A 55,821-nucleotide genomic window follows, 5' to 3' on the forward strand; every position below is an offset into this window, starting at 1 on the left:
CGTCGAGGCGCAGGAAGCTGCCGTCGCTCTCGTCGGCCTCGACCACCATCCAGTCGCTCGCGCCCAGCCGCGCGTTCGAGCCGTAGCTGTTGATGATGCCGCCGTTGATCACCGTCGGATCGACCCCGCCGGCGTCGAGCAGCGCCGCGATCATGCTGGTCGTCGTGGTCTTGCCGTGCGTGCCGGCGACCGCCACGGTGGATTTAAGCCGCATCAGTTCAGCCAGCATCTCGGCGCGGCGGACCAGCGGGATGCGCCGTTCCAGCGCTGCCTCGACTTCCGGATTGCCTCGCCTGATCGCGCTCGAGGTGACGACCACCGCCGCATCGCCCAGATTGTCGGCGGCGTGGCCGATCTTCACGTCGATGCCCTTGTCGCGCAGACCCTGAACGACATAGCCGTCGGCGACGTCCGAGCCCTGCACGGCATAGCCCAGATTGTGCATCACCTCGGCAATGCCCGACATGCCGATGCCGCCAATGCCGACAAAGTGGATCGCGCCGATATCGGTCCCGAACCCGCTCATGCGTAGGCGATCTCGCCGCTGGGGCCGGCCGGCTGCGCCTTACCGATGAGCATGTCCGCGGGCGGGTGATCCAGCCCCTCGACCAGGTCGGCAAGATCGCGCGCGGCGTCGGGATGGCCGCAGGCGCGCGCCCGAGCCGCGGCGTTTTCCAGCGCGTCGGGTTCCAGGCCGAGCTTCTGCATCTGCTTGGCCAGCTCGATCGGCGTGAACCTATCCTGCCCGATCACCCGCGCACCCCCGGCCTCGGCGATCTCGCGGCAATTGGCGGTCTGATGGTCATCGGTCGCCGACGGCAGGGGTACCAGGATCGCGGGACGCCCGGCGGCGGTCAGCTCGGCGATGGTCGAGGCGCCGGCGCGCGCGATGACCAGATGCGCCCAGGCCAGATCGCGCGGCAGATCGGGGAGATAGGTGGCGAGATCGGCGGCGATCGACAGCTCGGCATATTTCGCGCGGGCGCGGTCGATATCCTCGACGCGCGCCTGATGCGTCACCTGCAACCGCCGGCGAAAACTGACCGGCAGCATCGCCAGCCCTTCCGGCACGACCTGGCTGAGCACGGTCGCCCCCTGGCTGCCGCCGGTGACGAGCACGCGGAAGATACCGTCCGCCTCGAGTAGCGGGAACGGCCGATGGCGCAGTTCCAGGATCGAGTCGCGCACCGGATTGCCGACGAGGCGGACCTTGCCAGCGTAACTTGCCGACAACCTCTCGACCTTGGCATACGAGGTAGCGATCGCATCGACCCGGCGCGCGACCAGCCGATTGACCCGTCCCAGCACCGCATTCTGTTCATGGACCGCAGCCGGTATCCGGCGGTTGAACGCCGCCAGCAACACTGGGAGTGCGGGATAGCCGCCAAAGCCGATCACCGCCGCCGGCCGCAGGGTGCGGCACAGATCGACCGCCATCGCGCGGCTCTTCACGATTGCCCGGCCGGCCCGCAGCCAGCCGAGCGGCCCGCCCTCCAGCCGCCGCGCGGGCAGGACATGCGTCGCGATGCCCTCGAACAAGCCGGGAAAACGAACGCCGCGCGCGTCGCTGATCAGGTCGACGCGATGCCCGCGCCGTATCAGTTCGGCCGCCAGCGCCGCCGCCGGAACCATGTGCCCGCCGGTCCCGCCGGCGGCGAGGATGAACTGCCGCGCCTTGGTCATTCGCCGCTCCATCGGACGATATAGGGAGAGCGCGTCACAAACGGGTTCCGGCGCGTGAATGCAAGCAGCAGCCCCATGCCGATCGACAGCGCGATCATCGACGATCCGCCATAGCTGATGAACGGCATCGTCATCCCCTTGGACGGCGCCAGACCGGTATTGACCGCCATCGAGATCAGCGCCTGGCCGCCGAACTGGATCGCCAGCCCCGACGCCGCGAGCATCCGGAACTCGTCCTGCTCGTCGAGCAGCTTGACGAACACGCGGACGACGATCGCCAGGAACAGCGTGGCGATGATGGCGCAGGCGATCAGCCCGAATTCCTCGCCGATGACCGAGAAGATGTAATCGGTATGCGCCTCGGGCAGGCCGAACTTCTTCTGGCCCATCGACGGACCGGTGCCGAGCCAGCCGCCGGCGGTCAGCGTCGCCCGCGCCGCGTCGGTCTGGAAATGGTCGGTGCCGGCGCCGGCTCCCGGGAACAGGAAGGCATCGATCCGTGTGCGGGCGGTGTCGTAAAACAGATAAGCCGCGATCAGCCCGAGCGGCGCTACGCCGACCAGCCCGGCGATCATCCGCATCGACACGCCGGCGACGATCAGCAGCGACAGCCACACGGTGCAGAACAGCAGGGTCTGGCCGAAATCGGGCTGCAGCATCAGCAGCATCGCGATCAATCCAGTCATCGCCCCGGTCAGGATCGCGACCGGCAGGCCCGGTTCCTTGACCCTGAGCGACAGCAGCCAGGCGGTGGTGACGATGTACAGCGGCTTGAGGAATTCCGACGGCTGGAACTGCGCGATGCCGAACCCCAGCCAGCGCCGCGCCCCGTTGACCTCTACCCCCACTAACGGCACCAGCGCGAGCATCGCGACAAAGCCGACGCAGCCGATCAGCGCCAGCCGCCGTGCCACCCCGACCGGCAGCATCGACACGCCGACCAGCACCGGCAGCGACACGCCGACCCAGATCAGCTGGCGCCAGAAATAAAATAGCGGCGCCATCTTGTGGGTCGCGTCCGAGTAACGCTGCGCCGAAGCGGGCGAAGCGGCGGCCACCGCGACCAGCCCGATCGCCATCAGCAGCAGCGTGAGCACCAGCAGCACGCGATCGATGTCCCAGAACCAGGTGCCCAGCGGCGACCCGTCGCTGCGCCCGCCACGCCGTGCGATCCGGGACATCAGCCCGTCCGGCTTCACCTGGATATTCAAGGCAGTTCCCCCACCAGCCGGCGAAAGGTGTCGCCCCGATCCTCGAAGTCACGGAATTGGTCGAACGAGGCGCAGGCCGGAGCCAGCAGCACCACCTCGCCGGGCTCGGCATTGGCATGGGCGGCGGCGACGGCGTTGGCCAGCGTCCCGTAACAGCCGACGACCAGCCTGTCCTTGAGCAATTGGTAGAAGCCCGGCCCCGCCTCGCCGATCGTGTAGGCCAAGCGGACATGGTCGAACCAGGGCGCGCAGGCATCGAGATCGGCGCTCTTCGATTGTCCCCCCACGATCCAATGGATTCGGTCGAACGCCGCCAGCGCCGGCGCGGCGGCCTCCGCATTGGTCGCCTTGCTGTCGTTGACATAGGTGACGCCGCCGACGACCCCGACGCGCTCCATCCGGTGCGGCAGGCCGCGAAAGCTGGCCAGCGCGCGGTCAATCGCCTCGTTCGGGAGGCCCAGCGCCTCGGCGGCGTTGATCGCGGCGAGCGCGTTCTGCGCGTTATGCGGTCCCTTCAGCGACGGCCATTTCGACTGGTCCATGCATATGCCCGGCGCGATCCTGGTCACGTCGGCATTGCGGCCATGGACGGCGAGGTCGCGCGCGATCGCCGCGGACGGCGCATCGCCGATGCCGATGATCGCGGCGTGGCCAGGCGACTGCATCGCGAACAGCCGTGCCTTGGATGCGGCATAGGCGTCAAAACCGGCATAGCGATCGAGATGGTCGGGCGTGATGTTGAGCAGCACCGCGACGTCGCAGTCGAGGCTGGTGGTCAGGTCGATCTGGTAGCTCGACAGTTCGAGCACGTAGATGCCGCCTTCAGGCAACGGCTCCTGCTCCAGGATCGGGAGGCCGATATTGCCGCCCATCGTCGACGGGATGCCGGCGGCGCGGACGATGAAGTCGATCAGCGCGGTGGTCGTCGACTTGCCGTTGGTGCCGGTGATGCCGACCACTCGATGCGGCGGCAGGTCGGCGCGCGCCTGGGCGAACAATTCGATGTCGCCGATGATCGGCACCCCGGCCGCGCGCGCGCGGCCGGCGATCGGATGACGGTTGAGCGGCACGCCGGGCGATACGACCACGCCGGCAAAAGCGGTGAGATCGATTGCCATGGGATCGGCGATGGTCAACCTGCCCGTCCCGCGGAGAAACTGATCGCGCCGCCCTTCCTCCTCGTCCCACGCCGTCACCTCGGCGCCGCTCGCCGCCAGCGCGCGCACCGTCGCCGTGCCCGAGCGCGCCAGACCGAGCACTGCGTAACGTCCGCCGCGCCAGAGGGGCGAGGTGATCACCGGAGCTTCAACGTCGACAGCCCGGCCAGCGCCAGCACCAGCGCGATGATCCAGAACCGGATCACGACGGTCGGCTCGCTCCAGCCCATCTGTTCGAAATGATGGTGGATCGGCGCCATCTTGAACACGCGCTTGCCGGTGCGCTTGTACCAGAACACCTGGATGATGACCGACAGCGCCTCGACCACGAACAGCCCGCCGATGATGCCCAGCACGATCTCGTGATGCGCGGTCACCGCGATCGCCCCCAGCGCGCCACCCAGCGCCAGGCTGCCGGTGTCGCCCATGAACACCGCCGCCGGCGGCGCGTTGAACCACAGGAAGGCGAGCCCCGCGCCGACGATCGCGCCGCAGAAGATCGCCAGGTCGCCCGCCCGGGGCACGTGCGGGATGCCCAGATATTCGGCGAACTTAACGTTGCCGGCAAGGTAGACGATCACCATGAACGCCACCGCCGCGATGATCACCGGCATCGTCGCAAGACCATCGAGCCCGTCGGTCAGGTTCACCGCATTGCCGAACCCGACGATCGTGAACGCGGCGAACAGGATGTAGAAATAGCCGAGGTCGATCGACAGCTTGCTGAAGAACGGCACATAGAGGTGCGTGCCGTTGACATGGACGATGATCGCGCTGGCGATCCCGGCGATCGCGAACTCGCCGATCAGCCGCAGCCGACCCGACACGCCGGCGGTGCTCGCCTTTCTGACCTTGTCGTAATCGTCGAGGAACCCGATCGCGCCGAACCCCAGCGTGACGAACAGGCACGACCATACGAACGGGTTGCTCAGGTCCATCCACAGCACGATCGACGCGGCCATGCTGGTCAGGATCATCAGCCCGCCCATCGTCGGCGTCCCGCGCTTGGCCAGGTGGCTCTGCGGCCCGTCCAGCCGGATCGGCTGTCCCTTGCCCTGGCGTACGCGCAGCCAGCCGATGAACCACGGCCCGATGATCAGCCCGATCAGCAGCGCCGTCGCCACCGCCGCGCCGGTGCGGAATGTCTGATAGCGGATCAGGTTGAGGGCCCCGGGAAAGCCGAGATGCTGCGCGATCCAGTAGAACATTACGCCTTCCCGCCCGCGAGCGCCGCGACCAATGCCGACAGCCCGACGCCGTTGGACCCCTTGACGAGCACCGCGTCGCCCGGGGCCAGCACCGCGGTCAGTCGGTCGCGCGCGGCGGCGACATCGGCGACATGGACGAAATCCACCTTCCCCTCAAGCGCTTCGGCCAGCGGACGCATTGCCGCGCCGACCAGGATGACGGTTCCGGCTCCCGATTGCGCGACCGGATCGGCCAAGGCGGCGTGATAATCGCGCGACGATTCGCCCAGCTCGCGCATCTCCCCCAATACCGCCAGCTTGCGCGGCGCCGGTTCGGCCGCCAGCACCGCCAGCGTCGCGCGCATCGACGCGGGATTGGCGTTGTAGCTTTCGTCGATGACCAGCGCCTCGCCGTCCGCCACCGGCACCGTCAGCCGCGCGCCGCGCCCGGCCAGCTCGGCGAGTTCGGCCAGCGCGAGACCCGCCAGCGGCAGGTCGCCGCCCACCGCGTCGACCGCCGCCAGCACCGCCAGCGCGTTCGACACCCAATGCCGCCCGGGCGGGGCCACGGTAAAGCTCAGTTCGCGGGATCCGACGCGCGCGGTAACGAACGTACCGCCACTCGCCACCCGCATCGTCTCCAGCGCGCAGACGTCGGCGGCAGGATCAAAGCCGAAGCCGACCACGCGATCGGCATGGCGAACGGCGGCGCTCGCCAGCCGGTCGCGGTGCGGACTGTCGCACGGTATGATCGCCACCCCGCCCGGCTCCAGCCCCTGGAATATCTCGGCCTTGGCATCGGCGATAGCGGCTTCGTCGGGGAAGAACTCGGCATGGGCGGGGGCGATGGCGGTCACGATCGCGACATGCGGGCGCACCAGACGGGTCAGGTGGGCGAGTTCGCCGGGATGGTTCATGCCCATCTCGAACACGCCGAACCGCGTCTTCGCCGGCATCCGCGCGAGGCTGAGCGGCACGCCGACATGGTTGTTGTAGCTCTTGACCGAGCGGTGCGCCGCGTCCGGCGCCGCACGATCCAGCGCGGCGAACAGCGCCTCCTTGGTCCCCGTCTTGCCCGCCGACCCGGTCACGCCGATCACCCGCGCATCGACCCGCGCCCGCGCCGCCACCGCCAGCGCGTCGAGTGCTGCGGCGGTATCGGCGACCAGGACATGAGGGTGCGGGGCCGGAGTGCTGACGATCGCTCCGGCCGCACCCTGGGCGAACGCCTGATCGAGGAAGCGGTGACCGTCGGTGGTCTCCCCGGTCAGCCCGACGAACAGGTCGCCGAGGCCGACCTCGCGCGAATCGAACGTCACGCCGGACACGGCAAAGGCCGTGGAGGCGACGCCATCCGTTGCCGCAGCAATCGCGGCCGAGGTCCAAAGGGGCGTCATGACCCCGCCCTCATGCCGCCACCGCGCGCGCCACCGCGACGTCGTCGAACGGCAGCACCATGTCGCCGACGATCTGCCCCTGCTCATGCCCCTTGCCGGCGATCAGGACGATGTCGTCGGCGCCGGCCGTGCCGATGGCATAGGCGATCGCGTCGTGCCGATCGGCGATCTCGATGGCATCGGGTGCGCCGTGCAGGATCGCGGCGCGGATCGCCGCCGGCCGTTCGGTGCGCGGATTGTCGTCGGTCACGATCGCCACGTCGGCACAGCGTGCGGCGACCTCGCCCATCAGTTCGCGCTTGCCCTGGTCGCGGTCGCCACCCGCGCCGAACGCGACGATCAGTCGTCCGGCGGCATGCGGCTTGAGCGCGGCGATCGCCGCCTCCAGCGCATCGGGCGTGTGCGCGTAATCGACATAGACGGGAGCCCCGCTCCGCGCGATCACCGCGCGCTCCAGCCGCCCACGCACCGGCTGCAGCCGCGCCAGGGCGGCCAGCGTCGCCGCGACATCGCCGCCGGTCGCCACGACCAGACCGGCGGCGACCAGAGCGTTCGCCGCCTGGTACGCACCGATCAGCGGCAGCGCCACGCGGTGTTCGCGGCCATCGGCGACGATGGTCAGTTCCTGCCCCAGCAGCGTCGGCGCGCGTCCTGTCAGGCGCAGGGTCGTGCCGCGTTCCCCCACCGTGATCAACGGGTTGCGCCGCTCGCGGGCCAGATCGATCACGCGCGACGCCCGGGGATCGTCGGCCCACACCACCGCAATGCCATCGGGCGCCAGTACTTCGGAAAACAGGCGCAGCTTGGCGGTCAGATATTCGGCCATGTCGCCATGATAGTCGAGATGATCGCGGCTGAGATTGGTGAACGCCGCAGCGGCGACCGGGACGCCTTCCATGCGATATTGCGACAGGCCGTGGCTCGACGCCTCGAATGCCAGGTGGGTCACGCCCTCTCGCGCCAGCCCGGCGACATTGGACAGGAAGGTGACGACGTCGGGCGTGGTCAGCCCGGTCGCCACGCGATCCTCCCCGGTAATGACGCCCAGCGTGCCGATCGACGCCGCCGACATGCCCGCCATCCACCACAATTGGCGGGTCATCTCGACCGTGGATGTCTTGCCGTTGGTTCCAGTGACGGCGACGATCGTTTCAGGGAAGGGCGCGAAGAAGCGCGCGGCCAGTTCGGCAAAGCGCTGGCGCGGGCGGCGATCGGCGATGTGCAGCGCGCCTTCGACATGTGCCTCCGGCCGGGTGACAACGGCGATCGCGCGGGCGGCGACGGCAGCGGGAATAAAGTCCTCACCGTTCCTCGCCAGCCCCTGGAACGCACCGAACACGGTGCCCGGCGCCACCTTGCGATGATCGATGGCGAAACCGGTGACGATGGCGTCGCCACCGCCCGCCACCAGCTCGCCCAGCTTCACTCCGGCTCGCCCGTGGATCGACCTGATTCGCCCCACAGCAACGGCAGCAAATCGGCAACATCGATGTCGCGGCTGGTATCGGGGATCACGCCGAGCAGCGGCCCGGCACGCGCGATGAACCGCCCGACCACTGGCGCGGCGGTCCAGCCGGCGGTCGCCTGGCCGGCGGACTGGGCATTACCGATCGGCGAATCGAGCATCGCGACCACCACATAGCGCGGCGCGTCCATCGGGAAAGCCGCGGCGAAGGTCGAGACATTGGCTTTCTTGGAATAGCCGCCGGCGACCGCCACCTCGGCGGTTCCGGTCTTGCCGCCGACGCGATAGCCGGCGACATCGCTCTTGCGTCCGGTGCCCTTCAGGACGACCAGCCGCAGCAACTGGCGCATCCGGTCGCTGGTCGCCTGGCTGATCACCCGGCGACCGGCGGCGGCCTTGCCCGGCGCTACCTTCAACAGCGTGGCCGGGCGCAGGATGCCGCCATTGACCAGCGCGGCATAGGCGCTGGCGAGGTGCAGCGGGGTGACCGCGATGCCGTGGCCATAAGCGGTGGTCATCGTCGTGATATCGCCCCAATAACCCGGCCATAAAGGCCGGCCGCGTTCCTTCAGCTCGATTGCCGGACGGTCGCGAAAGCCCATCGCGACGAACATCGCGGCCAGCCGGTCCTTGCCGACCTCCTTTGCGATGCGCGCGGTGGCGATGTTGGACGAATGGACCAAGGTCTCGGGAATATCGAGGAACCGGCGCTGGGGATGGTCGTCCTTGATCGTGAAGCGGCCGACCTTCATCGGAGCGGTCGCGTCGAACCGCCGCGCCATCGACGTGACGACCCCAGTGTCGATCGCGGTCGCCATGGTGATCGGCTTGAACGCCGATCCCAGCTCGTAGACGCTCTGCGTAGTGTTGTTGCGCAGCTCGTCGAGCGTCGCGGCACCGACCTTGTTGGGGTTGAACACCGGGAAGGAGACCATCGCCACGACCTCGCCGGTAGCGACGTCGAGGACGATGCCGGCGGCGCTCCGCGCCTTGAAGCTGGTCATCGCCTGACCCAGCTCGCTCTCCATCGCGGCCTGGACGCGGGTGTCGATCGACAGTGCGATCGGGGCGTCGCCGGCGGCCGACAGCTGGCCGTCGAGGACGCGCTCCATGCCGCTGACCCCCGTGGCCCCCTTGGGATCGAGGAACCCCAGGACGTGCGCGGCCAGCTGCGATTGCGGATAGAGGCGATCGCGGTGACGTTCGAACACGATGGCGGGCTCGCCGATCGCGTTGACGTCGGTCACCAGCGAGGCCGAGATGTTACGCGCGATATAGGTGAACGGCCGGCCGGACGTGAGCGCCGCATAGAGCTGGCCGCGATCGAGCCCCAGGATCGCCGCCAGCCGGTCGGCGATCTCGCCGCGATTGCCCAGCAGCCTGGCGGGGTGGACGCCGATCGCCCAGGTATCGATGGTACGCGCCAGCGGCGCACCGTTGCGGTCGACGATATCCCGTCGCGGCCCGGCGCCGCCGATCGCGCCGACATTGTCACCCTGGGCATGCGCCGCCAGCAGCGCCAGCTTGCCGACAACCAGAAGCACCGCGCCGGCATAAACCAGCATCATCACCATCAGCCGCAGTTGCGATGTCGCGCGCTGGGCCTGCCGCAAGTCACTCTGGCGGCGCGGTGCCATCGGCCGCGCGACAAGCGCCGTGGCGGTCATCGCAGGCCGCCCTCCGATCGCCCGACCCTGACCAGATCGCCAAGTGTCCTGTCGCTCAGCAGCTTACGGTCCAGCATCGCCACCGCCCTGGTCGGCGCCCTGACCTCGCTGCCAGCCGAGGCCTGGGCCGACGCCGCTTGCGGCCTGGGCGTATCGCGCGCAGCCGTCGCAGCGACCTGCGGCAGGGCGACCGCGCCAGGAACCGCCGGAGCGCTGGGAACGATCGATGCAGCCTGCACCTGCACGCTGGACCCGGGCGGCCGGTTGAAGTCGATCGACGCGAGCGCCGCACCGTCGCGGACATATTGCGCCGCGGTCGGTGCGCTGAGCCGTAGGGTGTCGCCATTCCACTGCTCTAGCCGGGCCAGGCTGGCGCGGGTGTCGAATTCGGTCTCCAGCGCGCGAATTTCGCGTTCGGTGGTCGCGATTGAACGTTCGATCTCGACTACCTTGCGGCGCTCGGCGGCGACGCGAAGGCTCATCAGATAGCATCCCAGGATCACGCCGACGCACAGCACGAACCAGCCGAACCACCGGAAACGATACGCCACCGCCATCACGCTTCTCCCTGTACCCATGGTTCCGCCGCGGTTCGCCGCGCAACGCGCAACGTCGCCGACCGCGCGCGCGGATTGGCCGTCACCTCGGCATCGCCGGGGCGCACCGGCTTGCCGATCTGTTCAAAACTCGGCGTCGCGCTTGCCGCCGTTGGCGGCAGGTGGCGCGACCTTGCCGGCGTCGCACCGCTGCGCTCGCGCAGGAAGCGCTTGACCAGCCGATCCTCCAGGCTGTGGAAAGTGACCACCGCCAGCCGCCCGCCGGGCCGCAGCACCCGCTCGGCGGCGACCAGGCCGTCGGCCAGCTCGCCCAGTTCGCGATTGACGTGGATGCGCACCGCCTGGAACGTCCGCGTCGCGGGATCCTTCTTGTCGTGCGACCGATGCCCGAGCGCCCGGCGCACGACGCGCGCGAGATCGCCGGTGGTGGCCAGCGGCCGCACCTCGACGATAGCGCGGGCAACGCGGCGCGAACGCGGCTCGTCGCCATAATGATAGAGGATGTCGGCGATCTCGCCTTCTTCGGCGGTGTTGAGGAAATCGGCGGCGCTCGGCCCCGTCCTGCTCATCCGCATGTCGAGCGGACCGTCGCCCTGGAAGCTGAAGCCGCGATCGGCGCGGTCGAGCTGCATCGACGAGACGCCGATGTCCATCACCACCCCGTCGACCGGCACCGCGCCGCGTGCGGCCAGCTCGACCGCCATCGTCGAGAAGAGCGCCGGCACTAATGTCAGGCGATCGTCGGCCGCGGCCATCGTGCGGCCCTCCGCAATAGCGTCGGGATCCTGGTCGAACGCGAACACGCGCGCACCGGCGGCCAGCATCGCGTTGCTATAGCCGCCGGCGCCGAAGGTCGCGTCGACATGGCGCTCGCCCGGCACGATGGCCAGCGCCCGCACCGCCTCGGCGCCTAACACCGGGACATGGCGCGGCGCGGTCATCACAACAGCCCCCCATCTTGCGCAAGACCCCTGTCTTCCATGAGACCGCGACAGGCATCCTTCATTACGTCGGGTACGGCGGGATCGGCGAACAACACCTGCGGGTCCCAGATTTCAAAACAGTCGATCGAGCCCCAGAAGAAGGCATGCTTGCCGATCTTCGCCTTGCGCCGCTGCCATCCGGCCAGGACGCAGCGACCGGTCGAATCGAATGCCACCTGGTCGCCGCCCCCGGCCAGGGTGCGCCGGATCGCATAATCGGGATGTCCGTCGGCATCGATCCGCGAATCCTCGATCCGCGCGGCGCGGTCGAGTTCGTCGTCGAGATATCCCTGGTCGTACCCGATCAGGCATTGGCTTTGGCGATGGATGGCGATCGTTACATTATGCCCGGCGCGCAGATCCTCGGCGGCGGTATTGGCCTCCACGGTTTCGCGCAGCTTGGCGGGAATGGAGACGCGGTTTTTATCGTCTACGATCTGCAGCCATGCCCCCTGATACCTGCTGCGTCGCGCCACGACTGGTTTGCCCCACCGCGCATGCCTGCCCAAGCTTCCGGAAGCAGCATCCTGCTTGCCGAAACCGCCCTGATTCGCCGGGAAGAAATGCCCCTCTAATGACCCAGGTTGCTACCAAGGGACTTAATGGCGATCAATGGGAATCTTTGCCACTGGATGGGCTAGATTAAGGAAAGTGGGTCTAAGTAGCTGTTCTGCGATCAAATCTATGTCCGGCAATTATGCCCTGCCGCGGGATATTGCGCCGATCGAGGGCCACGGCGCTTCGCCGGCATGTGATTAACCGGATTGCGGCAAGCTTTCCCCCTGCACGCTGTTCGAGCGCCGGATTTACGGCCGCCCGGCGGCGGAGGCAGCGGGCGTAGCCTGAGTGCTTGGAGCCACGCCCAATTCCGCCAGCGGCTCGCTGGTGGCGACATTTTCCGACGTGGCGGAATTGGTCATCGTCAGATTGGCGACGACATCTTCCTTGGGCGCCCCGATCGCCACCACTGGCCGTTCGCGATCGACCGCGCTGAAGATGACCGCCGCGACGCCGATCAGCAGCAGGACGCTGGCCAGGCCGATTACCCCGACCTTTACCCGCTGCACCGTCTGCTTGCCGTCCCGAATCCAGATTTTCATAGTATGTGGCATAAATGTAACGCAATATGTAGCGCTTGTCCACTCACCCTTGATTTGGATCATTCTGCCGCAAGGAGCGCCAGTCCCTTTGCCTCCAGCCATGCCGGATTGTAGATCGTCGACAGATAGCGAAAACCGGTATCGCACAGGATCGTCGCAACCCGGCTGCCCGCGCCGAGCCGTCGGGCGAGCAGGATCGCGCCGGCAACGTTGATCCCGGACGACAGGCCCAGGCACAACCCCTCTTCGGCGAGCAGCCGCCGAACCCAAACCATGCCCTCCTCGTCCGAAATGCGGAACTGCGCATCGATCGGCGCGCCTTCCAGATTGGCGGTGACGCGCCCCTGGCCGATCCCCTCCGCGACCGAAGAGCCTTCGCTCCTCAACTCGCCACAGGCATAATAATCGTAGAGCGCGGCGCCGTGCGGGTCGCTGAGCGCGATGCACACCTTTTCGTCCTTCGCCTTCAGGCCCAGCCCGACCCCGGCCAGCGTGCCGCCGGTGCCCACCGCGCACGTAAAGCCGTCGATCCGCCCGTCCATCTGCCGCCAGAGCTCCTCGGCGGTGCCGAGAACATGCGCCCGGCGATTGGCGATATTGTCGAACTGGTTGGCCCAGATCGCATTGGGCGTTTCCTCGGCGATCCGCCGGCTGGTATGCACGAAATGGCCCGGGTTGGAATAAGCCGCCGCGGGCACCAGCACCAGTTCCGCCCCCAGCGCGCGCAACGTATCCATCTTTTCGCGGCTCTGGGTCTCGGGCATGACGATGATCGTCCGATAGCCCTTGGCATTGGCGATCAGGGCAAGGCCGATGCCGGTATTGCCCGCGGTCCCTTCGACGATCGTGCCGCCGGGCGCGATCAGCCCGCGTTCTTCGGCGTCCTCGACGATGAACAGCGCGGCGCGATCCTTCACGCTGGCGCCGGGATTGGTGAATTCGCACTTGGCGAAGATATCGGCGCCGGCCGCCTCACTCGGGCCGTCCAGCCGGACGAGCGGGGTATTGCCGATCAGGGCCAGCATGTCGGAAGCGATGGTCATCACCGATAGATACGCGCGTCTCCCGCCGGCACAAGCAATCCCCTGTTGTCCGCCGGCAAGCTGCCGTTCGGGCGTTGATCGCCCCCCTTCTCCGGTCGTGCTAGCGGCGGGGCATGACCCGCAAGAGTTCGTTCGCCCCGATCGTCGATCATGCCACGCGACTGCTGATCTGCGGCAGCCTGCCCGGCGACCGCTCGCTTGCCGCCGCGCGCTATTATGCGCATCCGCAGAATCAATTCTGGCGGTTGCTATCGCCGGTGGTGGAGGCCGATCTTGCCGCGCTCGATTACGACGCACGGCTAGCAGCCCTCCTTGCCGCGCACATCGGCCTGTGGGACGTGGTCGCCAGCGCCACGCGAACCGGCAGCAGCGACGCGGCGATCCGTGCCCCCGCGCCGAACGACCTGCCGGCACTTGCCGCCACGCTGCCCGACCTCAGGGGCATCGCGTTCAACGGTGCCCTGGCGGCCAGGATCGGCATGCGCCAGATGACGGACGCGCACACGGACTATGCTTTGATCGCGCTGCCCTCGAGCAGCCCGCTCCACACGATCGGCCTGGCGACCAAGCAGCTGGCATGGACGGCGCTGGGATCGTTCGTGCCATAGCCGGGATCGGACAGTTATTGGGGTGCCCGGATTTTCCGTCAGGCACCGGGTGCGCGGTCTGCGCACCCGGTGGAGACGATGTTACCTTGGCGCCAGCCCGTGCTGCTCAAGCCAGGTGAATGTCGCGTCGTAGAATGTCGGCGCCGACAAGTTCGAATTGATCGAGTGGCCGGCATTCGGGATCACGATCCGCGTGAACGAGGTGTTCCAGTAGGACGATTCCTTGAGCGCCTGCGGATCCGTCGTGCAATCGAAGGTTCGCGTGCACCAGATCTTGTCATATCGTCCCTGGGCGAACAGCACGGGTGCGGTGATCTTCTGCGTCAGCTGGGTCTGGTCGCTCGTGTCCATCGGCAGCGCGGTGAACTCGGTCGGGGACAAGGTATCCTTCAGGATGCCTTCCTCGTACGGGACGATGGCCGGATCATAGGAGCCCCCTTCGACGAAGACGCTGATCCTGACGTTCGGCCGCGACGTCAGATAGCTGGCTGCCGACAGCTGGCCGACGAACTTCGGATCGGTCGCGGCGGGCACGAAGGTGGTGAGCTGTTCGGGCGGCGGGCTCAGATTGTGGCCAATGCCGGTGACGATCACGCCGTCGACGTCGCGGTAATTGGCGGCCTCGTTCTCCGCGGTCAGCGCGCCCATCGAATGTCCGTTCAGGATTACCCGGGTGAAGCGAATACCCACGGAGCCGTCGCGCAGCATCTGGACGAGCTGGTGCGTGACGTACCCCGCCACATTGAAGTCGAGCGTCGCCGCGACCGGACGGTCGCTCTGCCCATAGCCAAGCCGATCGATGTTCAATGTCGCATAGCCACGCTTGGTCGCGGCCTGGACATAGGAATAGCGATCGGGCTGGAACGGCGAATCCCAATAAGTGTGGTTATAGGCACCGCCATGAATCAGGATCTGAACCGGCGTATCGGACGTAACCTGGCCCCGGAAGCAGAATTGCCCCCACACCGATTGCTTGACGATATCCGTGGCGAACTGCTTCACCTTGAAGATATACGTCCTGCATTGCAGCGGTGCCGACGAGGAGGCAGGCGCGGCGTCGGCGTTCGTCGCGGGCAAGATGCCTGGAGCCATCGCCAGAGCGACTGCCGCCGCCAGGCCGGCATAGGGGGCTTTGTAGCGAAAGGAAGCTCTTTTCATTGACCTCTCTCCTGTCAACGCCGTTCATGCCGACGACCTGATCGCAACGGATTCGATTCCGTTTACGGCACGGCCTTTTTGCCATGGGCCGCAAACCGAATGCAAGGCCAGCTTATGGAGCAGCATCCGGAATGACCGGATTTGGGGCAGTATGAGCCGAACGGGCTGTGGGCAAACGACCGCATGGCGAAACGCGCGCCGCCGGCCGCGGCGGATTGCGGTCTCCGGCATGGTGCTCGACCGGCACCGAACCATCTGGAAACAGCGGGGCTGGCAATGCCCGCTGGAGGCAAAGTTCACGAAAAGTCACGTCCTACGCCCTGTCGCTCGCGCTCTGGAGAGCGGAACAGCTGCCTTCGTTTCAAGACCCGACATATGACGGATCGGCGGCATGTAGGACAGCATGATGTCCGCTGATGGCGGGTCAACGGTGGACTACGCCATGCTCGTCCGCCTAAACAAGCTCGCGATCGCGAGGAACGACCGAAACGGTTCGAGAACAACGGCTCGAAGCCATAGCTGGTGTACCGGGCCTGCCGCTTGTCGACCTTTTCCGGATCGCCGCAATCCAACACATCGAGCTTTTCAGCGTCGCTGCCATGCGACGCCGCCCTGTCCATAGGGCCATGTTCTGCTAACGTTCCGTCATGTCGCCGCTGTCGTCCGAGTCGCTGTTGCCGCCGCGCCCGCTGCGCTGGCTGTTCCTCGACCTCAACAGCTATTTCGCCAGCGTCGAGCAACAGCTCGATCCCGCGCTGCGGGGCAAGCCGATCATTGTCGCCCCGGTCGGCTCCGACACCACCGTCGCGATCGCCGCCAGCGTCGAAGCCAAGCGCTACGGCATCTCCACCGGCACCCCGGTGTGGGAAGCAAAGCGCCTGTGCCGCGACGTCATCGTCACCCCCGCACGCCATGAAAGATATGTCGAGATCCATGACGCCGTGATCGCCGAGATCTGGCGCCATGTGCCGGTCACGCATGTCTGCTCGATCGACGAGGTCGCCTGCCGGTTGCTCGACAACGAGAATTCGGTGGGCGCCGCCATGGCGTTGGCAAGGCGGATCAAGGCGGGCATCCGGGCCCATGTCGGCGATTGCCTGACCTCGTCGGTCGGCATCGCGCCCAACCGCCTGCTCGCCAAGCTCGCCTCCGACCTTGAGAAGCCTGACGGGCTGGTCGTCCTGGCTGCCGAACAGCTGCCGCGCCGCCTCTATGACCTGAAGCTGCGGGACATCGCCGGGATCGGCGCGAAGATGGAGCGGCGGCTGGCGCGCGACGGGATCAACGACATCCGCCAATTGTGCGAGCGCCGGCCGCGCGACGCAGGGACCGCCTGGGGCGGGACAAACGGCGATCGGCTCTGGTATCTGCTCCACGGCGTCGACCTGCCCGACAAGCCGACGCAGAGCCGCACGATCGGGCACAGCCACGTATTGTCCCCGGGCAAGCGCGGCGCCGAACCCGTCCGGCTGACCGCGCGCAGGCTGGCGCTGAAGGCCGCCAGCCGGCTGCGGCGCAAGGGTTATGCCAGCCGCCTGGTGGTGCTCCACGCCCGGTTCGAGGATGACAAGACCGTCTGGCAGGTCAGCCGCAAGCTGCCCTCGACGCAGGACAGTTTCGTGGTGCTGGCGGCGCTCGACGCCTTGTTCCCGCACCTGGCGGCGGAAGGGGCAAGGCGGCATGGCGGCCTGCGCGTCCGCATGATCGGGGTAACGCTGGCCGAGATCGCGCCTGTCGCCGGCGATCAGGGATCGCTGTTCGACCGGCTCGACCCCGACGATCCGCTGGCGCGCGAAACGCGGGGGCTGGCGCTCAGCCGCGCGATGGACCGGATCAACGAGAAGTTCGGCCGGCACGCCGTGTCGCTCGGGCCGCAGACGGGCAGCCGGATCGATCGCGTCGGCACCAAGATCGCCTTTGGCCGCATTCCCGACCTGGACGAATTTCACGAGTGAAGCATTGCGCCGCAATAGACATGGAATGACAGTTTAGGGTCGCTCTTGACGAATGATGCTGCATACGCGAAGCCACGATCCCATGCGAACCCCCCTGCTCCCCGCCGCCGCCGTCGCGCTGATCGCGCTGACCGCCTGCCAGCAACCGGCCTCGGTCGAGAACACGACCATCGCCAACTCCGCCAAGCCTCCGGTCGAGCTGCCGCCGGCGATCAAGGCCGAGGTGACGTTCCGTTGCCACGGCGAGAACAGCCTGGCCAAGGTCACGTTCTTCGAGGGCGACAAGCTGGTGATCCTGGCCGCCCCTCCCGAAAGCACGCCGGTCAGGCTGACCGCGCCTGCCGCCGGCGAGCCCTATGTCGCCGATGGCGGTTATGAACTGACCGGTACGCCCAAGTCGATCAAGCTGACCACGCCCGGCAAGACCGCGCTGTCCTGCGACGCCTGATCCGCTCGGTCGTCGTGGCGGGTCGTGGCGGATACGTCCGCCGCCACGGTTGATCCCCGCCGCGCCATCGGGCAGAAGCCGCGCGACTTAGCGGGGCAATCCTTGGCGACCATCGCGATCTACAGCCTGAAGGGCGGCGTCGGCAAGACCACGCTCGCCGTCAACCTGGCTTGGGCGGCAGCGACATTGTCGGCGCGGCGCACCCTGTTGTGGGACCTCGATCCCCAGGCGGCCAGCACCTGGCTGCTGACCGACGCAAAGCCCCGCAACGACGCGCAATCGGTGTTCAACCGCGACGTCGATCCGGCCAGGCTGGTCCGCCATACCGGCTTTGCCCGCCTCGATCTCCTCGGCGCCGACGCTTCCCTGCGCGGGCTGGACCTGTTGTTCCACCAGCTCGACAAGAAAAAACGGCTGGCCAAGCTGCTCGAGGCGATCGGCAAGGATTATGACCGGGTCATCCTCGATTGTCCGCCGGGCCTGACCGAGACCAGCGAGCAGGTGATTCGCGCCGCCGACCTGATCGTCGTGCCGGTCATCCCGTCGCCGCTGGCGCAGCGCGCCTTTGGCGAGATGGCCGCGCATCTGGGGAAGAAGGCGCGCATCCTGCCGATCCATTCGATGGTCGACCGGCGGCGACGACTCCATGCCGACGCGCTCGCGGCCGAACCCGACTGGCCGGTGGTGCCGATGGCCAGCATGGTCGAGACGATGGCCGCGCGCCGCGCGCCCGTGGGCGCTTTTGCCCCGCGCTCGGCGGCGGCGAGCGCCTTTGCCGGACTGTGGCAGGCGATCGAACGCCGGCTGGCCGGATGACCGTGCCCGCCGCACCCGTGAAGTCCCCGCTTGATCCCTCGCATGACCGACTCGACCCGCATATGGTGCTGGGCGCCTATGCCATCGGCGTATTCCCGATGGCCGACCATCGCGATGCGCAGGGCGTCTATTGGGTCGAACCGAAACGCCGCGCGATCCTGCCGCTGGACGGGTTCCGGGCGTCGCGTTCGCTGCGCAGGGTGATTGCCGCGGACCGTTTCCGCGTCACCGCCGATACAGCGTTCGGGGACATGATCGCGCTATGCGCCGAAAGTGCCGCGAACCGCCCGGAAACATGGATCAACCCGACGATCGAGGAAGCGTTCACCACGCTTCACCATCGCGGATATGCCCATTCGATCGAATGCTGGGACGGCGAGGTGCTGGCCGGCGGGCTGTACGGCCTTGCCTTGGGCCGCGCGTTCTTCGGCGAAAGCATGGTCAGCCGGGCGACGGACGCGTCGAAGGTTGCGCTTGCCTGGCTGGTGGCGCGGCTTCGGGTCGGCGGGTTCGCCTTGCTCGACTGCCAGTTCCAGACGCCGCACCTTGCCTCGCTGGGCGCGGTCGAGATCAGCCGCGCCGATTATCTGGCGTTGCTGTCGATGGCGGTGGCCGGGGCACCGGGCGCTGCCGGCGCATCCGGCGACTTCGGCGCGCTCGACCGCCTGGGCGATCGGACGGGGGCGGAATCGTCGTCGCTGCCGTTGCCGGCGGCGACGGTATCGGGTCCGCCGTCCGGAAAGGTCATCGCGCAGTTCTTGACCCAGACGTCGTAGATCGGATCGATCACCACGTTGAGCGCCGGCCGCTCCTTGTAGAGCCAGCCCGAATGCACCCGCCGCCACTTCTTGTCGACCTGCATCACGTCGAGCTGGACGAAGGCGCCGGTATAATGCTCCTGCTCCCACGGCGCGGTCTGTTCGCAGGCGCGCAGGCGGACGATGGCATTGCCGACGCGTATCGCCTGGCCGGGCTTCATCGTCAGGTCGCGGGACTGGCCGTTGCGCTTGTTGAGCAGGCCGAGCACCGCGACGCGTTGGGCCATCGGCGTCGTGCCCGCCTCGACCGCGACGGTGCCCGATACGTCGATCGTCTCGACGCCGCCCGATTGCCCGGTGTCGAGGTCGAGCGCGGTGGCAGGCGCCGTGGCCTGCGGCTGCTCCCGGTGGCCATCCTCATACCAGGTCCACCCTGCCCAGCCCGCCGCGCCCAGGCCGGCAAGCGCGGCGATCGTGCCGAGCACAATACGCGTCCTCATCCCTCCGGCGTCCAGGCTTCATAATCGCCCGTCGCGGCCGCGCGCCGCCCGCCTTTTTCCAGCGCGCCGGGGGGCCGATAGGCCTGCGCCGTGCCGGTCAGATTGGCGAGCGCCGGCTTTTCCCACCGCCGCAGCGGCGGCAGCGCGCAATCGGGCACGTCGTCGATCTGGTGATGGAGCCAGCTGAACCAATCGGGGGGCACGCGGCTGGCGTCGTTGGACCCGTCATAGACCACCCACCGCCGGGGTCGGCCGGCAGTATCGCTGCCCCCCTCATAATAAGCATTGCCGAGCGCATCCTCGCCGACGCGGACCTTGCCGCCCAGGCCAAGCCATGTGCCCAGCGTGATGCCGGTCCACCAGGTGAACGGATTGAGATTGAGGCCCATGGACCGCGCTTACCCCGAAAGCCGCGCGCGGTTCAACGCCGTTCGCCGCCGCCCGCCTGCCTGCCTATTGCGCCGCTTGCCCCAGCCATGTCGCCCGATCGCCCTCGGCAATGCCGAGCGCGGCCGTCCGGCCGCCACGCAGTTCCAGCACCGCGGTCACCGGCTCGTCCGACCGCACCGGTTCTTCGGAAAACGGAATGGTCTGCACAGCGATCCGCGCGATCGTGCCGTCGGCGCGGATGAACACGATGTCCAGCGCGCTCGGGGTGTTCTTCATCCAGAAATTCGCATCGCGCCCCGGCCCGCCGCCTGCGGGATAGGGCCAGAACAGCATCCCGCCATCCTCGGGGATTGACGCGCGGAACATCAGCCCGCGCGCCTGTTCCGCCTCGGTCACCGCGCGTTCGACGGTAAACTCGTGGCTACGGCCGTTGCCGCTGATGGTGATCGCGATCGTTCTGCCGGTCGGATCGACCGCGCCCGCGCCGCCGCCGTGGTCGCAGCCCGCCACCAGCATGCAGGCGACAATCCATCTCGGGAAGATATGCGGGAACATCGCCGGGCCGTATCAGTCGTCGCGTTCGACCGCTACCGCCAACGGGCCCTTGCGGCCCTCGACGATCCGCGCGCGCAGGCACTGGTCGGGTTCTACCTCGTGCAACCCGGCGCGACGCAACGTCTCCATATGGATGAAGATGTCGGCGGAATCGACGCCGCGCACCAGGAAGCCATAGCCTTTCAGCCGGTTGAACCATTTGACCATGACCGGCTCGAACGGGCCGGCATCGTCGAGCAAGGTGACCGGATCGATCCGGTCGCCATCGGTGCGGCCGCGCCGCCCGGGATCGGCGGCGGTCGTCACATCGATCGATATGATCTCGCTGGCCTGCAGCCCGCGCTCACGCCCCACCGCGACGCATTCGACACGCGCGCCTTCGGGCAGGCTGCGCCGACCATGGGGCTGGAGGACCGAAAAATGGATGAGGATATCGCCGACAGCGGGATCATCGGCGACCAGGAAGCCAAATCCCCGCGTCACATCGAACCATTTGACCACGCCGGCATGCCGCATCCCGCTGGCAAGACCGGCCGTATCGTCCTGGTCGGGCGACGGCCCTACATCATGCTGCGGCGGCTGTTCTACGCGCACTCTCATCCCCCTGCGAGGGCAAATGTAGCATGATGTTGCGCCGCGCCAAGCCCTTCCGGAGGAGCATCACACGCAATCAGTCTTCATCTAACGTCGGGTCATCGCCCGGCGCCATCGCCACGACGCGACGCGCCAGCGCGGGCGCGTGACCACCGCGCAGCATCGCCGCCATATGCTTGTCGCGCAACGCGTGATCCGGCGCTTCGACCGCGAACGGACCGATCCTTCGTCGCCGGGCAAAGGCCAGCGCGGCCTCCATCGCCCGCGCCGCGATCGCCGGCATGATCGCGTCGGCATCGTCGCGATCCAGGCCCGCATGGCGCAACGCGCCGGCGATGCGGCGCGCGCCGGCGCCGCGCCGGGTCATTGCCGTCGCCCGCCCCTCACCGAACGCGCGATCGTCGACATAGCCCAGCCCGGCGATCCGCTCGACGATCGCGGCGATGTCGATCGAAGCATCCGTCGCGCCGCTCAACCGTACCTTCCGCGTGAGATAGGCGGCCAGCCTTCGGCGCGTGGTGGCGTAGCGTTCGACGTAACGCAACGCCAGCCGCTCCACGGCCGCGTGATCGAACGGCGGCATCGGGCGGGGAACTCGCGGCATGTCGCCTTGATTGTGCCACAGTGGCAACGGATTTTGAATGCCTTGCCGTCGGCACGCCACGTCCGCCGGCAACGCAAGGTGCAAGGACGCAAGGCGACGGAGGCCGGGACGCGAAGGTAGATGACGATGGCAACGGACTCTCTCCTGGTTGAAGCGGGCCTGCCGGCCGGGCTTTCAGCCACGCCGACCGAAGACAGGCTGGCGCGCCGGTTCGCCGATTTCACCACCTTGGGCGATGCGCTGGATTACGCGGCGATCGGCACGCGCGGCCTGAATTTCCACGATGCCCGGGGCGCCCTGACCCGCCCCTATCCGTTCGCCGAGATGCGCCGGGATGCACTGGCGATGGCTCATCGGCTGGTCGCATCGGGCATCAAGCCCGGCGACCGCGTCGCGCTGGTTGCCGAGACCGGCGCAGAGTTCGCCGCGCTGTTCTTCGGGGTGGTCTATGCCGGGGCATGGCCCGTCCCGCTGCCGCTGCCGACCAGCTTCGGCGGCGCGCAATCGTATATCGACCAGCTGGCGGTGCAATTGTCGAGCTGCGACCCGAAACTGCTGATCTTCCCGCGCGAGATCGGCGCAATGTGCGCCGAGGCCGCGCGCCTGCAGGGGGTCGAGGGCATTGACTGGGCCAGCTTTGCGGAGCGTCCCGCGGGCGTCACCGACCTGCCGCGCGCCGCGGCCGACGACGTCGCCTATCTTCAATATTCCAGCGGATCGACCCGCTTTCCCCATGGCGTGGTGATCACCCACCGCGCCTTGCTCAACAACCTGGCCGCGCACAGCCATGGCATGCAGCTGATCGGCAGCGATCGCTGCGTCTCGTGGCTGCCCTGGTATCATGACATGGGGCTGGTGGGGTGCTTCCTGTCGCCCGTCGCCAACCAGGTATCGACCGATTACCTGAAGACCGAGGATTTTGCGCGGCGCCCGCTCGCGTGGCTCGACATGATCAGCCGCAACGAGGGCACGTCGATCAGCTATTCGCCGACCTTCGGCTATGACATCTGCGCGCGGCGCATTTCCAGCCAGACCCGGGCATGCGACCGCTTCGACCTGGCGCGCTGGCGGCTGGCGGGCAACGGCGCCGACATGATCCGGCCCGACGTGATGCAGGCGTTCGTCGATGCATTTACCGAATGCGGGTTCCAGGCATCGGCGTTCCTTCCCAGCTATGGGCTGGCCGAGGCGACGCTGGCGGTGTCGATCATGCCGCCCGGCGAGGGCATTCGCGTCGAACTGGTCGAGGAAACCCAATTGTCCGGCGCCGACCAGCGCCGGGATCGCCCGCAACGCTATCGCGCGATCGTCAATTGCGGCAAGCCGGTGCGCGACATGGAAATCCAGATCCGCGAGGAGGACGGCACCCCCCTTCCCGAGCGCGCGATCGGGAAGATCTGGTGTCGGGGGCCGTCGGTGATGGCCGGTTATTTCCGCGATGCCGACGCCACTGCGGCGTGCATGGCCCGGGGTTGGCTCGACACCGGCGACATGGGCTATCTGTCGGACGGCTATATCTACGTCGTCGGCCGCACCAAGGACATGATCATCGTCAACGGCCGCAACCACTGGCCGCAGGACATCGAATGGGCGGTCGAACAGCTGCCCGGGTTCAAGGCCGGCGACATCGCCGCCTTTGCCATCACCACGCCCGGGGGCGAGGAAACGCCGGCGGTACTGGTCCAGTGCCGCAGTTCCGACGAGGCCGAGCGCGTGCGCCTGCGCGACGAGATTCGCGAGCGCGTCCGCTCGGTGACCGGCATGAACTGCGTCATCGAGCTCATCCCGCCACGCACGCTGCCCCGCACCAGTTCGGGCAAGCTGAGCCGCGCCAAGGCGCGCAACCTTTACCTGGCCGGCGAGATAAAGCCCTACGCCATCGCCGCGTGAGAGGGGTTCCTGCGCCATTGTGCAACTGCGAAATGCGATATCGTTTGGGCGCGAATTAGCGTCGGTGCGGCTCTTCCTCTAACCGATCGATAACCTTGTAGGGGGTAGGCCGGTCGGGTGAGCACCGAACCTTCCTCCCAATTCGCCAAGCCGAAGATCGACGCGCGCGCGTTGCTGGGGCTGCACGATCCGTCGGATACGACCGACTGGGGCCCGATTCGGGCCGCGCAGCTTCATGCCGGACGCCAATTGGCGCTGTTCCTCCTCGGGGCAAATCTAATCGGCGCCGCCCTGGTAATAATCATCTTCGCCGAGCGCAACCCGCTGTGGATGCTCGAAGGCTGGGCGGGCGTCACCGCTGCGGTGAGCGTCGCCGTGGCGTTCCGGCGCCTGAACGGCCGCCATCGCGACGCCGCGACCGCCTCGCTGGCCGATGTCCGCGATACCGTGCTGGAGGGAGTCGCGCTTGCCGCGGTCTGGGCGGTCCCGCCGCTGGCCCTGGGCGCAAGAGCCGATGGCGGGTCGGCGATGGGCCTGTGGATCGTGCTGTCGGTGATGATGACGGCATCGTCGGTGGCGATGGCGGCGTTGCCGCTGGCGACGCTGTCATTCCTCGGCATCCTCGGCACCGCGGTTGCCGCGATGCTCCTGCTCCTAGGCAGCCCGCTGCTGGCGGCGGCGACGATCCTGTTCGCCGTGCTGTTGATGGTCGGCTGCTATCAGCGCGGCAAGGGCCTTGTCCTGTTGCGCGCCGCCGAGATCGGCCTGGCCGAGCGCGACGAAACGGTCAGCCTGCTGCTGCGCGAGTTCGAGGAAGACGATGGCGACTGGCTGTGGGAGATCGACGCGGCACGGCGCATTGTCCGCGCTTCGCCGCGCTTCGCGCATTCGGTGGGCCTGGATTCGGTCAGCATCAACGGCATGCCGCTGCTCCAGGTGCTGGCGGGCCCCAATTGGGAAAGCGGCAATTTCGCCGCTGGGCTGCGCATGTTGGCCGAGCGGCTGAAAGGTCGCGAAGCGTTCCGCGACCTGCTGCTGCCGGTATATGTCCAGGGGCAGGAACGCTGGTGGGCGCTGGCGGCAAGCCCGCGCACGGACGAAAGCGGCGGCTTCATCGGCTTCAGGGGCGTCGGATCCGACGTCACCGAACAACGTGCCTCGGCCGACAAGATCAACCGCATGGCGCGGTTCGACACGCTGACCGGCCTTCCCAACCGGCTGCACGTCAACGAGGAACTGGCGCGTGCCATGGCCGATGCCGAACAATGGAGCAGTCGGTGCGCCTTCATGATGATCGACCTCGACCGGTTCAAGGCGATCAACGACACGCTGGGCCACCCGCTGGGCGACCGGCTGCTCAGCCGGGTGTCGGAGCGGCTTAGCCAATTGGTGACCGACAACGAGATGGTCGGCCGGCTTGGCGGCGACGAATTCGCGGTGGTGATGCGCGACGCGACCGATACGGCGCGGGTCGAAAAACTGGCGCAATCGATCATCGACCTGTTGTCGCAACCCTATGAGGTCGACCAGAACACGCTGTATATCGGCGCCTCCGTGGGCGTGGCGATCGGCCCGCGTGACGGCCGTACCGCCGAAAACCTGATCCGTTCGGCCGATCTGGCGCTCTATCGCTCGAAGGATGCCGGTGGCGGCGTTTTCCATACCTATGAGCCGCAGCTGCACGTCAAGGCCGAGGAACGCCGAGTCCTGGATATCGGGCTGCGCAAGGCGCTGGAACGCCGCGAGCTTCACGTCGAATACCAGCCGGTGGTGGCCGCCGGCACGGGGTCGCTCACCGGCTTTGAGGCGCTCCTGCGCTGGATGCATCCGGAGCTGGGCTCGATCTCGCCGGCCAAGTTCGTCCCGCTCGCCGAAGACGCCCGGCTGATCGCGCCGATCGGCGAATGGGTCCTGCGCACCGCCTGCGAGGAAGCGGTGCGATGGCCCGGCAAAACCCGGGTGGCCGTCAATGTCTCGCCCGAACAATTGCACAATCCCGCCTTTGTCTCGATCGTTGCCTCGACGCTCAGCCACACCGGCCTTGCCCCCGAACGCCTCGAACTGGAGGTTACCGAGGGCGTCTTCATGCGCGAGGGCACCGGCGCGGTGAAGGTACTCGAGCGAGTCCTCGACCTCGGCGTACGGCTGAGCCTAGACGATTTCGGTACCGGCTATTCCTCGCTCGGCTACCTTGCCCGGACGCGCTTCTCGACGATCAAGATCGACCGCAGTTTCGTCCAGGCGGCGTCACGCAGCAACAAGGAGGCGATCGCCATCATCCGCGCGGTCGTGGCACTGGCCCAGTCGCTGGGCATGGCGACCACCGCAGAGGGCGTCGAAACCGGCGAGGAGCTGGACATGATCCGTGCGCTTGGCTGCAGCAAGATCCAGGGCTATTATTTCGGCCGGCCACTGCCTGTCGCCGAAGCACGCGCGCTCGCCGTCCGACACGAGGGCGAAGCCGCGGCCGCGTGACTTGCCCCGATCCGACAATGGGGTTAAATCCGGGGCGATAGGGGTGTAGCTCAGCTGGTTAGAGCGTCGGTCTCCAAAACCGAAGGCCCTCGGTTCGAGTCCGAGCTCCCCTGCCACCTTCCGGCGATACGGTCGCAAGCGTCGGCGTCGCGGTTCTTGCGGCGGCCGGTTCTTGCGCCCGGTCGCGCGACGCGCTATCTGCGCGGGCAATCCGACATCGGGATTGATTGTCGCCCAGCCTCTCCAGGGGTCGGGGCGGCGGCCCCATGTCTCGGGGTCGATATTCACAACCGGGTGCAGCGATACATGGCCAGGACAACCCCCATCGAGTTCATCCGGCAGGTCCAGGCCGAGACCAAGAAGGTCGTCTGGCCGACCCGGCGGGAGACGATCATGACCGGAATCATGGTGATGATCATGACGATCCTGCTCGCTGTGTTCTTCTTTGCGATCGATTCGGGGTTCGAGGCGATCGTGTCGTTGCTGCTTAATTACGCGAAATAGGGTTCGACGATGGCGCGCTGGTACATCATTCACGCTTATTCGGGGTTCGAGGGCAAGGTCCGCGACCAGATCATGGCCGACGCCACACGGCTCGGCCTCGACCAGCTGGTCGAGCAGATCGAGGTGCCGACCGAGACGGTGACCGAGGCGCGGCGCGGCAAGAAGATCGCGGTCGAACGCAAGTTCATGCCCGGCTATGTGCTGGCCAAGCTCAACATGACCGACGATGTCTATCACCTGGTCAAGAACACGCCCAAGGTGACCGGCTTCCTGGGATCGATGGGCAAGCCCCAGCCGATCAGCGACGGCGAAGCCGCGCGGATGCTCAATTCCAAGGAAGAAGCCGCCGCGCAGCCCAAGCAGAAGATCAAGGTCGATTTCGAGATCGGCGACGCGGTCAAGGTGCTGGACGGTCCGTTTGCGAGCTTTAACGGGCTGGTCGAGGAACTCGACTTCGACAAGGCCAAGGTCAAGGTGTCGGTTTCGATCTTCGGCCGCGCGACCCCGGTTGAACTCGATTTCGAACAGGTCGAAAGAGCGAAATAGTCCCGGCTATCGCCCGGCCGGGAAGAACTTCCGCACCGCTAGCGTGCTGCCCGAGCGCGACAGGTGGCCATAGTCGCTGTACAGGTAGGTCCGTCCGACCCGGTACGGGCAGCGGCCCGCGACGCACAGATAGTCGATCGGGTTCACGAACTGCGCGCCCCGCGCCTGCTCCTGCACTGTGGCATTGAGCTCGTCCGAGAACGTCACCGGCCAAGCGACCGTGCCGCCGCGCGCATACTGGCCCGACACGAAGTCGATCTGCTGCACGTCGGCGATGAATTGCGGCGACTGGCCGAACACGATGACCCGCAGCCCCATCCCGCGCAGCCGCGCGACAGTGTCGTGGAGCTGGAGCAGCGTGCGCCGCGGCGTTTCCGACCAGCGCGCCGACAAGACCACCGTATCGATCCGCTCGCGCCGGATCAGCGCGGGCACCGCGCGATTGGATAGGCCGCAGCCCACCCGCGCCAGCGATGTGTATGCGAGGATCGGCGGACAGCCCGCAAAGGTATATTGCAGCACATCGGCATCGATCCGTCGCGCATCCCGCATGATGCCGGAGACGTATTGCGCGGCAAAGGAATCCCCCCACAGCAGAATGCGCCCGCGCCGTCCGCGGATGCGGGTACAGGCGCTCGCCTGCCACGGAAGCTGGTGCGTAGGATCGACCGCGAAGCAGGCAGCCCCGCCCCAATCGTCCTTGCCCGCCACCTCCTGGTGCTTGTAGCCCGGATAGCGGCCGGGAAAGCCGTCCGACCACTCGCCGAGCGCGGCCACGCCGACGACGGCGCCGATCATCGCCGCGCCGATTCCCAATATGCGCGTGCGATGCCGGCGGTCGATGTGGCGAAACGGCTGCTCCACGTAGCGATACGACAATGTCGCCAGCCCGACGCTCAGCGCGAACATCGCCGCGGCGCTCCATGGCGTGGGCGGCTTTAGCGTCGCATAGCGAACCAGCGCCGCGATCGGCCAGTGTACTAGGTACAGTGAATAGGAGATGTTGCCGATCCACAGCATCGGCCCAATCGACAACGCCCGGTTGACCAGCGGCATGCGCTCGGTCCCACGCCCGGCAAGGATCACCAGCGCGGTGCCGACGCAGGGGAAGAGCGCGTTCCAGCCCGGGAACGGATCGCTCTCGTGCAGCCAGAACAGCCCCATCGCGATCAGCGCCACACCCGCGAGCGCGACCAGCTCGCGCGTTCCCCGGCGGTCGGGCCCGTGATTCTGGTGCAGCGCCAGCATCGCCCCGATCAGCAGCTCCCACGCGCGGCTCGTCAGCAAGAAGAAGCCGGCGGTTGGCGCCACGAACACGCTGGCGATGCTCGCCGCCAGGCTCAGCAAGGCCACCGGCGCCAGGAACGGCAGCCAGCGCGCGCGGCCATAGCGATGGATCAGCCAGAAACCGACCGGCGCGAAGACGTAGAATTGCTCCTCGATCGACAGCGACCAAGTATGCAATAGCGGCTGCAACTGCGCCGCGGCCTGGAAATATCCCGACGCGTGCCAGAAGTGGATATTGGACCAGAAGCTCGCGGTCGCCAGCAGGCTCTCCCAGTAACTCACCAGATCATCGGGCAGCAGGATGATCGCGGCGGCGATGCTGGTCAGCAGCATCGTTGCGCCCAGTGCGGGAAAGATGCGCCGGATGCGCTTGAAGTAGAAGTCCGCGATACTGAAGCGGGCCGCGCGGATGTCTTCGGCGATGCTGCCCGCGATCACATAGCCCGAGATGCAGAAGAAGATGTCGACCCCGGTGAAGCCGCCGGGAACCTGTGACACGCCGAAATGGAATAGCAGTACGGGAATGACTGCGACGGCGCGCAGCCCCTGCACGTCCTTTCGAAATCGCATGCCCCGCCGCGCCCCATTTTGCTCCTGGCCGGCCTAACCGTACGGTGCCGCCGCGACAACCCATGCTGGGGTGCAGCATAAGGACCGCGCGCACCATTGCGATGGTGAGCGGTTTGCGCTAAGCGCGCGCCTCCTTGGACGACATCGCCGGGGAGATCCGCGGGAGGGCGCATACGCGCCCGCCTGAACCGCTAAACTTGATCGGCCGCCTCGGCGCCCGCACAGAGTGAGTATCATGGCAAAGAAGATTACCGGCTATATCAACCTGCAGGTGCCGGCGGGCGAGGCCAAGCCCGCCCCGCCGATCGGCCCGGCGCTGGGCCAGCGCGGCGTCAACATCATGGAATTCTGCAAGGCGTTCAACGCGCAGACGAGCGACCTGGAAAAGGGCACGCCGCTACCCACCAGGATCACTGTCTATGCCGACCGCAGCTTCTCGTTCCAGACAAAGTCGCCGCCGGCGGCCTTCCTCATCAAGAAGGCGCTCAACCTGAAGTCGGGCTCCAAGGAACCGGGCAAGACCTCTGCCGGCAAGATCAAGCGGTCGCAGCTTAGCGAGATCGCCCAGGCCAAGATGAAGGACCTGAACGCCAACGATATCGACGCGGCGACCCGCATCATCGAAGGCTCCGCCCGCGCGATGGGCCTCGAAGTGGTGGAGGGGTGAAGCAATGACGTTTGTCAGCAAGAAACAGAAGTCGGTCGCGATCGATCGCGAGAAGCTGCATGGCGTCGACGAGGCGATCGGCCTGGCCAGATCGGGCGCGACGTCGAAGTTCGACGAGACGATCGAGGTCGCGATCAACCTGGGCGTCGATCCCCGCCACGCCGACCAGATGGTCCGCGGCGTCGTCACTCTGCCAAAAGGCACCGGCAAGACCGTCCGCGTCGGCGTGTTCGCCAAGGGAGCGAAGGCCGACGAAGCGCGTGAGGCCGGGGCCGACGTCGTCGGCGCCGAGGACCTGATGGAGGACATCCAGGGCGGCAAGATCGATTTCGACCGCTGCATCGCGACGCCCGACATGATGGGCATCGTCGGCCGCCTGGGCAAGGTACTGGGCCCCAAGGGCCTGATGCCGAACCCCAAGCTGGGCACAGTGACGATGAACGTCGCGCAGGCGGTCAAGGACGCCAAGGGCGGCCAGATCGAATATCGCGTCGAAAAGGCGGGCATCATCCATTCGGGCATCGGCAAGGCGTCGTTCCCGGCGGAGGATCTGCGCGCGAATTTCGACGCGCTGGTCGATGCGCTGCTCCGCGCCAAGCCGACCGGCGCCAAGGGCAAATATGTCCGCAAGGTCGCGGTCAGCTCGACGATGGGCGCCGGCATCAAGGTCGACGTGAACGAGGTGGCGGGCGCCTGAGCGGCGCGCGGCCACCATTCTAGCCGCGAGACTGTCAACGCCGGCCGCTCCGCCGCGTCCGAGGGCGGGATTACTTCCTCCGGCCTCCGCCAAGTAGATCAAGGGCCCGCAAGCAAGGCGCTTGCGGGCCTTTTTCGTTCATGCGAATCTCGCCATCAGCCGATAAACGGCCACAGGGGTTTGCCATGATGATCAAGATCGCCACGTTGACGCTGGCCGTACTGGCCGCTGCCGCCCCGCCGCTCGCCGTCGAGCCGGCGCCCGCGGCGATCACGTTCTCGATGACGCTCTCCGAAAGCGGCAAGGTCATCGCCGAGCCCCGGCTGAACGCGCTGCCCGGCCAGCCGGCACGCTTCCTGGTCGATGACGGCAAGGGCAATGGGTGGTCGGCCGAACTCGTCGCGACACCCGATTCCGCCCGGCCGGGCATGGCGGCGGTCGAGTGGAAGATGAGCGTGATGCGCGCCAGCGCCAACGGCGGGACAAGGAGCGTTCGGCGGATCGACACCATCCTGGCAATGAAGATGCCCGGCCGCGCCTGGACCGACCTGCCCGCCACCGACACGCTGGCGCCGGTGCATGTCGAACTTGCGATCCTGCCCGCCGTGAGGAAATAGCCGCCCGCAACGCCTCACCCGCGCGGCGATATTTGGTCGGTCGACGACGGCAAATGGCCGGAGGAGCGATCCTCCGGCCCTTGCTTTGGCGGCTTTTGCGTGAGGCTGGCGATCGATCAGAGGCCGACGATACCGCCATCGGTCCGAGTGATGACAATCGTCGCCGAGCGCGGGCGGCCGGTGCCGGTTCCCGACGCCTGGCTCTGCGGCCAGTTCGAGGTGACGTTTGCCGGGCTGCCATTCTCGCCGGGATGCTGGATGTTGACGAACAGCGAGCGGCCGTCAGGCGTCGTGTCGATGCCCGTGATCTCGCATTCCTTCGGGCCGACCAGGAAGCGCTTCAGGCTCGCGCCGGGCGCCTTGCCGACGCGGGTCGCCTGCGTCGCGGTCGCCGCGCCGATCGTGTTGGTGATCGTCCTCGTGCCGCCGTCATTGACCGTGCCGGGGATCGCGGCGAGCAGCATGCAGTTGGTGACGTCGGTATAGGCGCCGTCGTCGGTCTCGATCCACAGCACCGGCATGGCCTGGCCGGTGACGTTGCTCGAGCGGCCGAACCACAGGCCGTCGGGTGACGAGAAGTCGTTGGTCGCGTCGAGCCCCGACAGGTTGATGTTCGCCGCATTGAGGTCCGCGCCCGCCCCGAAGGCAAAGATGTCCCATGCAAAGGCCGTCGCCTCGGTCGTGTCGCCGGTCTCGCGGAGCCGGATGATGTGGCCGTTGGCGTTGCCGCTGGTCGACGTGCCGTTGATCCTGGGATCGGTATAGGCGCGCGGATTGGCGGTGTCGGTATTGGCTACGGTGCGCGAGGTGTTGTTGGTCAGCGTGCAGTACATTTCCCCGGTGACCGGATTGATCGCGGTCCATTCCGGGCGATCCATCTTGGTCGCGCCCAGCACGTCGGCGGCGAGCCGGGCGTGGGTCAGCACGTCGGCCTGATCGGCGAACGAATAGGTGGAATTGGCCGCAGTCAGCCCGTTTGCGCCAAAGACCAGTGCCAGCCAGGTGCCGGTGCCGTCGGCGTTGAAGCGCGCGACGTAGAGGGTGCCGGCGTCTAGATACTTGTCACCGATCGCCAGGCGGTTGGTCGCCCCCGCGTCGGCGGTCGACCAGGCGGTGTTCGACACGAACTTATAGATATATTCGTTCTGGGCGTCGTCTCCCATGTAGAAGCCCGGCTTCACCCCGGCGACGGCGCGACCGGGCCAGCAGCCCTCGTGGTTCATGCGGCCGAGCGCGGTGCGTTTGCGCGGGGTCGAGGAGGGGTCGAACGGATCGATCTCGACCACCCAGCCATATTGGTTCGGCTCGTTGCGGAAATCGCCGGTGCCGCCGACCGGCTGAGCCGGATCGATGGTCGCGTTGAACTTCGCGATGCGCGTGTCGCCGGCGGCGATCGGCGCGGCGGTGGTCCAGCTGTAATTGCCCGCGCGCAGCGTATCGCCGGTGCCGGTGTTGAGGCCGTACCGGGTGAACGCGGTCACCGACTTGGCGCCCAGCGCCGCGGCGCGGCGCGCATTGTCGCCGGCGTCACGCCGGAAATAGCCCGCCCAATTCTCCTCGCAGGTCAGGTACGTGCCCCAGGGCATATAGCCGTTGGCGCAATTGTTGATGGTTCCCCGACCCACCGTACCGTCGGTGGAGAAGGCGGTGAACAACAGCGGCGCGCCCTTGACCGGACCCGAAAAACCGGTCGGGGTATAGGGCGTGATGCGGCGATTGAAGCTGGACGTCGGGACATAGGCCCAGCTGCCCGTGCTGCGCGTGATCTCGACCACGCTGACGCCGTGACACTCCATCTCCTTTTGAACCTCGGCGGTCGGACGGATGCCGCCCGGCGCGGTCGCACCGGCAGGGTGGAGATAGGCCTGATTGATGTTTTCGTGGTTGAGCACGAGCAGCGCACGGGTGTTGCTGGCGGGATCGGGTGCCGTGCCCGCGGCGTTGAGGCCGAAATAGGACATGCCGTCGTGATGATCGCCGGCGCGGGTCGCATAGCCGCTATCGCTGCCGTCATTGACGAAGGCGCCGGTCGCGCCGGTGATCGGATCGCCCAGACGATAGAGTATGGTAACCGCATAGCCGGCGGGAACCGCCACCACGTCCGCCAGGCTCTTGGGCACCGCGGCGTAATCGAGCGTGGCGGGCGCGATCGTGACGGTCGTGTCGGCGGCCGAGCTGATGCCGTCGGACGAAACGCTGACGAATTGAAAGCCGAGAACCGTCGACGCGGTAACGGCCGGCGCGGTGAAGGTAGCGGTGGCGGTGTTGGCGTTCGCCAGCGTCACCGCGGGACCGCTGGTCTGCAACCAGCTGCTCGACGTCGACGTGCCGCTGGTCACCGTGCCGGCCAACGTTACCGTCTTGCCCGAGGTGGTGGCCGTCGCGCTGCCCGCGGAAACGGTCGCCGCACGACGATCGTCCTCCTTGCAGCCGGCGAGCAGGACGCTGCCGAAGACGGCGGTCGCCATCGCCGAAACGCCGCCCCGCAACGTCTGCCGACGCGAATAGCGTTCCGCGATCAGGTCATTGAGGTGACGGCCGCCAGAGCGGTTGGTGTCGATGTCGCCATCGGCATAGGCATAGGCAATGGCAGCTTCGTCGATCATGGCTGTGGAGATCCCCCGGGAATGCGGGTCAAGAGCGACCCGCGCCCTACCTGCGCGCTGTTCGCGACAGATTGGCGTCCCGGGGAAGACTGTTCAAAGTCATCTTCCTTACATCGGCGCGGTCCAGGCTGTAGTGACGATTTAATCATTTCAGCCATATCATGATGCTGGAAAGTTTAATGAAACCAAGGAGGTGGGCGGCGAGCTTGTCGTAGCGGGTTGCGATGCGCCGCCACTGCTTGGGTCTGGCGAAGAAGCCTTCGACGCCCGATCGCTGTTTGTAGGCGATGCGATCATAGGGCCGGCGATGACCTGTTCGGCAGACAGGCCGCGGATCAGGTCGCAAGCCGGTGCCATATCGTTCTGCTGACCCGGCTCGAGCATGAAGCGCACCGGCAGGCCGAACGCATCGACGCAGTTTAATCCTGAGCGGCGGCTGCAAGCAGCCAGCCGCAGGGGCATGGAGTGCACCGCTCTTGCGCTTGCGCCCACCCGGCACAAACTCGCGCAATCGCTCCTACTGATCTTCCCGAAGAACCTCACCTTCCACGCCAGTCTCCAAAGCCGGCGTTGAATCAGATCATCGATCCATTGGAAATCCCTAGATCGTCACTACAGCCTATGACGTTCAATCCAGGTTCGGCCGCAGCCAGCGCTGCGTCGTCTCCATGTCGGCCCCGCGCCGCGCGGCGTAATCCTCGGCCTGGTCCATCCCGACGCGGGCGACGCCGAAATACGCGCTTTCCGGATGGCCGCAATAGAAGCCGCTGACCGCTGCCGTCGGCAGCATCGCGAAGCTTTCGGTCAGGCTGATGCCGGTGGCGTGGTGCGCATCGAGCAGCTTGAACAGGATCGGCTTCAGGCTGTGATCGGGGCATGCCGGATAACCAGGCGCCGGGCGGATGCCGCGATATTGCTCACGGATCAGCGCTTCGTTGGTCAGCTGCTCGCCCTCGGCATAGCCCCACAAGGTGGTGCGGACATGCTGGTGCAGGCGTTCGGCCAATGCCTCGGCGAAGCGATCGGCCAAAGCCTTGAGCAGGATGTCCGAATAATCGTCGATCGCCGCCTTGAACCTGGCGAGATGCGGCTCGATGCCGTGGATGCTGACCGCGAACCCGCCGATCCAGTCGCCCGCCGGATCGATGAAGTCGGCCAGGCACATGTTCGCCCGGCCTCCTTGCTCCTTGGCACGCTTGGCGATCTGCTGGCGCAGGAACGGCAGCCGGATAAGGTCGTCATTCTCGATCAGGCCGAGATGTTCGAGCCCGCCCAGTTCGTCCGCCGACCACACGCCTTCGGGGTCGACGAACACATCGTCGCCGTGCCGCACGCATGGCCACAGGCCGACCACGGCGCGCGCGATCAGCCATTTCTCGGCGACGATCTTGTCGAGCATCGCATTGGCGTCGGCGAACAGCGACGACGCGCTCTCGCCCACCACCTTGTCGGTCAGGATCGCCGGGTAATTGCCGGCCAGTTCCCATGCGCGGAAGAACGGCGTCCAGTCGATCACCTCACGCAGATCGGTCAGGTCCCAGTCGCCATAGATTTGCCGCCCCAATTGCCTGGGTGCGGGTGGCTTGAGCGCCATGTCGGCCTTGAAGCCATTGGCGCGCGCGACCGTGATCGGGACCAGCTCGCTCTGCCCCTTGTTGGCGCGGGCGACGCGCACCGCCTCATATTCGTCGGCGACCTTGGCGACATAGTCGTCGCGGATCGTGTCGCTGACCAGCGTCGTCGCGACGCCGACCGCGCGGCTGGCGTCGAGCACGTGGACGACCGGACCGTCATAGGCCGGCGAGATGCGCAAGGCGGTGTGGACCTTCGACGTCGTGGCGCCGCCGATCAGCAGCGGCATCGTCATTTTCGATCGCTTCATCTCCTCGGCGACGGTCACCATCTCGTCGAGGCTCGGCGTGATCAGCCCGCTGAGACCGATCATGTCGGCGTCATTCTCGTTGGCCGCCGCCAGGATCTTCGACCAGGGCACCATCACCCCCAGGTCGACCACCTCGAACCCGTTGCATTGCAGCACCACGCCGACGATGTTCTTGCCGATATCGTGCACGTCGCCCTTGACCGTGGCCATGATGATCTTGCCCTTGCCCTTCGCCCCGGGCTCCTTGGCGGCTTCGATAAAGGGCAGCAGGTGCGCCACCGCCTTCTTCATTACCCGTGCGCTTTTAACGACTTGCGGCAGGAACATCTTGCCCGATCCGAACAGGTCGCCGACCACGTTCATGCCGTCCATCAACGGCCCCTCGATCACCTCGATCGGACGCGCGGTCTGGAGCCGGCATTCCTCGGTATCCTCGACGACATATTGGTCCAACCCCTTGACCAGGGCATGTTCGAGCCGCTTGGCCACCGGCCAGCCGCGCCATTCCTCGGCAGCCTTTTCGGCAACGGCGTCGGTGCCGCGATAGCGTTCGGCGATCGCCACCAGCCGCTCGCCCGCCTCGGCATCGCGATTGAGGATGACGTCCTCGCACGCCTGGCGCAATTCGGGGTCGATCGTGTCGTAGACGTCGAGCTGGCCGGCATTGACGATCGCCATGTCGAGCCCGGCGGGGATGGCATGATAGAGGAACACCGAGTGCATCGCGCGGCGCACCGGCTCGTTGCCGCGAAACGAGAAGCTCAGGTTGGACAGGCCGCCCGAGATATGGACGTGCGGGCAGCGCCGCTTGATCTGCCTGCACGCCTCGATGAAATCGACGCCGTAATTGTTGTGCTCCTCGATCCCCGTCGCCACCGCGAAGATATTGGGATCGAAGATGATGTCCTCGGGAGGAAAACCTATTTCCATCAGCAGGTCATAGGCGCGCGCGCAGATTTCGACCTTGCGTTGCTGCGTATCCGCCTGGCCGACCTCGTCGAACGCCATGACGACCACGGCAGCGCCATAGGCCATGCACTTGCCGGCATGGTCGAGAAACTGGTCGACCCCCTCCTTCATGCTGATCGAATTGACGATCGGCTTGCCCGACACGCATTTCAGCCCGGCCTCGATCACCGACCATTTCGAGCTGTCGATCATGAACGGCACGCGCGCAATGTCGGGCTCGGCGGCGATCAGCTTGACGAACGTGGTCATGGCGTATTCGGCGTCGAGCAGCCCTTCGTCCATGTTGATGTCGACGATCTGCGCGCCGTTCTCGACCTGCTGGCGCGCGACCTCGACCGCGCGGGGATAGTCCCCGGCCATGATCATCTTCTTGAACGCCGCCGAGCCGGTGACGTTGGTGCGCTCGCCGATGTTGACGAAGTTGGTCGAGGAAAAGGTCATTCTGCCCTCAATCCTCCCCGTTCACGGGCAGGGGGACCGCTCGCGGAGCGGTGGAGGGGGCTCTCCTCATTCGGTGTCGCTCGTGGAGAGCCCCCTCCACCAGCGTCGCTGGTCACCCTTCCCATAAACGGAGAGGAGTTACGTTATGCCGCCATCGTCATCGGCTCCAGCCCCGCGAGCCGCGTGCGCACCGCCGGCTTCACGATCGCGCGCGGCGCCAGCCCGGATACGCTATCGGCGATCGCCTTGATGTGCGCCGGGGTCGAGCCGCAGCAGCCGCCGAGCACATTGACCTGCCCCGCCCGCGCCCATTCGCCGACCAGCGCCGCCGTCGTCTCGGGCATCTCGTCATAGGCGCCGAGTTCGTTGGGCAGGCCGGCATTGGGATAGACCATGATCAGCGTGTCGGCGATCTCGCTCAGCGTCTTCACATGCGGCCGTAACTGTTCGGCACCGAACGAACAATTCAAGCCGATGGTCAGCGGTCGGGCATGGCGGACGGCGTGCCAGAACGCTTCGACCGTATGCCCCGACAGGTTGCGCCCGCTAAGGTCGGTCAGCGTCATCGACAGCATGATCGGCAGGTCGCGACCAAGCGCGTTGCCCGCCTCGATCGCCGCCATCACCCCGGCCTTGGCGTTGAGCGTGTCGAACACCGTCTCGATCAGGATGAAATCCACCCCGCCTTCGACCAAAGCATCGATCTGCTCGCGATAGACGTCCTTCAGATGGTCGAAGTCGATTTCGCGATATCCCGGATCGTTGACGTCGGGCGACAGCGACAGCGTCTTGTTGGTCGGCCCCAGCGCGCCCGCGACGAAGCGCGGGCGACGGATGCCGTTTTCGGCATCCTTGGCGGCGAACTCGTCGGCGATGCCGCGCGCCAGCTTCGCCGATTCGACGTTGATCTCGCGGACCAGATGCTCGGCACCGTAATCGGCCTGGCTGATGCGGTTGGCGGAAAAGGTGTTGGTCTCGGCAATGTCGGCGCCCGCCGCGAAATAGGCGCGGTGGATCGACTCCGGCACCTCCGGCTTGGTCAAAGCAAGGATGTCGTTATTGCCCTTCTGATCGTGGCCCAGGCCCAGATCCCCGGCATAGTCGGCCTCGGCGAGTTTCCAGTTCTGGATTTCGGTGCCGAATGCGCCGTCGGTGATCAGGATGCGCCCCGCCGCTTCGGCCAGCAATGTTTCGCGTGGTGTCATAAGCATCTCCGTATCCTCCCCTCTCAAGGGGACGATTTTACGCTGCCTCAGCCTCAGCCTCAGCCTCCGCCTTCGCCTTCGCCTCGCCCTGCGGCCTGATCCCCAGCAGGTGGCAGATCGCGTAGCTCAGCTCGGCGCGGTTGAGCGTGTAGAAGTGGAAGTCGCGCACCCCGCCGGCATAGAGCCGCCGGCACAGCTCGGCGGCGATCGTCGCGGCGACCAGCTGGCGCGCGGCGGGCCGGTCGTCGAGCCCCTCGAACAATCGCCCCATCCATGGCGGCACCGCCGTCCCGCACATCGCCGACATCCGCTGGACGCTGGCAAAGTTCATCACCGGCATGATGCCGGGCACGATCTCGGCATCGATGCCCGCCGCGGCCACCGCGTCGCGATAGCGGAAGAACGTATCCGCCTCATGAAAGAACTGCGTGATCGCGCGGCTGGCGCCGGCATCCAGCTTGCGCTTGAGATTGTCGAGGTCGGCCGCGGCGTCGGCTGAATCGGGATGCGATTCGGGATAGGCCGCGACCGAAATCTCGAACGGGTGGAGCTTCTTCAGCCCCGCGACCAGGGCCGCGGCGTTCTCATAGCCGCCCGCCGGCGACCGGAACTTCGTGCCCGCCACGGGCGGATCGCCGCGCAGCGCCACGACATGCCGCACGCCGGCGTTCCAATAATCGCGGGCGACCGCGTCGATCTCTTCCCTGGTCGCCTCGACGCAGGTCAGGTGCGCCGCCGCCGGAATCGCGGTGTCGCGCGCGATCCGCGCCACCGTCGCATGCGTGCGCTCGCGGGTGGTGCCCCCGGCGCCATAGGTCACCGATACGAAGCGCGGGCCGAGCGGCCCGAGCGTCTCGACCGACTGCCACAGGATTTCCGCCATCTTCTCGTTCTTGGGCGGGAAGAATTCGAACGAAATGCGCGCGTCGCCCCCGACATTGGCGAACATCGGCGCGGCAAGCGCACGATGCGCCTCCGGCATCTCGATCACCGATACCGTCATGCCGCCTCCATAACCTGTACCCGACCGGGCTTGCCCGCGCCCTCGACCCCGCTCGCGGACTTGCGCGCCAGCCACAATTTCACGCTCAACGCGCCACCCTCCAGCGTTTCGGTCCGTAACGGCGTCATTCCGGCGGCGGCGAACCAGGCAAGTATCTGATCGTCCGAAAACCCCAGCCTGACATGCGCGTCGCGTGTCCGCAGCTCCTCTCGCGCATGGGCGGCGAAATCGGCGACCAGCAACCGCCCGCCCGCCGCCAGCACCCGCGCCGCCTCGGCGATCGCGGCATCGGGCGCCTGTGCGTAATGCAGCACGTGATGGATGATCGCCAACCCGGCGGCGCCATCGCCCAGCGGCAGCGCATAGAGGTCAGCCTGGCGCAATTCGGCATCGACGCCGCGCCCGGCGAGCTTGGCGCGCGCCACGCGCAACATCTCCGAACTGCGATCGATCCCCAGCGCATGGCCGGCGCGATCGGCGAACAGCTCGAGCATACGCCCGGTGCCGGTGCCGATATCGATCATCCGCTCGACCGGATCGTCGCCGAGCAAGTCCGCCATTGCCGCCTCGACCTCGCATTCGGCGACATGCAGCGATCGGATCGCGTCCCAGTCCTGCGCCCTGGCCTCGAACCAGGCGGCAGCCTGCGCGGCGCGATCGGCGCGAATCTCGGCCAGCCGCGCGATGTCGCTTTGTGCCTCGACGTCGCCGGCCTGCCAAGCGTCGAGAGCGGTGAACAGGGGGGCGACGATGTCACGCACGCCGATCGCGACGAATACCCAGCTGCCCTCCTTGCGGCGCTCGACGATTCCGGCATCCGACAGGATCTTGACGTGGCGAGACACCCGCGGCTGGCTCTGCCCCAGCACCTGCGCCAATTCGCCGACCGACAGCTCCATCGAGCGTACCAGCACGACGATGCGCAGGCGGCTCCGGTCGGCCAGCGCGCGAAAGATGTCGAGAGCATGGGGCATCACGAACATGATATAAAGAAATCTTTATATGGCGTCAACGCGTTGCGTGCGGCCAACCGCTTGGCTAGCGCTGCACTCCCATCGCTCGAGGAACCGATTTGATGACCAAGCATGCTTTGCCCCTCGCACTAATTGCCGCGCTCGGCCTCGCCGCCTGCAGCCCGAAGGCACAGAACGAGACCGCGGAGGCCGCCAATACGATGACCGCCGATGCCAATGCGACGATGGCCGAAGCCGTCAACGACACCGACGCCGCCGCCGACGCCGCGTTCGGCGCCGCCGAGAACACGATCGACAGCGCGGGCAACAAGATCGACAATGCCGCCGCCGGTGCCAAGGCCGATGCCGGCCAGGCAATGAAGGACGCCGGCAACGCCATCGAGGATTGATGGGCACATCGCCGGGAGGAGACGATGATGATGCGGACACTGGCGCTGGGCCTGTTGCTGCTGCTCGGAGGTTGCGGTTCTGGCCCCGAGGCAAGCGGGGGCGTCTCGGCGGACGAGCAGCGCCAGTTGAACGACGCGGCCGCCGCGCTCGATGCGAATGCCGGCGACGATGGCGATACCAATGCGGGAAACAGCCAATGACCTACCTTCGCCGTATCGGCGCAAGCCCGCTGCGCACGCCGCCGCTGGTGCTCGGAGGCAATGTCTTCGGCTGGACCGCCGACAAGGCGGCAAGCTTTGCCGTGCTCGACGCGTTCGTCGCCGCCGGCGGCACGATGATCGATACCGCCGACGTCTATTCGGCCTGGGTGCCGGGGCATCGTGGCGGCGAGTCGGAGATGATGATCGGCGAGTGGCTCAGGGCCAGCGGCAAACGGCCCGACATCGCGACCAAGGTCGGGATGATGCCCGGCCCCAAGAATGAAGAGGGAGGCGGCGAGAAGCTGGCGCCGGCGCAGATCGCGGCGGCGTGCGACGCGTCGCTCAACCGGCTGGGGGTGGAGCAGATCGCCTTATATTATGCGCATCAGGATGACGAGGCGACGCCGCAGGAATCCTATATGGAGGCGTTCGCCAAGCTGGTCGCGGCGGGCAAGGTCGGGACGCTGGGCGCATCGAATTTCCATGCGGCGCGGCTGAAATCCGCCAATGCGGTTGCCCGCGCGGCGGGGACGCCGCATTTCGAGGTGCTGCAGAACGAATATAACCTCGTCAGCCGGCACAAGTTCGAGGGCGAGGTCCAGGATTATTGCATCGAGCACAATATCGGCGTGCTGCCCTTCTACTCGCTCGCCGCCGGCTTCCTGACCGGCAAGTATCGCAGCGACGACGACTTCAAGAGCGTGCGCGGCGGCCGGATGGACCGGACACTGATCGGCAGGCGAATGAAGGTGCTGCCCGCGATGGACGCGATCGCGGCGGATACCGGCGCCAGCCTGCCCCAGATCGCGCTGGCGTGGCTTGCCGCCCAGCCCGGTGTGACGGCGCCGATCGCCTCGGCGACCAGCGTCGTGCAGCTGGAGGATCTGCTGGGCGCCGCGCGGCTGGAACTGACCGCCGACCAGCTCGCGACCCTGGACGCTGCCGGCGCCTGACCTTCAGCCCCGCCGGCCGGGCGCGATGCGGGCGAGGCGCAGCGTGCGCCGCGGCTATCGCATCACGCCGCGAACTGGTTCATCGTGTTGTGCGCGCCGCCGGCCTTCAGCGCCGCCTCGCCCGCGAAATATTCCTTGTGGTCGTCGCCGATGTCGCTGCCCGACATGTTCTGGTGCCTGACGCAGGCGATGCCCTGGCGAATTTCCTGGCGCTGGACGCCCTTGACGTAGCCCAGCATCCCCTCGTCCCCGAAATATTCCCTGGCAAGGTTGTCGGTCGACAGCGCCGCTGTGTGATAGGTGGGCAGCGTGATCAGATGGTGGAAGATCCCGGCGCGCGCCGCCGCGTCCTTCTGAAAGGTACGGATCCGCTCGTCGGCCTCCTCGGCCAGGTCGGTATCGTCATAGTCCATGCTCATCAGCCGATCGCGCTCGTAATCGGCGACGTTCCTGCCCGCCGCCTGCCAGGCGTCGAACACCTGCTGGCGGAAGTTGAGCGTCCAGTTGAAGCTGGGCGAATTGTTGTAGACCAGCTTGGCGTTGGGCACGACCTGGCGGATGCGGTCGACCATGCCCGCGATCTGCTCGATATGCGGCTTTTCGGTCTCGATCCACAACAGGTCGGCGCCGTGCTGGAGCGAGGTGATGCAATCGAGCACGCAGCGGTCGGCGCCGGTCCCCTTGCGGAACTCGAACAGGTTCGACGGCAGGCGCTTGGGCCGCAGCAGCTTGCCGTCGCGGTTGAGGATGACGTCGCCGTTCCGCGCGGTCGCGGGATCGATCTCCTCGCAATCGAGAAAGCTGTTATAGAGGTCGCCGATGTCCCCCGGCTGCCTGGAGACGGCGATCTGCTTGGTCAGGCCCGCGCCCAGCGAATCGGTGCGGGTGACGATGATCCCGTCCTCCACGCCAAGTTCCAGGAAGGCATAACGGCAGGCGCGGACCTTCGCCAGAAAGTCCTCGTGCGGGACGGTGACCTTGCCGTCCTGGTGTCCGCATTGCTTCTCGTCGCTGACCTGGTTCTCGATCTGGAGCGCGCAGGCGCCCGCCTCGATCATCTTCCTGGCCAGCAGATAGGTCGCCTCGGCATTGCCGAAGCCCGCGTCGATATCGGCAATGACCGGCACGACATGGGTCTGGTAATTGTCGACCGCGTGCAGGATGCGCTGTTCGGACACCACGTCCCCGGCGTCGCGCGCCTTGTCGAGTTCGCGGAACATCATGCCCAGGTCGCGCGCATCAGCCTGGCGCAGAAAGGTGTAGAGTTCCTCGATCAGCGCCGGGACGCTGGTCTTTTCGTGCATCGACTGGTCGGGCAGCGGGCCGAAATCGGACCGGAGCGCGGCGACCATCCAGCCGGACAGATAAAGATAGCGGCGCTCGGTCGAGCCGAAATGCTTCTTGATGCTGATCATCTTCTGCTGGCCGATGAAACCGTGCCAGCATCCCAGTGACTGAGTGTATTTCGCGGGATCGGCGTCATAGGCCGCCATGTCGCGCCGCATGATCGCGGCAGTGTACCGTGCGATGTCCAGGCCCGTCCGGAAGCGGTTCTGGGCGCGCATCCGGGCCACCGCCTCGGCATCGATGCCGTCCCAGGTCCCGTCATAGCCGGCGATCATCGAGCGGGTGGTGGCGATGGAATCTTGATAGGTCACGGTCGTTTCCCTGCTGGAGCGTGAGTGCACGATACAGGGATTTCTCCTGATCCAGCCGGCTCCAGGCAGCCCGCCGGTGTCGGGGTGTTACATTGCAGTGCAATAAGGATGTAGCGATGTGTTAAATTTACATGAGCAATGTCCCGGCGAGGCTAGCTCGCGAACGTGAACGCGCTTAGCCGGCGCTCGCGATCGTTGAACAGCAAGGTTCGGCCTGCCGGCGGGGCGCTGCGTTGCGGGCAGGACGTGCGGCCGCAGGCGCGACACCCCAGGCCGATCGGCATCGCCGCCCCCGTCAGGTCGAATCCGCTTGCCGCCGCGAGGCTCCCCGCCAGCTCTGCCGCGACTCCCAGCCCGACCGCGAATTCCGCCTTGATTGCCCCGAAGCGCCGGCCCTGCGGCGTGACCGTGCGCGACAGCGTCAGCCAGCGCGCGCCGTCCTCCAGCTCGACCAGCTGCACGGCCATTTCGCCCGGACGATCGAAGGCATGGTGAATGCGCCACAACGGGCAGCGCGCCTCGCTGGCGGTCAGCAGCGAGCCGCTGGCCCCGCTGAACCGCTTGGATGCCTGGCCCGCGCGATCGACCCGCACCATGAAGAACGGCAGGCCGCGCGCGCCGACCCGCTGCAGCGTGGTCAGCCGGTGCGCAACATGTTCGAAGCCGGCGCCGAACCGGCGCTGGAGCAATTCGAGATCATAGCCGGTGGCTTCGCACGCGCGCAGGAAGCGGGCATAGGGCATCATTACCGCGGCGGCGAAATAGCTGGTCAGGTGGCGGCCATAAAGGCGTTCCGCAATGCGCTCGCCGAACGCGGCGCCGCGGATCAGCGCCTCGATCTCGTCGCGCGCCTCCAGTTGCGCCAGCTCATAGGCGACAGCGAAGGTGCGGCTCGCCGGATCGAGCGTTTCCGACACTTGCAGCTGGCGCGCATGCAGATCGGTACGCCGCAGGACGTCGGGCATGACGTCGACCGGCAGGATGCGGATCGTCAGCTGGTGCTTGACCCGCAGCCGTTCGGCGATCGCTCCGTACAGGTCGGCCGCGCCAAACCGCAACTGGTCCGCCAGCCCCTCGGCGAGCGCGTCGAGATCCGGGAAGTGACCCCGCCAACGCTCGATCTCGCGCCGGACGGCCGCCATCGGATCGACCGCCGCGGCCTCCCCCGTGCGTCCCTCGCCGCCGCGATCATAAGCGCGCGCGAACGCCTCGGCACCGCCCGGGGCGCCCGCCAGCCACTCCTGGACCTCGTTGCGGTCGATCTCTAGATCGGCGAAGATCGGATCGGCCAGCCGCCGCCGGATCGCCGCTTCGCCGCCCCCCGGCTCGCCCGCCGCCAAGGTGCGAGGATCGAAATCGAATTGCTCGGCCAGCCTGACCAGCAATGTTGCCGACAGCGGGCGCTGGTTCTTTTCGACCAGGTTCAGATAACTGGGACTGATCGCCAGCATCTCGGCCATTGCCGCCTGGGTCAGCCCCGCCTGCCGCCGCAGCCGGCGGACGGCATGGCCGGCGAATATCTTGCGATCGGCCATGTGCCCCATCATCACCGCGCCAAGTAAATATTTTTACAAGACGACTTCAGATCTGTCAAAGGCTGTGTGCAGTATCATGGGCGGTGATGACCGCGGTTGGATCGAAGCCGTCACAACGACACGCAGCCAGAACACCGCTACCCACCATTTCCGCAGAGGGGCGCTTGTCCGCCGCTACGTCGGCGGACAGTTTTCGTCTCACGTGCGGGCAATGTTGGCGCGAAACCAGTCGGTCAGAACCTCCACCGTCAACTCGCCCGCCGCGAGTAGGAGAAAGGTCGATACCAGTTCCACATCATCACAGATGATCTGATAGCCGTTGAGCATCAGAAAGGTTTCGCTGACCACCGCCGCCGTTCGCTTGTTGCCATCGACGAACGGATGGTTGCGGGCGATCCCGAATGCATAGGCGGCAGCGAGATCAGCGGCATCGGGATCGCCATAGGCAACCAGGTTGAGCGGCCGCGCCATCGCACTTTCGAGCATGTTCGGATCACGCGTGCCCGCCGCGCCTCCATGCTCGGCGAGCTGTTCCGCATGCGCGGCAATCGCAACGCCTACGTCAACCCAAATCCAGTCCGCCACGTCACTTTGCCAATTCGCTCAACGCGTTGCGGCGGCGCTTCATCACTTCGCGCGCAGCACTCATCTGCTCCTCGAATCCGGCATCATGGCGTCGCAATGCGATTCCATCAGATGTATTAATAACGCTAATTTCTTCGCCTAGCTCGACATGCAGACGCGCCAGCACGTCCTTGGGCAAGATGACGCCCGTCGAGTTTCCGATCTTGATGAGCTTGAGCGGCTTGTTCATACAAACGTTATAACATGGAAGCATCACAGGATCAACCGGCCAAGCCGCCGAGTCCGGTCAGGTCACTTGATGCCGCCTTGTCGCGCGGTGCGGCCGCGGGCTAGATCGAACATCAAGGGAATGGAGGAGGTTAATAGATGCACGTCCGCATTCGAACGATATCGGCGCTGATGTTCATCTGGCTGACGATTACCGCCTTGCCGGCTGCTGCCCGCATCAGGATCGTGTTCTGGTCCCAGGAATTCGGCCAGAACTTCCCCCATGCCTTCGTCACCCTGGACGGCCGGCTCGATCGCGGCGGCATGCCGGTCAGCACCAGCTTCGGCTTCACCGCCAAGACGCTGAGCCCGGGCATCCTGATGGGCACGGTCGCCGGCAAGATCGACTATACGTCGAAAGGCTATCTGATGAAGAGCTTCGCGCATTTCACGACGACGATCAGCGATGCGCAATATGACAGCATCATGAAGCTGCCCGACGAATGGGGCGACCGGGGCGACCACCGCTACAACCTCAACAAGCGCAACTGCGTGCATTTCGTTGCCGAGGCGGCCAAGCGCGCCGGCCTGACCGTGGCCGAACCGGCCGGCCTGATGAAGCGGCCGCATGCTTTTCTCGAATCGCTCGTCCCCCTCAACACCGGCCGGCTGACCCCGCTGGAAATGAGCGCGAAGGACTTTTACAGCGCGCGCGGCATGGCCGCGACCAGCGCCAGGTGATCAGCGTTCGGGGACCATTTCAACCACGTCGAGCAACGATTCGAACCGCGGATAAGGCAGGACGAGCCGCCAGCGCTGCTCGCCGATCCGCTCGACCACGCCGACCATGTCGCGGTTGGCGTCGCGGCCGTAATCGATGGCGGTCTGTTCATCGCCGATGATCATCGTGCCCAGGAACACCGACCGTTCCGGATTGTCGGCGAACATCAATCCGACCGCGCGCTGGGTGCCCCCGATGGCATAGAAGCTGCGTGCCTCGCCCTCCGCATCGATCCGGCAGCCGAGCGCGGGATAAGCAGTGAAGTCGCGCATCGCGCTGCCGTTGGCGCCCAGCTTGAACACGCGGCACCGGTAATTGCCCGGCGGCGGCACGGCTCCGGCAAGCACGCGATCCGGATCGAACAGCGCGCCTTCTGCCGCCAGCGCCTTGCCCTGCCCGGCCGCGCGGAGGCGGTCGAGCGCGGCGATCCACCCCTGCCTCAGGTTGCGCAGCCGCGCGCGGTCCGCCGGGGTCGCGACACGCCGCCAGTCGACCGGGATCGGCGGACGATCATGCCCCGGGACGGGCGGCAGGATCGCGCCGGCTGCCAGCAACACCTTCAATAGGGACAATTTTCCGATCATGGATTAGCTAACCACGCCGCGTCGACCATGCCAAGCGGCGATTCGCCCTCCCATCGTCATCAGGCTGCGGTCCAGCCCCCGTCGATCGACAGGTTGGCGCCGGTGATCGACCTGGCCTCGTCGCGACACAGATACAGGGCAAGCGCTGCGACCTGGTCGGCGGTGACGAATTCCCTGGTTGGCTGCGCCTTGAGCAGGACGTCGTTCATCACCTGCTCGCGGGTCATGCCGCGCGCCTTCATCGTGTCGGGGATCTGGTGCTCGACCAGCGGCGTCCAGACATAGCCCGGCGAGATGCAGTTGACGGTGATGCCGGAAGTGGCGGTTTCCAGCGCGACCGTCTTGGTCAGCCCGGCCAGCCCGTGCTTGGCGGTGACATAGGCCGCCTTGCCGGGGCTGGCGGCCAAGGAATGCGCCGACGCGGTCGAGATGATCCGGCCCCATTTCGCCGCCTTCATCAGCGGCACCGTGGCGCGCATCATGTGGAAGGCCGAGGTCAGGTTGATGGCGATGATCGCGTCCCATTTGTCGGGCGGGAAGTCCTCGATCGGCGAGACGAACTGGATGCCGGCATTGTTGACGATGATGTCCGGGCCGCCAAGCTCAGCATGGCAGCGCCTGATCATCGCCGCGATCTGATCGGGGCTGGTCATGTCGGCAGGGTCGTACAGCGCGCCGGCGCCGCTGGCCGCCGCCAGCGCGGCGCGTTCCATCTCGATCCCGGCGGGATCGCCGAAACCGTTGATCATCACGCTCGCACCCTCACCGGCAAATGCCTTGGCATAAGCCAGGCCGATGCCGGACGTGGATCCGGTGACGACCGCGCTCTTGCCCGTCAGAAACATGCCATTCTCCGGATCGATGCGCAGTGCCTGGCGCCCTTGGCCGGCGATTCGGCATCGGCCATCGCCGACGGAAATGGGCCAAACGCCGGAGGCGATCAATCAGGTGATTGCAACCGACGCTCCGACCGCGCATTTTGACGCAGCTTAACGGTAAGGGGGCAGGCGATGCGGCTCGACGATTTCGATCCGAACATCAACGTCGAGGATCAGCGCGGCGCGGGCGGCGGCGGGGGCAGCAGCGGCTTTGGCGGCGGCGGCGGCGGCGGCTTTCTTCCCGGCCTGGTCATCGGGTTGCTGCCGATGGTGTTCAACCGCTTCGGGTGCGGCGGCGTGGCGGTGGTGCTGGGCCTGCTGTTCTTCTTCGGCGGCGGGATGCAGATGCTCGGCGGCTTGCCGTCCTCCTCCTCTCCCGCGGTGACCGCGCCGGGCACGGCCGGCGGCGACGGCACCGCCGGCGGCGGCACGACGAGCGGCGCGACGGCCAGTTGCACCCGCGACACCGCCAGCAAGGCCGCCTGCGACGCCTTCAGTTCGGCCGACAAGACATGGGCGACGATGTTCCGCCAGCAAGGCAAGCAGTTCCGCGATCCCAAGCTGGTGTTCTTCGGGGGCCAGGGTCAGTCGGGCTGCGGCGCCGCGCAATCGGCGATGGGCCCGTTCTACTGCCCCGGCGACGAGGGCATTTATCTAGACACCAGCTTCTTCAACGAACTCGCCAGCAAGTTCGGCGCGAAGGGCGATTTCGCGCAGGATTACGTGATCGCGCACGAATTCGGCCATCACATCCAGAAGCTGCTCGGCATTTCCGACGGCGTCGCGCGCGAACAGCGCGCGGCCGGCGAAACCGAATCGAACAAGCTGTCGGTCCGCCTGGAGCTGCAGGCCGATTGCTTTGCCGGGGTTTGGGCAGCCCAGAACCGGTCGCGGCTGGATGCCGACGATCTGGCGGAGGGAATGAACGCCGCGCGATCGATCGGCGACGACACTCTGCAACGAGAGGCGCAGGGCCGCGTCGTGCCCGACAGCTTTACGCATGGTACGTCGGAACAGCGGATGACGTGGCTGAAGCGCGGCTTCGACAGCGGCGATCCGGCGCAGTGCGACACGTTTTCGGGCGCGATATGACGATCAAATGAGAGACGCGGCGTCGCCGGCCCTCAGTCGAGCCGGACGAGCCCGGCGGCAAAGGCGCGTTGCCGCATGACATAGCTTTCGGCCGAGGCGCGCAAACGGGCGATCTCGGCGGGAGTAAGACCGCGGACCGCCCGGGCGGGCGATCCGACGATCAGGCTGCCGTCCGGGAAGCTCTTGCCCTCGGTAACCAGCGCGCCTGCCCCGACCAGGCTATCGTCGCCAATGGCGGCGTGGTTGAGCACCGTCGCGCCCATTCCGACCAACACGTTACCGCCGATCGTACAGCCGTGCAGGATTGCATGATGGCCGATGGTGCAGCCGCGGCCGACGACCAGCGGCGCCCCAGGGTCGGAATGCAGCATCGCGCCTTCCTGGATGTTGGTGCGATCGCCGACCAGGATCGGCGTGTTGTCGGCGCGGATGACCGCCCCGAACCACACCCCCACCTCGTCGCCCAGCCGCACCTCGCCGATCAGATCGGCCGACGGCGCCACCCAGCTGTCGTCCGGGACGGCAGGCTCCTTGCCGTCGATCGCGTAAAGCGGCATCAGCCGGCCTGCTTGGCGCGCGCGCGGAACGCGTGGAGCAGCGGCTCGGTATAGCCATTGGGCTGGTCCACGCCCTCGAACACCAGCGCGCGCGCCGCCTGGAAGGCCAGGCCGTCACGGTTCAGCGGGCGGTAGAGCGGGTCACCGGCATTCTGCGCATCGACCTTGGCCGCCATCCGGTCCAACGCTGCGTCCACCTCGTCGGCGGTGCAGATGCCGTGGAGCAGCCAATTGGCAATATGCTGCGACGAGATGCGCAACGTCGCGCGATCCTCCATCAGCCCGACGTCGTGGATGTCGGGCACCTTCGAACAGCCGACGCCCTTGTCAATCCAGCGCACGACATAGCCAAGGATGCCCTGCGCGTTGTTGTCGAGCTCCTCACGCACTTCCTTGGGCGACCAGTTGCGCCCGGCGGCGAACGGCACGGCCAATAGATCGGCCAGCGCCGGCGCATCCTCGCAGGCGATCTCCTGCTGCCGGGCAAACACGTCGACCTGATGATAATGCAGCGCGTGGAGCGTCGCTGCGGTCGGGCTGGGGACCCAGGCGGTGTTGGCGCCCGAGCGCGGATGCGCGATCTTCTGGTCGAGCATATCGGCCATCCGGTCGGGCGCGGCCCACATACCCTTGCCGATCTGCGCCTTGCCCGAGAGGCCGCAGGCCAGGCCGATCCGGACGTTGCGATCCTCATAGGCCTTGATCCATGCCGCCGACTTCATCTCCCCCTTGCGGATCATTGCGCCCCCTCTCATCGCGGTGTGGATCTCGTCGCCGGTGCGATCGAGGAAGCCGGTGTTGATAAAGACGATGCGGTCCTTCACCGCCGCGATGCACGCGGCGAGATTGGCCGAGGTGCGCCGTTCCTCGTCCATCACCCCGATCTTGATCGTGTGCCGCGCCAGCCCCAGCAAATCCTCGACCGCGTCGAACAGACGGGCGGTAAAGGCGCATTCGTCGGGGCCGTGCATCTTGGGCTTGACGATGTAGATCGATCCAGCGCGGCTGTTGGTGACAGGGCCCAGGCGCTTCAAATCGTGCAGGCCGATGAGCGAGGTGAGTATTGCGTCCAGGATACCCTCGGGCGCCTGACCGCCGTCCGCCAGCAGCACCGCCGAGGTGGTCATCAGATGGCCGACATTGCGCACGAATAACAGCGCCCGGCCGGGCAGCGCCACGGTCGAGCTGTCGGGGGCCTGGTATATACGGTCCGGCGCCAGCCGGCGGGTCAGCGTCGCGCCGCCTTTCTCGAACGTCTCGGTCAGGTCGCCGCGCATCAGCCCAAGCCAATTGGCATAGGCCGCGACCTTGTCCTCGGCATCGACCGCGGCGACCGAATCCTCGAGATCCACGATCGTCGTCAGCGCCGATTCGAGGAGGACGTCGGCGATCCCCGCCGGATCGGTCGCGCCGATCGGATGATCCCGGTCGATCACAATTTCGATGTGCAGGCCATTGTGTCGGAACAATTTACCCTCACCCGTCTTGCCAATTGATCGCCGGCCGACGAACTGACAGACGTCCCGATCATGCCAGACCCCAGCTTCCTCCGGAGCGTCGAGGTGCGCCCATTTATAGCCGGTCAGCGGCACCGCCTCGTCGAGGAACGCCTTGGCGCGCGCGATCACCTGAGCCCCGCGCGCCGCGTCATAACCGCCAGGCGCCGTCGCCCCCGGCAGCACGTCGGTGCCATAGAGCGCGTCATACAGGCTGCCCCACCGCGCATTGGCGGCATTGAGGACGAAGCGGGCGTTCAGGCTGGGCACCACCAATTGCGGGCCGGCCATCGTCGCGATCTCGGCATCGACATTGCATGTGCCGATGGTGAAAGGCGTGGGCTCGGGGAAGAGGTACCCGATCTCGCGCAGGAACGCCTGATACGCTCCCTGATCGATCGCCTTGCTCTCGCGGTAGCGATACCAGCCGTCGATCCGCGCCTGCAGGTCGGCGCGCTTGGCCAGCAGGACGCCGTTCTCGGGCGCAAAGCGCGCATAGATGTCGGCAACCCCCGCCCAGAAAGCGTCGGCCCCGACATCTGTGCCGGGCAAGGCCTGCTCCTCGATGAATGCGGCCAGCGACATGGCGACCTTCAGGCCGGCGCGATCAACATACGCCTTGGTCATCTAGCTCACTCCAATGGTGTGGGGCCTCCGCCAGCCGACCGCCCGTTAACCGCTTTTCGCTGCGTCGCAACAAAGATCGGAACGTGGCAGCCGGGCGGCGGCTTCATTCCGGTACAGCGTCCACTTCGGCAACCTCCAGCGCGAGCGCGTCGATCCGGCGCAACGTAGCAACGAACCGCGCCACCTCCGCCGCGTCGATCCGGCCGAAGATCCGGCGCTCCAGTTCCAGCGCCTTGGGCGCGACCTGGGCGTAAAGATCGCGCCCGGCCCGGGTCGGCACAAGCAGGTGCGATCGTCCGTCCTGCGCGTTCCGCCCACGCGTCAGCAGCCCGCGGTTGACCAGCGCGATCGCCGCACGGCTGACCGTCACCTTGTCCATCCGCGTGCGCGCGCTGATCGCCGCCTGGGTGATGCCGGCCTCTTCCGCCGCCACCGCGATCAACCGCCATTCGGGGATCGAGAGGCCGAACACTACCTCATAGATGCGCGCGATCGAATCGCTGACCAGGTTCGACGTGAACGACAGCCGATACGGGATGAAGTCGTCGAGGACGAGGATCGACCGGGCCATGGAAGATGATAACAATTGACACAATTTGCGCAATGGCGCACGATAGTTTCATTGGATACCATGTCAGGGGAATGCCTGCGATGAGTACAATGGACGCCAATCCGATGGACCTGGACGGGTTCGAGTTCGTCGAGTTCACCTCGCCCGCGCCCGAGGCGATGGCTGATCTGTTCGTGAAGATGGGCTTTAGCCATGTCGGCAATCATCGGTCGAAGAACGTCCGCCGCTATGCCCAGGGGGACATCAACTTCCTTCTCAACATGGACGATGCTGGGCAAGTCGCGGGTTTTCGCAACGCGCATGGCCCGAGCGCCAACGCAATGGCGTTCCGCGTCGGCGATGCTGCCCGGGCGCTCAAGCTCGCCACCGAACGCGGAGCGGTGTCGGTCGAGGGGAAAATCGGGCCGGCCGAGCTCAACATCCCGGCAATCGAGGGGATTGGGGGCGCCAACCTCTATTTGGTCGACCGGCGTGGTGGCACGACGATCTACGACGTGGATTTCGATCCCGTCCCCGGCGCTAGTCCCGACGACCATAACGTCGGCCTGCACACGCTCGACCATCTGACGCACAATCTCCAGCGCGGCCGGATGGCGTATTGGGCGGATTATTACGAGCGCATCTTCAACTTCCGCCAGATCCGCTATTTCGACATCGAGGGCCAGGCGACCGGCCTGTTCTCGAAGGCGATGACCGCGCCCGACGACAAGATCCGCATCCCTTTGAACGAAAGCCAGGACGAACATTCGCAGATTGAGGAATTTATCAAGGACTATCGCGGCGAAGGCATCCAGCATCTGGCGCTCGCCACCGACGACATCTTCGCAACCGTCGACCGGCTACGCGCCAACGGCATCCGCTTCCAGACCACGCCGCAGACCTATTTTGACCTGATCGACAAGCGCCTGCCCGGCCACAACCACGACGTGGAGGAAATGCGCAAGCGCGACATATTGATCGACGGCGCACCCGAGACGGGCGGCGGGCTGCTGCTCCAGATCTTCACCGAAAACATGGTCGGCCCGATCTTCTTCGAGATCATCCAGCGCAAGGGCAATGACGGCTTTGGCGAGGGCAATTTCAAGGCGCTGTTCGAATCGATCGAGCTCGACCAAATCCGTCGCGGCGTCGTGCCGGGCGTGGAAGCGTAATGGAAAATCCTCCCTGGCCCGAGGAGGATTACATGGCCGGCTTTGGCAACCACTTCGCCACCGAAGCGGTGCCCGGCGCGCTACCGGTCGGGCGCAACTCGCCGCAGCAGGTTCCGTTCGGCCTCTATGCCGAGCAGGTATCGGGGACCGCCTTTACGGCGCCGCGTGCGGAGAACCGGCGGTCCTGGCTGTATCGCCTGCGCCCGACCGCCAACCATCCCGCCTTCGCGCCGCACGACAGCGCATCCCTCCTGAGGTCGGCACCGTTCAACGCCGTGCCGGCCAGCCCCAATCGGCTGCGTTGGGACCCCCTGCCCTGGCCCGACACGCCGGTCGACTGGCTCGACGGCCTGGTCACCTATGGCGGCACGGGCAATGTCGCGGAACAGACCGGGGTCGGCATCCACCTCTACGCCGCGACCTGCGACATGGACCGCGCCTTCTTCTCGGCCGACGGCGAACTGCTGATCGTGCCGCAGCACGGCCCGCTGTCGATCGTCACCGAGATGGGGCGGATCGACGTCGCGCCGCTGCACGTCGCGCTGATTCCGCGCGGGATACGGTTTCGCGTGGCGCTACCGGCGGGTCGCGCACGGGGCTATGTGCTCGAAAATTACGGCGCGCTGCTCCGCCTGCCCGATCTCGGGCCGATCGGCGCCAACGGACTGGCCAACCTACGCGATTTCGAAACGCCAGTCGCCTGGTTCGAGGATGTCGACGGCCCCCATGTCGTGATCCAGAAGTTCCAGGGCGGGCTGTGGCGCACGACGCTGGATCATTCACCGTTCGACGTCGTGGCCTGGCACGGCAATCTGGCGCCGTGCCGTTATGACCTGAACCGCTTCAACACGATCAACACGGTCAGCTTCGACCATCCCGATCCCTCGATCTTCACCGTCCTGACCTCGCCCAGCGACACACCGGGCACCGCCAATTGCGATTTCGTGATCTTCCCACCGCGCTGGATGGTCGCCGAGGACACGTTCCGCCCGCCCTGGTTCCACCGCAACGTGATGAGCGAGTTCATGGGGCTGATCGAGGGCGCTTATGACGCCAAGGAAGGCGGCTTCGCCCCGGGCGGGGCGTCGCTGCACAACCAGATGAACGGTCACGGCCCAGACCAGGCGAGCTACGACAAGGCCGTCGCCGCCGATCTGAGGCCGCACAGGATCGACCATAGCATGGCCTTCATGTTCGAGACGCGCCACATCGTCCGTCCTACCCGATGGGCAATGGCAACCCCGAATATGCAGCTCGATTATGACGCGGCATGGAACGGCTTTGAAAAGGCCAAGCTGCCGGGCTGACCCGCCCCGCCGCGACATTTCGCTCGGCAAGGCGACCGGCTCCGCGCTACAGCGGCGGCAATGGACCCGACCACCCCGCCCCGCGCCCGCGGCACGACGATCGCCCGCGGGGTCGTCGTCGGCGCGCTGGGCGTGCTCGGCCTGTGGGTCGTCCTGCCGTTCCTCCCGGCACTCGTCTGGGCGGTGGTGGTCGCAATCGCCGCCGACCCGCTGGTCAAGCGGACCGAGGCGCGCTTTCCCGGCCGGCGCGGCTGGATCGCGCTCGGCTTCACGCCGGCGTTCGCGGCGCTGGTGCTCGCGCCGATCGTGGCGGGTATCGCCCAGGCGGCGCGCGAGGCGCACGACCTCGCCGGCTGGATAGCCACCGCCCGCGCCAGCGGCCTGCCGCCGCCGGCCTGGCTCGCCACGCTCCCGGCCGGCAGTGCCGAGGCCACCGCCTGGTGGCAGGCGAACCTGGCCGACCCGGTCGCCGCCGCCGCATTGTTCCACAATTTCAACCATGCGCTGTGGAACGCGCAGGCCCGGTTGATCGGCGTCGGCCTGCTCCATCGGACGGTCATCTTTGCCTTCACCCTGCTCGCCTTGTTCTTCCTGATCCGCGACCGTGACGGATTGGTCGCGCAATGCCGGGTGGCCGGCGACCGGCTCATCGGCGCAGCGGGCGAGCGGATCGCGCGCCAAGCCGCGCTGTCGGTGCGCGGCACGATCGACGGACTGGTGCTGGTCGGCATCGGGGAGGGTGCGGCGATGATATTGGTCTATCTGGTGCTCGGCGTGCCCCATCCCCTGCTGCTCGGCGTCGCCACCGCGATCGCCGCAATGATTCCGTTCGGCGCAGCGGTGATGTTCGTGATTGCCGCCTTGCTGCTGCTCGCGCAGGGCGCCGCCGGCGCGGCGATCGCGGTGATGGCGATCGGCCTGACCGTGGTCGGGATCGCCGATCACCTCGTTCGCCCCGTCCTGATCGGCAGCGCGACGCGGTTGCCGTTCCTATGGGTGCTGATCGGCATCCTCGGCGGGGTAGAGGCATTCGGGCTGCTTGGGCTGTTCGTCGGGCCGGCGACGATGGCGGTACTGGTG

The 55,821-nt window shown here is 66.7% G+C and carries 53 protein-coding genes, 1 tRNA gene and 2 pseudogenes (1 of these 56 only partly in view); 21 read left to right on the forward strand and 35 right to left on the reverse strand.

The window, feature by feature from the left end; genetic code table 11:
- The 13 genes from ACFE7K_RS09945 to ACFE7K_RS10005 all read right to left on the reverse strand — a co-directional run.
- Positions 1-526 (reverse strand): Mur ligase domain-containing protein (locus ACFE7K_RS09945; protein WP_375398035.1); only part of this gene is annotated, 526 nt, incomplete at its 3' end.
- On the reverse strand, positions 523-1,683 hold the full coding sequence (gene murG / locus ACFE7K_RS09950) for an undecaprenyldiphospho-muramoylpentapeptide beta-N-acetylglucosaminyltransferase (protein WP_375398036.1): 1,161 nt from the start codon (positions 1,681-1,683) through the stop codon (positions 523-525). The genes murG and ACFE7K_RS09945, both read right to left, overlap by 4 nt.
- Entirely contained in the window at positions 1,680-2,864 is a 1,185-nt protein-coding gene (locus tag ACFE7K_RS09955; protein ID WP_375398037.1) for an FtsW/RodA/SpoVE family cell cycle protein, read from the reverse strand. The genes murG and ACFE7K_RS09955 overlap by 4 nt, the downstream gene beginning before the upstream one ends.
- Before the next feature lie 26 nt (positions 2,865-2,890).
- The gene (murD, locus tag ACFE7K_RS09960; RefSeq protein WP_375398038.1) at positions 2,891-4,192 is read right to left on the reverse strand and encodes a UDP-N-acetylmuramoyl-L-alanine--D-glutamate ligase; all 1,302 of its coding nucleotides are present in this window, start codon (positions 4,190-4,192) and stop codon (positions 2,891-2,893) included.
- Positions 4,189-5,259 carry a phospho-N-acetylmuramoyl-pentapeptide-transferase gene (mraY, locus tag ACFE7K_RS09965; protein ID WP_375398039.1) on the reverse strand — a complete coding sequence of 357 codons (1,071 nt, stop codon included), beginning with the start codon at positions 5,257-5,259 and terminating at the stop codon, positions 4,189-4,191. The genes murD and mraY overlap by 4 nt, the downstream gene beginning before the upstream one ends.
- Positions 5,259-6,635: a UDP-N-acetylmuramoyl-tripeptide--D-alanyl-D-alanine ligase gene (murF, locus tag ACFE7K_RS09970; protein WP_375398040.1), complete on the reverse strand. Its 1,377-nt coding sequence runs from the start codon at positions 6,633-6,635 to the stop codon at positions 5,259-5,261. The genes mraY and murF overlap by 1 nt, the downstream gene beginning before the upstream one ends.
- A 10-nt stretch (positions 6,636-6,645) precedes the next feature.
- Positions 6,646-8,061: a UDP-N-acetylmuramoyl-L-alanyl-D-glutamate--2,6-diaminopimelate ligase gene (locus ACFE7K_RS09975; protein ID WP_375398041.1), complete on the reverse strand. Its 1,416-nt coding sequence runs from the start codon at positions 8,059-8,061 to the stop codon at positions 6,646-6,648.
- Positions 8,058-9,767, reverse strand: a complete 1,710-nt coding sequence (locus ACFE7K_RS09980; RefSeq protein ID WP_375398042.1) for a peptidoglycan D,D-transpeptidase FtsI family protein — start codon at positions 9,765-9,767, stop codon at positions 8,058-8,060. Before ACFE7K_RS09980 ends, ACFE7K_RS09975 begins: the two co-directional genes overlap by 4 nt.
- Positions 9,764-10,324 carry a hypothetical protein gene (locus tag ACFE7K_RS09985; protein WP_375398043.1) on the reverse strand — a complete coding sequence of 187 codons (561 nt, stop codon included), beginning with the start codon at positions 10,322-10,324 and terminating at the stop codon, positions 9,764-9,766. The genes ACFE7K_RS09980 and ACFE7K_RS09985 overlap by 4 nt, the downstream gene beginning before the upstream one ends.
- Positions 10,324-11,265, reverse strand: a complete 942-nt coding sequence (gene rsmH, locus ACFE7K_RS09990; protein WP_375398044.1) for a 16S rRNA (cytosine(1402)-N(4))-methyltransferase RsmH — start codon at positions 11,263-11,265, stop codon at positions 10,324-10,326. The genes ACFE7K_RS09985 and rsmH overlap by 1 nt, the downstream gene beginning before the upstream one ends.
- Positions 11,265-11,783 carry a division/cell wall cluster transcriptional repressor MraZ gene (locus ACFE7K_RS09995; RefSeq protein WP_375398045.1) on the reverse strand — a complete coding sequence of 173 codons (519 nt, stop codon included), beginning with the start codon at positions 11,781-11,783 and terminating at the stop codon, positions 11,265-11,267. The genes rsmH and ACFE7K_RS09995 overlap by 1 nt, the downstream gene beginning before the upstream one ends.
- A gap of 330 nt (positions 11,784-12,113) precedes the next feature.
- Positions 12,114-12,407 carry a hypothetical protein gene (locus ACFE7K_RS10000; protein WP_375398046.1) on the reverse strand — a complete coding sequence of 98 codons (294 nt, stop codon included), beginning with the start codon at positions 12,405-12,407 and terminating at the stop codon, positions 12,114-12,116.
- Between the two features lie 59 nt (positions 12,408-12,466).
- Positions 12,467-13,450, reverse strand: a complete 984-nt coding sequence (locus ACFE7K_RS10005; protein ID WP_375398047.1) for a cysteine synthase A — start codon at positions 13,448-13,450, stop codon at positions 12,467-12,469.
- Between the two features lie 113 nt (positions 13,451-13,563).
- Between ACFE7K_RS10005 and ACFE7K_RS10010 the strand changes: the two genes are divergently transcribed.
- On the forward strand, positions 13,564-14,058 hold the full coding sequence (locus tag ACFE7K_RS10010; RefSeq protein ID WP_375398048.1) for a DNA-deoxyinosine glycosylase: 495 nt from the start codon (positions 13,564-13,566) through the stop codon (positions 14,056-14,058).
- A gap of 81 nt (positions 14,059-14,139) precedes the next feature.
- Here ACFE7K_RS10010 and ACFE7K_RS10015 read toward each other — a convergent pair whose 3' ends face one another.
- Complete coding sequence (locus ACFE7K_RS10015) at positions 14,140-15,216, reverse strand: alpha/beta hydrolase (protein ID WP_375398049.1); 1,077 nt, start codon at positions 15,214-15,216, stop codon at positions 14,140-14,142.
- A 647-nt stretch (positions 15,217-15,863) separates the two neighbouring features.
- Here ACFE7K_RS10015 and ACFE7K_RS10020 point away from each other — a divergent pair.
- From ACFE7K_RS10020 to aat, 4 genes are all read left to right on the forward strand, one after another.
- Positions 15,864-17,171, forward strand: a complete 1,308-nt coding sequence (locus ACFE7K_RS10020; protein ID WP_375398050.1) for a type VI secretion protein ImpB — start codon at positions 15,864-15,866, stop codon at positions 17,169-17,171.
- An 82-nt stretch (positions 17,172-17,253) separates the two neighbouring features.
- Positions 17,254-17,619 (forward strand): hypothetical protein, encoded by a 366-nt coding sequence (locus tag ACFE7K_RS10025; RefSeq protein ID WP_375398051.1) that lies wholly within the window; start codon positions 17,254-17,256, stop codon positions 17,617-17,619.
- A gap of 102 nt (positions 17,620-17,721) precedes the next feature.
- Positions 17,722-18,435 carry a ParA family protein gene (locus tag ACFE7K_RS10030; protein WP_375398052.1) on the forward strand — a complete coding sequence of 238 codons (714 nt, stop codon included), beginning with the start codon at positions 17,722-17,724 and terminating at the stop codon, positions 18,433-18,435.
- Positions 18,436-18,497: 62 nt separating this feature from the next.
- A complete protein-coding gene (gene aat / locus ACFE7K_RS10035; protein WP_375398089.1) occupies positions 18,498-19,211 on the forward strand; it encodes a leucyl/phenylalanyl-tRNA--protein transferase in 714 nt (237 codons plus the stop codon).
- Between the two features lie 35 nt (positions 19,212-19,246).
- Here aat and ACFE7K_RS10040 read toward each other — a convergent pair.
- The 5 genes and pseudogenes from ACFE7K_RS10040 to ACFE7K_RS10060 form a co-directional block, all read right to left on the reverse strand.
- Positions 19,247-19,693: pseudogene (locus tag ACFE7K_RS10040) on the reverse strand (DUF2155 domain-containing protein); the annotation flags it as partial.
- Positions 19,690-20,082 (reverse strand): NADH:ubiquinone oxidoreductase subunit NDUFA12, encoded by a 393-nt coding sequence (locus ACFE7K_RS10045; protein ID WP_375398053.1) that lies wholly within the window; start codon positions 20,080-20,082, stop codon positions 19,690-19,692. The pseudogene ACFE7K_RS10040 and the gene ACFE7K_RS10045, both read right to left, overlap by 4 nt.
- 64 nt (positions 20,083-20,146) lie before the next feature.
- On the reverse strand, positions 20,147-20,638 hold the full coding sequence (locus tag ACFE7K_RS10050) for a DUF192 domain-containing protein (protein ID WP_375398054.1): 492 nt from the start codon (positions 20,636-20,638) through the stop codon (positions 20,147-20,149).
- A gap of 12 nt (positions 20,639-20,650) precedes the next feature.
- Positions 20,651-21,154, reverse strand: a complete 504-nt coding sequence (locus ACFE7K_RS10055; protein WP_375398090.1) for a cold-shock protein — start codon at positions 21,152-21,154, stop codon at positions 20,651-20,653.
- Positions 21,155-21,308: 154 nt separating this feature from the next.
- Positions 21,309-21,815, reverse strand: a complete 507-nt coding sequence (locus ACFE7K_RS10060) for a regulatory protein RecX (RefSeq protein ID WP_375398055.1) — start codon at positions 21,813-21,815, stop codon at positions 21,309-21,311.
- Positions 21,816-21,962: 147 nt separating this feature from the next.
- On the opposite strand from ACFE7K_RS10060, the gene ACFE7K_RS10065 reads away from it, so the two are divergent.
- The 5 genes from ACFE7K_RS10065 to nusG all read left to right on the forward strand — a co-directional run bounded on the left by ACFE7K_RS10065 (position 21,963) and on the right by nusG (position 27,251).
- Positions 21,963-23,726, forward strand: coding sequence for a fatty acyl-AMP ligase (locus tag ACFE7K_RS10065; protein WP_375398056.1), 1,764 nt, complete (start codon positions 21,963-21,965; stop codon positions 23,724-23,726).
- Between the two features lie 117 nt (positions 23,727-23,843).
- Complete coding sequence (locus tag ACFE7K_RS10070) at positions 23,844-26,201, forward strand: putative bifunctional diguanylate cyclase/phosphodiesterase (protein WP_375398057.1); 2,358 nt, start codon at positions 23,844-23,846, stop codon at positions 26,199-26,201.
- Positions 26,202-26,240: 39 nt separating this feature from the next.
- Positions 26,241-26,317 (forward strand) — tRNA-Trp (locus ACFE7K_RS10075).
- 190 nt (positions 26,318-26,507) lie between these two features.
- Positions 26,508-26,705: a preprotein translocase subunit SecE gene (gene secE, locus ACFE7K_RS10080; protein WP_375398058.1), complete on the forward strand. Its 198-nt coding sequence runs from the start codon at positions 26,508-26,510 to the stop codon at positions 26,703-26,705.
- A 9-nt stretch (positions 26,706-26,714) separates the two neighbouring features.
- The gene (gene nusG, locus ACFE7K_RS10085; protein ID WP_375398059.1) at positions 26,715-27,251 is read left to right on the forward strand and encodes a transcription termination/antitermination protein NusG; all 537 of its coding nucleotides are present in this window, start codon (positions 26,715-26,717) and stop codon (positions 27,249-27,251) included.
- A gap of 6 nt (positions 27,252-27,257) precedes the next feature.
- Here the strand turns inward: nusG and ACFE7K_RS10090 are convergent, their stop codons facing one another.
- Entirely contained in the window at positions 27,258-29,108 is a 1,851-nt protein-coding gene (locus ACFE7K_RS10090) for an acyltransferase family protein (RefSeq protein ID WP_375398060.1), read from the reverse strand.
- Positions 29,109-29,343: 235 nt separating this feature from the next.
- Between ACFE7K_RS10090 and rplK the strand changes: the two genes are divergently transcribed.
- The 3 genes from rplK to ACFE7K_RS10105 all read left to right on the forward strand — a co-directional run bounded on the left by rplK (position 29,344) and on the right by ACFE7K_RS10105 (position 31,089).
- On the forward strand, positions 29,344-29,775 hold the full coding sequence (rplK, locus tag ACFE7K_RS10095) for a 50S ribosomal protein L11 (protein ID WP_375398061.1): 432 nt from the start codon (positions 29,344-29,346) through the stop codon (positions 29,773-29,775).
- 4 nt (positions 29,776-29,779) lie between these two features.
- Complete coding sequence (gene rplA / locus ACFE7K_RS10100; RefSeq protein WP_375398062.1) at positions 29,780-30,472, forward strand: 50S ribosomal protein L1; 693 nt, start codon at positions 29,780-29,782, stop codon at positions 30,470-30,472.
- Positions 30,473-30,657: 185 nt separating this feature from the next.
- Positions 30,658-31,089 (forward strand): hypothetical protein, encoded by a 432-nt coding sequence (locus ACFE7K_RS10105; RefSeq protein WP_375398063.1) that lies wholly within the window; start codon positions 30,658-30,660, stop codon positions 31,087-31,089.
- 116 nt (positions 31,090-31,205) lie between these two features.
- On the opposite strand, the gene ACFE7K_RS10110 is transcribed toward ACFE7K_RS10105, so the two are convergent.
- The 6 genes and pseudogenes from ACFE7K_RS10110 to ACFE7K_RS10135 all read right to left on the reverse strand — a co-directional run bounded on the left by ACFE7K_RS10110 (position 31,206) and on the right by ACFE7K_RS10135 (position 40,169).
- On the reverse strand, positions 31,206-33,695 hold the full coding sequence (locus tag ACFE7K_RS10110) for an alkaline phosphatase PhoX (RefSeq protein ID WP_375398064.1): 2,490 nt from the start codon (positions 33,693-33,695) through the stop codon (positions 31,206-31,208).
- A 145-nt stretch (positions 33,696-33,840) separates the two neighbouring features.
- A pseudogene (locus tag ACFE7K_RS10115) lies at positions 33,841-34,109 on the reverse strand (IS5/IS1182 family transposase); the annotation flags it as partial.
- A 214-nt stretch (positions 34,110-34,323) separates the two neighbouring features.
- Positions 34,324-36,987 (reverse strand): methionine synthase, encoded by a 2,664-nt coding sequence (gene metH / locus ACFE7K_RS10120; RefSeq protein WP_375398065.1) that lies wholly within the window; start codon positions 36,985-36,987, stop codon positions 34,324-34,326.
- A 143-nt stretch (positions 36,988-37,130) separates the two neighbouring features.
- Complete coding sequence (locus ACFE7K_RS10125) at positions 37,131-38,192, reverse strand: homocysteine S-methyltransferase family protein (RefSeq protein ID WP_375398066.1); 1,062 nt, start codon at positions 38,190-38,192, stop codon at positions 37,131-37,133.
- A 37-nt stretch (positions 38,193-38,229) separates the two neighbouring features.
- Positions 38,230-39,195 carry a methylenetetrahydrofolate reductase [NAD(P)H] gene (metF, locus tag ACFE7K_RS10130; RefSeq protein WP_375398067.1) on the reverse strand — a complete coding sequence of 322 codons (966 nt, stop codon included), beginning with the start codon at positions 39,193-39,195 and terminating at the stop codon, positions 38,230-38,232.
- Positions 39,192-40,169 carry an ArsR/SmtB family transcription factor gene (locus ACFE7K_RS10135; RefSeq protein WP_375398091.1) on the reverse strand — a complete coding sequence of 326 codons (978 nt, stop codon included), beginning with the start codon at positions 40,167-40,169 and terminating at the stop codon, positions 39,192-39,194. Before ACFE7K_RS10135 ends, metF begins: the two co-directional genes overlap by 4 nt.
- 101 nt (positions 40,170-40,270) lie before the next feature.
- Between ACFE7K_RS10135 and ACFE7K_RS10140 the strand changes: the two genes are divergently transcribed.
- Genes ACFE7K_RS10140 through ACFE7K_RS10150 form a run of 3 tightly spaced genes read left to right on the forward strand, consistent with a single transcriptional unit; the run spans position 40,271 to position 41,712 of the window.
- A complete protein-coding gene (locus ACFE7K_RS10140; protein WP_375398068.1) occupies positions 40,271-40,558 on the forward strand; it encodes a hypothetical protein in 288 nt (95 codons plus the stop codon).
- A 24-nt stretch (positions 40,559-40,582) separates the two neighbouring features.
- The gene (locus ACFE7K_RS10145) at positions 40,583-40,759 is read left to right on the forward strand and encodes a hypothetical protein (protein WP_375398069.1); all 177 of its coding nucleotides are present in this window, start codon (positions 40,583-40,585) and stop codon (positions 40,757-40,759) included.
- Entirely contained in the window at positions 40,756-41,712 is a 957-nt protein-coding gene (locus ACFE7K_RS10150; protein ID WP_375398070.1) for an aldo/keto reductase, read from the forward strand. Before ACFE7K_RS10145 ends, ACFE7K_RS10150 begins: the two co-directional genes overlap by 4 nt.
- A gap of 62 nt (positions 41,713-41,774) precedes the next feature.
- On the opposite strand, the gene ACFE7K_RS10155 is transcribed toward ACFE7K_RS10150, so the two are convergent.
- The 4 genes from ACFE7K_RS10155 to ACFE7K_RS10170 all read right to left on the reverse strand — a co-directional run bounded on the left by ACFE7K_RS10155 (position 41,775) and on the right by ACFE7K_RS10170 (position 45,719).
- Positions 41,775-43,370 carry an isocitrate lyase gene (locus ACFE7K_RS10155; protein WP_375398071.1) on the reverse strand — a complete coding sequence of 532 codons (1,596 nt, stop codon included), beginning with the start codon at positions 43,368-43,370 and terminating at the stop codon, positions 41,775-41,777.
- A gap of 152 nt (positions 43,371-43,522) precedes the next feature.
- A complete protein-coding gene (locus ACFE7K_RS10160; protein WP_375398072.1) occupies positions 43,523-44,905 on the reverse strand; it encodes a short-chain fatty acyl-CoA regulator family protein in 1,383 nt (460 codons plus the stop codon).
- A 198-nt stretch (positions 44,906-45,103) separates the two neighbouring features.
- Entirely contained in the window at positions 45,104-45,490 is a 387-nt protein-coding gene (locus ACFE7K_RS10165; RefSeq protein ID WP_375398073.1) for a type II toxin-antitoxin system death-on-curing family toxin, read from the reverse strand.
- Position 45,491: 1 nt separating this feature from the next.
- Entirely contained in the window at positions 45,492-45,719 is a 228-nt protein-coding gene (locus ACFE7K_RS10170) for an AbrB/MazE/SpoVT family DNA-binding domain-containing protein (RefSeq protein WP_375398074.1), read from the reverse strand.
- A gap of 137 nt (positions 45,720-45,856) precedes the next feature.
- Between ACFE7K_RS10170 and ACFE7K_RS10175 the strand changes: the two genes are divergently transcribed.
- Entirely contained in the window at positions 45,857-46,438 is a 582-nt protein-coding gene (locus tag ACFE7K_RS10175; protein ID WP_375398075.1) for a hypothetical protein, read from the forward strand.
- On the opposite strand, the gene ACFE7K_RS10180 is transcribed toward ACFE7K_RS10175, so the two are convergent.
- Together ACFE7K_RS10180 and ACFE7K_RS10185 are read right to left on the reverse strand one after the other, a co-directional pair.
- Entirely contained in the window at positions 46,439-47,062 is a 624-nt protein-coding gene (locus ACFE7K_RS10180) for a DUF4893 domain-containing protein (protein ID WP_375398076.1), read from the reverse strand.
- Positions 47,063-47,121: 59 nt separating this feature from the next.
- A complete protein-coding gene (locus ACFE7K_RS10185) occupies positions 47,122-47,907 on the reverse strand; it encodes a 3-hydroxybutyrate dehydrogenase (protein ID WP_375398077.1) in 786 nt (261 codons plus the stop codon).
- A 165-nt stretch (positions 47,908-48,072) separates the two neighbouring features.
- Between ACFE7K_RS10185 and ACFE7K_RS10190 the strand changes: the two genes are divergently transcribed.
- Positions 48,073-49,032, forward strand: a complete 960-nt coding sequence (locus ACFE7K_RS10190; protein WP_375398078.1) for a neutral zinc metallopeptidase — start codon at positions 48,073-48,075, stop codon at positions 49,030-49,032.
- Positions 49,033-49,064: 32 nt separating this feature from the next.
- Here ACFE7K_RS10190 and ACFE7K_RS10195 read toward each other — a convergent pair whose 3' ends face one another.
- From ACFE7K_RS10195 to ACFE7K_RS10205, 3 genes are all read right to left on the reverse strand, one after another.
- The gene (locus ACFE7K_RS10195) at positions 49,065-49,589 is read right to left on the reverse strand and encodes a gamma carbonic anhydrase family protein (RefSeq protein ID WP_375398079.1); all 525 of its coding nucleotides are present in this window, start codon (positions 49,587-49,589) and stop codon (positions 49,065-49,067) included.
- On the reverse strand, positions 49,589-51,712 hold the full coding sequence (locus ACFE7K_RS10200; protein WP_375398080.1) for a malate synthase G: 2,124 nt from the start codon (positions 51,710-51,712) through the stop codon (positions 49,589-49,591). The genes ACFE7K_RS10195 and ACFE7K_RS10200 overlap by 1 nt, the downstream gene beginning before the upstream one ends.
- Before the next feature lie 103 nt (positions 51,713-51,815).
- Entirely contained in the window at positions 51,816-52,283 is a 468-nt protein-coding gene (locus ACFE7K_RS10205; protein WP_375398081.1) for a MarR family winged helix-turn-helix transcriptional regulator, read from the reverse strand.
- Between the two features lie 80 nt (positions 52,284-52,363).
- Here ACFE7K_RS10205 and hppD point away from each other — a divergent pair, with 80 nt between their 5' ends.
- The 3 genes in view from hppD to ACFE7K_RS10220 are tightly spaced (at most 60 nt apart) and all read left to right on the forward strand, a layout consistent with a single transcriptional unit that may run on beyond the window.
- The gene (gene hppD / locus ACFE7K_RS10210) at positions 52,364-53,434 is read left to right on the forward strand and encodes a 4-hydroxyphenylpyruvate dioxygenase (RefSeq protein ID WP_375398082.1); all 1,071 of its coding nucleotides are present in this window, start codon (positions 52,364-52,366) and stop codon (positions 53,432-53,434) included.
- A 32-nt stretch (positions 53,435-53,466) separates the two neighbouring features.
- The gene (gene hmgA, locus ACFE7K_RS10215) at positions 53,467-54,741 is read left to right on the forward strand and encodes a homogentisate 1,2-dioxygenase (protein WP_375398092.1); all 1,275 of its coding nucleotides are present in this window, start codon (positions 53,467-53,469) and stop codon (positions 54,739-54,741) included.
- Between the two features lie 60 nt (positions 54,742-54,801).
- On the forward strand, positions 54,802-55,821 hold the 5' portion of the coding sequence (locus tag ACFE7K_RS10220) for an AI-2E family transporter (RefSeq protein ID WP_375398083.1). Its footprint extends 69 nt past the window's final position; 1,020 of the gene's 1,089 nt are visible here — the first part of the coding sequence; it begins with the start codon at positions 54,802-54,804; its stop codon lies beyond the right edge, outside the window.

This window comes from uncultured Sphingomonas sp. (assembly GCF_964244265.1).
GTDB lineage: Bacteria > Pseudomonadota > Alphaproteobacteria > Sphingomonadales > Sphingomonadaceae > Sphingomonas.

Bases quoted from the DNA above. Each gene is read 5' to 3' on its own strand.
- ACFE7K_RS10045 (WP_375398053.1), bottom strand. From the start codon at position 20,082: ATGGGCCTCAATCTCAATCCGTTCACCTGGTGGACCGGCATCACGCTG.
- ACFE7K_RS10125 (WP_375398066.1), bottom strand. From the start codon at position 38,192: ATGACACCACGCGAAACATTGCTGGCCGAAGCGGCGGGGCGCATCCTG.
- hppD (WP_375398082.1), top strand. From the start codon at position 52,364: ATGAGTACAATGGACGCCAATCCGATGGACCTGGACGGGTTCGAGTTC.
- ACFE7K_RS10205 (WP_375398081.1), bottom strand. From the start codon at position 52,283: ATGGCCCGGTCGATCCTCGTCCTCGACGACTTCATCCCGTATCGGCTG.
- hmgA (WP_375398092.1), top strand. From the start codon at position 53,467: ATGGCCGGCTTTGGCAACCACTTCGCCACCGAAGCGGTGCCCGGCGCG.
- mraY (WP_375398039.1), bottom strand. From the start codon at position 5,259: ATGTTCTACTGGATCGCGCAGCATCTCGGCTTTCCCGGGGCCCTCAAC.
- murF (WP_375398040.1), bottom strand. From the start codon at position 6,635: ATGACGCCCCTTTGGACCTCGGCCGCGATTGCTGCGGCAACGGATGGC.
- ACFE7K_RS10135 (WP_375398091.1), bottom strand. From the start codon at position 40,169: ATGCCCCATGCTCTCGACATCTTTCGCGCGCTGGCCGACCGGAGCCGC.
- ACFE7K_RS10175 (WP_375398075.1), top strand. From the start codon at position 45,857: ATGCACGTCCGCATTCGAACGATATCGGCGCTGATGTTCATCTGGCTG.
- ACFE7K_RS10025 (WP_375398051.1), top strand. From the start codon at position 17,254: ATGCGAACCCCCCTGCTCCCCGCCGCCGCCGTCGCGCTGATCGCGCTG.
- rsmH (WP_375398044.1), bottom strand. From the start codon at position 11,265: ATGACCGCGCCGCGCCATGTCCCGGTGTTAGGCGCCGAGGCGGTGCGG.
- ACFE7K_RS10140 (WP_375398068.1), top strand. From the start codon at position 40,271: ATGACCAAGCATGCTTTGCCCCTCGCACTAATTGCCGCGCTCGGCCTC.
- ACFE7K_RS10110 (WP_375398064.1), bottom strand. From the start codon at position 33,695: ATGATCGACGAAGCTGCCATTGCCTATGCCTATGCCGATGGCGACATC.
- ACFE7K_RS10160 (WP_375398072.1), bottom strand. From the start codon at position 44,905: ATGGCCGATCGCAAGATATTCGCCGGCCATGCCGTCCGCCGGCTGCGG.
- ACFE7K_RS10105 (WP_375398063.1), top strand. From the start codon at position 30,658: ATGATGATCAAGATCGCCACGTTGACGCTGGCCGTACTGGCCGCTGCC.
- ACFE7K_RS10005 (WP_375398047.1), bottom strand. From the start codon at position 13,450: ATGACCATCGCTTCCGACATGCTGGCCCTGATCGGCAATACCCCGCTC.
- ACFE7K_RS10010 (WP_375398048.1), top strand. From the start codon at position 13,564: ATGACCCGCAAGAGTTCGTTCGCCCCGATCGTCGATCATGCCACGCGA.
- ACFE7K_RS10055 (WP_375398090.1), bottom strand. From the start codon at position 21,154: ATGCGGCATGCCGGCGTGGTCAAATGGTTCGATGTGACGCGGGGATTT.
- ACFE7K_RS10145 (WP_375398069.1), top strand. From the start codon at position 40,583: ATGATGATGCGGACACTGGCGCTGGGCCTGTTGCTGCTGCTCGGAGGT.
- ACFE7K_RS10170 (WP_375398074.1), bottom strand. From the start codon at position 45,719: ATGAACAAGCCGCTCAAGCTCATCAAGATCGGAAACTCGACGGGCGTC.
- ACFE7K_RS10190 (WP_375398078.1), top strand. From the start codon at position 48,073: ATGCGGCTCGACGATTTCGATCCGAACATCAACGTCGAGGATCAGCGC.
- ACFE7K_RS10015 (WP_375398049.1), bottom strand. From the start codon at position 15,216: ATGAAAAGAGCTTCCTTTCGCTACAAAGCCCCCTATGCCGGCCTGGCG.
- ACFE7K_RS10060 (WP_375398055.1), bottom strand. From the start codon at position 21,815: ATGCCGCCGTTCGATCACGCGGCCGTGGAGCGGCTGGCGTTGCGTTAC.
- metH (WP_375398065.1), bottom strand. From the start codon at position 36,987: ATGACCTTTTCCTCGACCAACTTCGTCAACATCGGCGAGCGCACCAAC.
- ACFE7K_RS09980 (WP_375398042.1), bottom strand. From the start codon at position 9,767: ATGACCGCCACGGCGCTTGTCGCGCGGCCGATGGCACCGCGCCGCCAG.
- ACFE7K_RS09955 (WP_375398037.1), bottom strand. From the start codon at position 2,864: ATGTCCCGGATCGCACGGCGTGGCGGGCGCAGCGACGGGTCGCCGCTG.
- rplA (WP_375398062.1), top strand. From the start codon at position 29,780: ATGACGTTTGTCAGCAAGAAACAGAAGTCGGTCGCGATCGATCGCGAG.
- ACFE7K_RS09985 (WP_375398043.1), bottom strand. From the start codon at position 10,324: ATGGCGGTGGCGTATCGTTTCCGGTGGTTCGGCTGGTTCGTGCTGTGC.
- nusG (WP_375398059.1), top strand. From the start codon at position 26,715: ATGGCGCGCTGGTACATCATTCACGCTTATTCGGGGTTCGAGGGCAAG.
- secE (WP_375398058.1), top strand. From the start codon at position 26,508: ATGGCCAGGACAACCCCCATCGAGTTCATCCGGCAGGTCCAGGCCGAG.
- ACFE7K_RS10050 (WP_375398054.1), bottom strand. From the start codon at position 20,638: ATGTTCCCGCATATCTTCCCGAGATGGATTGTCGCCTGCATGCTGGTG.
- ACFE7K_RS10090 (WP_375398060.1), bottom strand. From the start codon at position 29,108: ATGCGATTTCGAAAGGACGTGCAGGGGCTGCGCGCCGTCGCAGTCATT.
- aat (WP_375398089.1), top strand. From the start codon at position 18,498: ATGGTGCTGGGCGCCTATGCCATCGGCGTATTCCCGATGGCCGACCAT.
- ACFE7K_RS10185 (WP_375398077.1), bottom strand. From the start codon at position 47,907: ATGTTTCTGACGGGCAAGAGCGCGGTCGTCACCGGATCCACGTCCGGC.
- ACFE7K_RS10065 (WP_375398056.1), top strand. From the start codon at position 21,963: ATGGCAACGGACTCTCTCCTGGTTGAAGCGGGCCTGCCGGCCGGGCTT.
- ACFE7K_RS10195 (WP_375398079.1), bottom strand. From the start codon at position 49,589: ATGCCGCTTTACGCGATCGACGGCAAGGAGCCTGCCGTCCCGGACGAC.
- ACFE7K_RS10200 (WP_375398080.1), bottom strand. From the start codon at position 51,712: ATGACCAAGGCGTATGTTGATCGCGCCGGCCTGAAGGTCGCCATGTCG.
- ACFE7K_RS10180 (WP_375398076.1), bottom strand. From the start codon at position 47,062: ATGATCGGAAAATTGTCCCTATTGAAGGTGTTGCTGGCAGCCGGCGCG.
- murG (WP_375398036.1), bottom strand. From the start codon at position 1,683: ATGACCAAGGCGCGGCAGTTCATCCTCGCCGCCGGCGGGACCGGCGGG.
- metF (WP_375398067.1), bottom strand. From the start codon at position 39,195: ATGACGGTATCGGTGATCGAGATGCCGGAGGCGCATCGTGCGCTTGCC.
- ACFE7K_RS10020 (WP_375398050.1), top strand. From the start codon at position 15,864: ATGTCGCCGCTGTCGTCCGAGTCGCTGTTGCCGCCGCGCCCGCTGCGC.
- ACFE7K_RS10150 (WP_375398070.1), top strand. From the start codon at position 40,756: ATGACCTACCTTCGCCGTATCGGCGCAAGCCCGCTGCGCACGCCGCCG.
- ACFE7K_RS10000 (WP_375398046.1), bottom strand. From the start codon at position 12,407: ATGAAAATCTGGATTCGGGACGGCAAGCAGACGGTGCAGCGGGTAAAG.
- rplK (WP_375398061.1), top strand. From the start codon at position 29,344: ATGGCAAAGAAGATTACCGGCTATATCAACCTGCAGGTGCCGGCGGGC.